The 57,671-nt window shown below is 68.4% G+C and carries 48 protein-coding genes and 2 pseudogenes (1 of these 50 running past the window's edge); 33 read left to right on the forward strand and 17 right to left on the reverse strand.

The genetic code is table 11. The features are described from left to right. Window positions 1–471: 471 nt before the first annotated feature. The 4 genes from ACFVDP_RS41515 to ACFVDP_RS41530 all read right to left on the reverse strand — a co-directional run bounded on the left by ACFVDP_RS41515 (window position 472) and on the right by ACFVDP_RS41530 (window position 5,587). Window positions 472–1,626, reverse strand: coding sequence for an acyl-CoA dehydrogenase (locus ACFVDP_RS41515; protein ID WP_383502284.1), 1,155 nt, complete (start codon window positions 1,624–1,626; stop codon window positions 472–474). Beyond that, window positions 1,623–2,426, reverse strand: a complete 804-nt coding sequence (locus ACFVDP_RS41520; protein ID WP_383502286.1) for a DapH/DapD/GlmU-related protein — start codon at window positions 2,424–2,426, stop codon at window positions 1,623–1,625. Before ACFVDP_RS41520 ends, ACFVDP_RS41515 begins: the two co-directional genes overlap by 4 nt. A 448-nt stretch (window positions 2,427–2,874) precedes the next feature. Then, window positions 2,875–4,347 carry a hypothetical protein gene (locus ACFVDP_RS41525; protein ID WP_383502289.1) on the reverse strand — a complete coding sequence of 491 codons (1,473 nt, stop codon included), beginning with the start codon at window positions 4,345–4,347 and terminating at the stop codon, window positions 2,875–2,877. Window positions 4,348–4,579: 232 nt separating this feature from the next. Beyond that, on the reverse strand, window positions 4,580–5,587 hold the full coding sequence (locus ACFVDP_RS41530) for a hypothetical protein (RefSeq protein ID WP_383502292.1): 1,008 nt from the start codon (window positions 5,585–5,587) through the stop codon (window positions 4,580–4,582). 270 nt (window positions 5,588–5,857) lie between these two features. On the opposite strand from ACFVDP_RS41530, the gene ACFVDP_RS41535 reads away from it, so the two are divergent. Continuing rightward, a complete protein-coding gene (locus tag ACFVDP_RS41535; protein ID WP_383502294.1) occupies window positions 5,858–6,337 on the forward strand; it encodes an NUDIX domain-containing protein in 480 nt (159 codons plus the stop codon). A 768-nt stretch (window positions 6,338–7,105) separates the two neighbouring features. Here ACFVDP_RS41535 and ACFVDP_RS41540 read toward each other — a convergent pair. Genes ACFVDP_RS41540 through ACFVDP_RS41550 form a run of 3 tightly spaced genes read right to left on the reverse strand, consistent with a single transcriptional unit; the run spans window position 7,106 to window position 10,754 of the window. Next, on the reverse strand, window positions 7,106–9,061 hold the full coding sequence (locus tag ACFVDP_RS41540; protein ID WP_383502297.1) for a DUF3732 domain-containing protein: 1,956 nt from the start codon (window positions 9,059–9,061) through the stop codon (window positions 7,106–7,108). Next, complete coding sequence (locus ACFVDP_RS41545) at window positions 9,058–9,549, reverse strand: three component ABC system middle component (protein WP_383502300.1); 492 nt, start codon at window positions 9,547–9,549, stop codon at window positions 9,058–9,060. The genes ACFVDP_RS41540 and ACFVDP_RS41545 overlap by 4 nt, the downstream gene beginning before the upstream one ends. After that, on the reverse strand, window positions 9,546–10,754 hold the full coding sequence (locus tag ACFVDP_RS41550) for an ABC-three component system protein (protein ID WP_383502303.1): 1,209 nt from the start codon (window positions 10,752–10,754) through the stop codon (window positions 9,546–9,548). The genes ACFVDP_RS41545 and ACFVDP_RS41550 overlap by 4 nt, the downstream gene beginning before the upstream one ends. 256 nt (window positions 10,755–11,010) lie before the next feature. Between ACFVDP_RS41550 and ACFVDP_RS41555 the strand changes: the two genes are divergently transcribed. From ACFVDP_RS41555 to ACFVDP_RS41620, 14 genes and pseudogenes are all read left to right on the forward strand, one after another. Continuing rightward, window positions 11,011–11,787, forward strand: coding sequence for a hypothetical protein (locus ACFVDP_RS41555; protein ID WP_383502306.1), 777 nt, complete (start codon window positions 11,011–11,013; stop codon window positions 11,785–11,787). Between the two features lie 46 nt (window positions 11,788–11,833). Next, the gene (locus ACFVDP_RS41560) at window positions 11,834–12,373 is read left to right on the forward strand and encodes a winged helix-turn-helix domain-containing protein (RefSeq protein ID WP_383502309.1); all 540 of its coding nucleotides are present in this window, start codon (window positions 11,834–11,836) and stop codon (window positions 12,371–12,373) included. Continuing rightward, window positions 12,370–12,918: a transposase gene (locus ACFVDP_RS41565; RefSeq protein ID WP_383502430.1), complete on the forward strand. Its 549-nt coding sequence runs from the start codon at window positions 12,370–12,372 to the stop codon at window positions 12,916–12,918. The genes ACFVDP_RS41560 and ACFVDP_RS41565 overlap by 4 nt, the downstream gene beginning before the upstream one ends. 239 nt (window positions 12,919–13,157) lie before the next feature. Next, on the forward strand, window positions 13,158–13,379 hold the full coding sequence (locus ACFVDP_RS41570; protein ID WP_383502311.1) for a hypothetical protein: 222 nt from the start codon (window positions 13,158–13,160) through the stop codon (window positions 13,377–13,379). A gap of 611 nt (window positions 13,380–13,990) precedes the next feature. Beyond that, a pseudogene (locus ACFVDP_RS41575) lies at window positions 13,991–14,862 on the forward strand (IS5 family transposase). A 52-nt stretch (window positions 14,863–14,914) separates the two neighbouring features. Beyond that, the gene (locus tag ACFVDP_RS41580; RefSeq protein WP_383502314.1) at window positions 14,915–15,439 is read left to right on the forward strand and encodes an AAA family ATPase; all 525 of its coding nucleotides are present in this window, start codon (window positions 14,915–14,917) and stop codon (window positions 15,437–15,439) included. A 741-nt stretch (window positions 15,440–16,180) separates the two neighbouring features. After that, the gene (locus tag ACFVDP_RS41585; RefSeq protein ID WP_383502317.1) at window positions 16,181–16,987 is read left to right on the forward strand and encodes a hypothetical protein; all 807 of its coding nucleotides are present in this window, start codon (window positions 16,181–16,183) and stop codon (window positions 16,985–16,987) included. A 113-nt stretch (window positions 16,988–17,100) separates the two neighbouring features. Beyond that, on the forward strand, window positions 17,101–17,361 hold the full coding sequence (locus tag ACFVDP_RS41590) for a hypothetical protein (RefSeq protein ID WP_383502320.1): 261 nt from the start codon (window positions 17,101–17,103) through the stop codon (window positions 17,359–17,361). 110 nt (window positions 17,362–17,471) lie between these two features. Further along, window positions 17,472–18,428, forward strand: coding sequence for a conjugal transfer protein (locus ACFVDP_RS41595; RefSeq protein ID WP_383502323.1), 957 nt, complete (start codon window positions 17,472–17,474; stop codon window positions 18,426–18,428). A 12-nt stretch (window positions 18,429–18,440) separates the two neighbouring features. After that, a complete protein-coding gene (locus tag ACFVDP_RS41600) occupies window positions 18,441–18,797 on the forward strand; it encodes a hypothetical protein (RefSeq protein WP_383502326.1) in 357 nt (118 codons plus the stop codon). Next, a complete protein-coding gene (locus ACFVDP_RS41605; protein WP_383502329.1) occupies window positions 18,794–19,375 on the forward strand; it encodes a phage holin family protein in 582 nt (193 codons plus the stop codon). The genes ACFVDP_RS41600 and ACFVDP_RS41605 overlap by 4 nt, the downstream gene beginning before the upstream one ends. After that, on the forward strand, window positions 19,372–21,996 hold the full coding sequence (locus ACFVDP_RS41610; protein WP_383502332.1) for an ATP-binding protein: 2,625 nt from the start codon (window positions 19,372–19,374) through the stop codon (window positions 21,994–21,996). Before ACFVDP_RS41605 ends, ACFVDP_RS41610 begins: the two co-directional genes overlap by 4 nt. Then, the gene (locus ACFVDP_RS41615; protein WP_383502336.1) at window positions 21,993–24,578 is read left to right on the forward strand and encodes a hypothetical protein; all 2,586 of its coding nucleotides are present in this window, start codon (window positions 21,993–21,995) and stop codon (window positions 24,576–24,578) included. The genes ACFVDP_RS41610 and ACFVDP_RS41615 overlap by 4 nt, the downstream gene beginning before the upstream one ends. Next, window positions 24,575–25,780 carry a glycoside hydrolase gene (locus tag ACFVDP_RS41620; RefSeq protein WP_383502339.1) on the forward strand — a complete coding sequence of 402 codons (1,206 nt, stop codon included), beginning with the start codon at window positions 24,575–24,577 and terminating at the stop codon, window positions 25,778–25,780. Before ACFVDP_RS41615 ends, ACFVDP_RS41620 begins: the two co-directional genes overlap by 4 nt. On the opposite strand, the gene ACFVDP_RS41625 is transcribed toward ACFVDP_RS41620, so the two are convergent. Further along, window positions 25,777–26,388 (reverse strand): DUF6082 family protein, encoded by a 612-nt coding sequence (locus ACFVDP_RS41625; protein WP_383502342.1) that lies wholly within the window; start codon window positions 26,386–26,388, stop codon window positions 25,777–25,779. The two genes, ACFVDP_RS41620 and ACFVDP_RS41625, sit on opposite strands and share 4 nt — an antisense overlap. Before the next feature lie 336 nt (window positions 26,389–26,724). Here ACFVDP_RS41625 and ACFVDP_RS41630 point away from each other — a divergent pair, with 336 nt between their 5' ends. Then, on the forward strand, window positions 26,725–27,300 hold the full coding sequence (locus ACFVDP_RS41630) for a hypothetical protein (protein ID WP_383502345.1): 576 nt from the start codon (window positions 26,725–26,727) through the stop codon (window positions 27,298–27,300). Window positions 27,301–27,303: 3 nt separating this feature from the next. Here the strand turns inward: ACFVDP_RS41630 and ACFVDP_RS41635 are convergent. Continuing rightward, window positions 27,304–27,455: pseudogene (locus tag ACFVDP_RS41635) on the reverse strand (IS5/IS1182 family transposase); the annotation flags it as partial. Between the two features lie 452 nt (window positions 27,456–27,907). On the opposite strand from ACFVDP_RS41635, the gene ACFVDP_RS41640 reads away from it, so the two are divergent. From ACFVDP_RS41640 to ACFVDP_RS41705, 14 genes are all read left to right on the forward strand, one after another. Further along, window positions 27,908–30,706 (forward strand): hypothetical protein, encoded by a 2,799-nt coding sequence (locus ACFVDP_RS41640; protein ID WP_383502348.1) that lies wholly within the window; start codon window positions 27,908–27,910, stop codon window positions 30,704–30,706. An 83-nt stretch (window positions 30,707–30,789) separates the two neighbouring features. Then, a complete protein-coding gene (locus tag ACFVDP_RS41645; RefSeq protein WP_383502351.1) occupies window positions 30,790–31,659 on the forward strand; it encodes a replication-relaxation family protein in 870 nt (289 codons plus the stop codon). Between the two features lie 625 nt (window positions 31,660–32,284). Further along, a complete protein-coding gene (locus tag ACFVDP_RS41650) occupies window positions 32,285–32,680 on the forward strand; it encodes a secreted protein/lipoprotein (RefSeq protein WP_383502354.1) in 396 nt (131 codons plus the stop codon). Continuing rightward, window positions 32,674–33,552 carry an ATP/GTP-binding protein gene (locus ACFVDP_RS41655; protein WP_383502357.1) on the forward strand — a complete coding sequence of 293 codons (879 nt, stop codon included), beginning with the start codon at window positions 32,674–32,676 and terminating at the stop codon, window positions 33,550–33,552. The genes ACFVDP_RS41650 and ACFVDP_RS41655 overlap by 7 nt, the downstream gene beginning before the upstream one ends. A gap of 157 nt (window positions 33,553–33,709) precedes the next feature. Next, window positions 33,710–34,306: an SAF domain-containing protein gene (locus tag ACFVDP_RS41660; RefSeq protein WP_383502360.1), complete on the forward strand. Its 597-nt coding sequence runs from the start codon at window positions 33,710–33,712 to the stop codon at window positions 34,304–34,306. Beyond that, entirely contained in the window at window positions 34,306–35,328 is a 1,023-nt protein-coding gene (locus ACFVDP_RS41665) for a hypothetical protein (protein WP_383502363.1), read from the forward strand. The genes ACFVDP_RS41660 and ACFVDP_RS41665 overlap by 1 nt, the downstream gene beginning before the upstream one ends. After that, the gene (locus ACFVDP_RS41670; protein ID WP_383502366.1) at window positions 35,321–36,910 is read left to right on the forward strand and encodes a CpaF family protein; all 1,590 of its coding nucleotides are present in this window, start codon (window positions 35,321–35,323) and stop codon (window positions 36,908–36,910) included. Before ACFVDP_RS41665 ends, ACFVDP_RS41670 begins: the two co-directional genes overlap by 8 nt. Beyond that, window positions 36,907–37,821 carry a type II secretion system F family protein gene (locus ACFVDP_RS41675; protein ID WP_383502369.1) on the forward strand — a complete coding sequence of 305 codons (915 nt, stop codon included), beginning with the start codon at window positions 36,907–36,909 and terminating at the stop codon, window positions 37,819–37,821. Before ACFVDP_RS41670 ends, ACFVDP_RS41675 begins: the two co-directional genes overlap by 4 nt. Beyond that, entirely contained in the window at window positions 37,818–38,699 is an 882-nt protein-coding gene (locus ACFVDP_RS41680) for a hypothetical protein (RefSeq protein ID WP_383502372.1), read from the forward strand. The genes ACFVDP_RS41675 and ACFVDP_RS41680 overlap by 4 nt, the downstream gene beginning before the upstream one ends. Window positions 38,700–38,749: 50 nt before the next feature. Beyond that, window positions 38,750–38,947 carry a hypothetical protein gene (locus tag ACFVDP_RS41685; RefSeq protein ID WP_383502375.1) on the forward strand — a complete coding sequence of 66 codons (198 nt, stop codon included), beginning with the start codon at window positions 38,750–38,752 and terminating at the stop codon, window positions 38,945–38,947. A gap of 9 nt (window positions 38,948–38,956) precedes the next feature. After that, window positions 38,957–39,370, forward strand: a complete 414-nt coding sequence (locus ACFVDP_RS41690; protein ID WP_383502378.1) for a TadE/TadG family type IV pilus assembly protein — start codon at window positions 38,957–38,959, stop codon at window positions 39,368–39,370. Beyond that, entirely contained in the window at window positions 39,367–39,906 is a 540-nt protein-coding gene (locus ACFVDP_RS41695; protein ID WP_383502381.1) for a TadE/TadG family type IV pilus assembly protein, read from the forward strand. The genes ACFVDP_RS41690 and ACFVDP_RS41695 overlap by 4 nt, the downstream gene beginning before the upstream one ends. After that, window positions 39,903–40,355, forward strand: a complete 453-nt coding sequence (locus tag ACFVDP_RS41700) for a pilus assembly protein TadG-related protein (protein ID WP_383502384.1) — start codon at window positions 39,903–39,905, stop codon at window positions 40,353–40,355. Before ACFVDP_RS41695 ends, ACFVDP_RS41700 begins: the two co-directional genes overlap by 4 nt. A 5-nt stretch (window positions 40,356–40,360) precedes the next feature. Then, on the forward strand, window positions 40,361–43,894 hold the full coding sequence (locus tag ACFVDP_RS41705; RefSeq protein WP_383502387.1) for a LysM peptidoglycan-binding domain-containing protein: 3,534 nt from the start codon (window positions 40,361–40,363) through the stop codon (window positions 43,892–43,894). Window positions 43,895–43,942: 48 nt separating this feature from the next. Here the strand turns inward: ACFVDP_RS41705 and ACFVDP_RS41710 are convergent, their stop codons facing one another. The 8 genes from ACFVDP_RS41710 to ACFVDP_RS41745 form a co-directional block, all read right to left on the reverse strand. Further along, window positions 43,943–44,431, reverse strand: coding sequence for a prepilin peptidase (locus ACFVDP_RS41710; RefSeq protein ID WP_383502390.1), 489 nt, complete (start codon window positions 44,429–44,431; stop codon window positions 43,943–43,945). A gap of 837 nt (window positions 44,432–45,268) precedes the next feature. Continuing rightward, window positions 45,269–46,891: a DUF2637 domain-containing protein gene (locus ACFVDP_RS41715; protein WP_383502433.1), complete on the reverse strand. Its 1,623-nt coding sequence runs from the start codon at window positions 46,889–46,891 to the stop codon at window positions 45,269–45,271. Between the two features lie 716 nt (window positions 46,892–47,607). Continuing rightward, window positions 47,608–48,813 carry a methyltransferase, FxLD system gene (gene fxlM, locus ACFVDP_RS41720; RefSeq protein ID WP_383502393.1) on the reverse strand — a complete coding sequence of 402 codons (1,206 nt, stop codon included), beginning with the start codon at window positions 48,811–48,813 and terminating at the stop codon, window positions 47,608–47,610. A 7-nt stretch (window positions 48,814–48,820) separates the two neighbouring features. After that, window positions 48,821–49,957: a lanthionine synthetase C family protein gene (locus tag ACFVDP_RS41725; RefSeq protein WP_383502396.1), complete on the reverse strand. Its 1,137-nt coding sequence runs from the start codon at window positions 49,955–49,957 to the stop codon at window positions 48,821–48,823. Further along, on the reverse strand, window positions 49,954–52,944 hold the full coding sequence (locus ACFVDP_RS41730) for a lantibiotic dehydratase (RefSeq protein WP_383502399.1): 2,991 nt from the start codon (window positions 52,942–52,944) through the stop codon (window positions 49,954–49,956). Before ACFVDP_RS41730 ends, ACFVDP_RS41725 begins: the two co-directional genes overlap by 4 nt. A gap of 73 nt (window positions 52,945–53,017) precedes the next feature. After that, entirely contained in the window at window positions 53,018–53,197 is a 180-nt protein-coding gene (locus ACFVDP_RS41735) for an FxLD family lantipeptide (RefSeq protein ID WP_383502402.1), read from the reverse strand. 295 nt (window positions 53,198–53,492) lie between these two features. Beyond that, a complete protein-coding gene (locus tag ACFVDP_RS41740) occupies window positions 53,493–54,035 on the reverse strand; it encodes a hypothetical protein (protein ID WP_383502405.1) in 543 nt (180 codons plus the stop codon). After that, window positions 54,032–54,979 carry an ATP-binding protein gene (locus tag ACFVDP_RS41745; protein ID WP_383502408.1) on the reverse strand — a complete coding sequence of 316 codons (948 nt, stop codon included), beginning with the start codon at window positions 54,977–54,979 and terminating at the stop codon, window positions 54,032–54,034. Before ACFVDP_RS41745 ends, ACFVDP_RS41740 begins: the two co-directional genes overlap by 4 nt. Before the next feature lie 551 nt (window positions 54,980–55,530). On the opposite strand from ACFVDP_RS41745, the gene ACFVDP_RS41750 reads away from it, so the two are divergent. The 3 genes from ACFVDP_RS41750 to ACFVDP_RS41760 all read left to right on the forward strand — a co-directional run. Then, window positions 55,531–56,430, forward strand: coding sequence for a hypothetical protein (locus ACFVDP_RS41750; protein WP_383502412.1), 900 nt, complete (start codon window positions 55,531–55,533; stop codon window positions 56,428–56,430). Further along, window positions 56,427–56,981, forward strand: a complete 555-nt coding sequence (locus ACFVDP_RS41755; RefSeq protein ID WP_383502415.1) for a GNAT family N-acetyltransferase — start codon at window positions 56,427–56,429, stop codon at window positions 56,979–56,981. The genes ACFVDP_RS41750 and ACFVDP_RS41755 overlap by 4 nt, the downstream gene beginning before the upstream one ends. A 247-nt stretch (window positions 56,982–57,228) precedes the next feature. Continuing rightward, a protein-coding gene (locus ACFVDP_RS41760) for a hypothetical protein (protein WP_383502418.1) crosses the window boundary here: on the forward strand, window positions 57,229–57,671 show its 5' portion. 4 nt of this gene lie beyond the right edge of the window; 443 of the gene's 447 nt are visible here — the first part of the coding sequence; its start codon is at window positions 57,229–57,231; its stop codon lies off the right edge, out of view.

Raw genomic sequence — 57,671 nt, forward strand, 5'->3', positions numbered from 1 at the left:
GTCTGCTCCGCAGACACGACGCGCCGCCGCTACGCGGCGGTTCCCACGCTTCGCGTGGGAAGAACTCCCCGGCTTCGCCGGGGAGTTGGCGTCACTCCGTGACGCCCTGGTCAGTATCGCTCCGCGATACTGACCAGCTCGGATCGCTCCGCGATCCGAGCTGTGCGGCCTGCGCTTCGCGCTGGCCTCATCGCTAACTAGAGGCGCCGGGTGGCCCTTGTCTTTCTGACGGGTCGTCAGTGGCAAGTGTGTCAAAGATGCTTCCCGGCTTGAGTATGGGCTAATTAGGCACCACCGTTAGAAGTCGAAGAACGGGCGAAGCAGTGGCTGGAAGGGAATCCGGCCACCGCTTCTTGAGGTGCCCTATGGGGCGCCGAGTTGTGTGTCATTTCCTGGGGCGGATCGTTTATGGATTGGTGTCTGGTGTCCGATGGTGCATGGCGGCGCGGTTTATCCGCGCCGCCATTCGGGTCAGTTGGGGTCGGTCAGGGTGCGGCCTACGGACCGGAGGAGAGCGTCGTGGATGCCGTCGGCGTAGAGGAGCCCTCCAAGGTCGGCGCGTGCCTTGCCGGTTGGGGAGTCTGCGCGGAAGCCGCTGGCTCCGATGAGCGGGGTGAGTTCCTGGACGGAGCGGTGGGCGGTCTCGACGCCGTGGACCTTGATGGCGCGTGCCCAGAGGTCGGCGTGGGTGCTGTGCTGGGCGGTGAGCCGGGTTGCGGTGATGGTGGCCAGGAGGGCCGCGTGGAGGCTGGTGTGGGTGTGTCCGAGGGTGGTGAGGGTGGTGTCTCGGAGGCGGGGCAGGAGGCGTGTTTGGGTGCGGGCTTGGAGGGTGGTCAGGACATGGTGGTGGATGCCTGCGGCAGTGCCGAGGGCGATGGCGGAGACGAGGGGGCGGAAGGCGGTGAAGTGGTCGCGGAAGATGCGTTCGCCGTCCCCGTCAGGGGTGGTGAGGATGTTCTCTTCGGGGACTTTGACGTCTTGGAGTTGGAGGGTTCCCCAGGCCCATCCGGCGAGTCCGGAGGGGGTTTCGGGGAATCGGGTGACGCCGTCGGATTCGGCGGGGACGACGGCGGCTTGAATGCGGCCGTTGGGGTCTTTGGCGAATACGACGAAGGCTGCGGATTCCTTCAGGCGGGAGACCCAGCACTTTTCGCCGGTGAGGCGCCAGCCGTCGGCATGCGGGGTGAGGCGGGTGGTGATCTCGGTCAGTCGGCTGCCGCCGTGCCGCTCGGTCGCGGCGATGCCTACCAGGGCACCGGAGTTGATCCGGGCTGCCCAGATGGTACGGAGGGCAGGGGTTGCGTGGCGGAGGATCATGCGGCCGTGGCCGGGGCCGATGGTGTCGCGGAGGTCGAGGTCGTGCCATCCGCAGATGAATCCGGCGAGGGCTGCTGTGGTGGCGGCATTGGCCGGGTCGCCGTGGGGGCTGGGCGTGTAGGGGGCAAGGGCCGTGCGGACGGCGAGGAGGCGTTCGGCGGGGGTTGTGGCCGTGGTGGTGGCGAGGGTGGTGGTGAGTGCCGTTTCCAGGCGGCGGAGTTCGGTGAGGTGGCGGTGGGTGAGGAAGGGCCAGGCTGCGTGGTGCAGGGGCTCGATCCAGTGGGTGAGCGCGGGGGCGGGGGTGGTCACAGCTGGGCTCCCGTCTCGGTGGTGGGCCGGACGCGGGCGGGGTTGCCGTAGGCGGTGGCGTGGGCGGGGATGGTGCGGGTGACGACGGAGCCTGCGCCGATGAGGGCGTGGGCGCCGATGGTGACGCCGCCGAGGATGGTGGAGCCGGTGCCGACCTTGGCGCCGGTCTTGAAGTGCGGGGGAACGAGGTCGGGTTCCTGGCCGGTGGTGTCGTTCCAGATGAGGTGCTTGTCGTTGATGGTGCGGATGCCCGCGCCGAGGAAGACGCGGTCCTCGGCGATGACGGCAGAGGTGATGTGGGAGAGCGGGGAGCAGCGGACCCAGTTGCCGAAGGTGCAGGCGCGTTCGATGACGAGTCCGTGTCCGATGTTGCAGTGGGCGCCGAGGGTGGTGTGGCTGCGGATGAGGGTGCGGTGTCCGATGGCGGTGTCGGTGCCGATGGTGGTTCCGGCGTAGAGGATGGCGCCGGAGCGGATGGTGGTGCCTGCGGCGATGGTGGTGATGGCGCCGGTGCCGGTGTAGGTGTGGCCGACGGCGTAGCCCTGTTCGGGCTTGCCGAGGGTGGCGTGGTCCTCGATGCGGACGCTGGCGGCGATGCGGGTGCCGCCGTGGATGAGGGTTCCGGCGCCGATGTGCGTGTGGTCGCCGATGAGGATGGGGCGGATCTGGCCGGTCTCGTCCTGCGGCGCGAAGCGGACGTCGGGGTCGATCTGGCAGTTGGCGCCGATCGTGAGGAGTCCGGCGGCTTCGAGCTTGGTCCAGTCGCGGGTGTCGATCCGGGCGGGCTGACGGGAAGTCATGGAGGTGCCTTTCGTTGCCGTTCGGGTCTTCGAGTGCTGGCCGACTGCCACCGCCGACCAACAAGACAACTATAACCTTCACTCTGTCCCGTCGTGGGGATTTCGGCACATCCAACGGCACTTCTTTTCCCAGGTCACACGGCGCGCAGCGCCCCTCTGGCGCGGAGCGGCAGAGCACTCAAATCCGGCAGCGCGGAGCGGTGCCGTCAGAACAGCCACGAAGTGGCTGGGCATCCCGTCGGCGCCCGCGCCGACACCCGCCGCGTAGCGGCGGCGCGTCGTGTCTGCGGAGCAGACCGCGCGCTGAAATACCGTGCTACGCCCCCCTACTTCCCGTACCTGGCAGGGGGCAGGCGTGTCGGGCCGCAGGCTCGACTCGGATGTCCCCTGCCCGCTCGGGTGCTGCTCCCCGACCTCTGCTGCGCTCAGCCGCTACGGGGTGATGTGGTTACTTGCGACTCTGGCCGCGCAGCACGTCGAGCACGTCCCCGGGCATGAGCCGGTCACGGTACAGAAGCGCCCATGCGACGGCGCCGACCACGGCGACGATCTGGGTGGACCCGGCGGCCGACAGATCAGACAGTCCCGCGGCAATGGCGGCGCCGGCCATCACCACCCCGAGGACGATCAGGCGCACCCACTCCCGGTTGACCACGGGGTCTATACCGTCCAGATCTTCGGGATCGAGCAGGGAAAGTGTGCTGCCCTCCGCGTACCGATCCGCGATCTTCACCAGTAGGCGCGTCATGTCCTCGAAGACCTGGCCTGTGTCACCTTTGAGGTCCTGCCGAGTCTCGAGTTGCCTGATCGCTCCCACGACGTGGGCGGCGTGCTTTCGGTACTCGCGGCGTTGAGTGCCGCGCATGGGGCGGTGGCGGATCTTCCATGCGGACCACACCACGCTTTCTACCTCGGACAGGTCAACGCGAGGCGTGTCGAGAACGCGGCGAGGCGGGGAGTCGGTCTGGTAGTAGCGCCGCGCTGCGCCTACGCGGGCGACGCAGTCGACCAGTACGGCGACAGGTCGGACGCGACTGGCCGCCCCCGGGCGCAGGCTCAGCAGCGAGCGCAGCCACCACCCGCGAGGGAAGCGGTCGATGAAGCCTGGGCTCCGCTTGTGGCCGCCTCCTTGAGTGACCGGCCCTGGCCTGCGGCCGAGTATTTTGCGCACGGCCCGAAAAGCAAGAATCAACGCCAGCAACAGGACAAGCCCGGACACCGCGATCGTCGCCTCGTTTGACCTCTCTTCCGGGGCAGCGAGTGCTGGAAGGTACTGGGTTGCCTTGCTCCAGATCGCCTCACCGGACACCCGGAGGGTCGCCACGATCTCCACGTCGACGGGTGGCTGGGCCGTCCCGACGGCGACCTGCCGTGTCGGTCCCCATAGGCCGCCTCCCGGCGCCCACCACGGAACGAGAGCCTTCGCGCTCGCCGCCCATACGTGGGAGGCCCATCTGGTGGCGGCATCGACGAGGCGGCCGAGGTTGAGCAGGATCTGCAGCAGGAGGAAGACCTTCGCGAGGTACGCGGCCGCGGCGAGCGGCGCGGCCTGGTGCCAAGCACGCAGCGCGGCGCGGACGTGCCGCCCGACGGGGAACAGCCGGTCGGCATCTGGGCCGAAGGGCCGTTTCGCCCAGGCCAGATGCTGCGCAGTCTTACGCCTGCTTCGCCGGAGATAGGCACCTACCGGACGGCCCAGAGTCCGTTCGTACACCCATGTGAGCAGTACCAGACCGGCAAACTCGGCCAGGTCAAGTGCCCTGTTGAGGAACCGCCGGACCCGCAGCGCATCGCGTGGGTCGGCGCTCTCCGATATCGACCATACGATCGCGCCCGGCACCGTGATCGCGAGGCTCACGGCGACCAGGAACATCACCGCATCAAAGACCGCTCCCAGCACGGCCCACAGGAGTGCGAGCATCCACATAGTTTCGCCGAACTCATCTTGCGGCGGGCCCTGTTGGGCTGTGACCTCGGGCACGAGGAGGGCTGCCGGCACGCGCCAGGCGGCAGCCGCCTCAGCCCCGATCCGGGATCACGATGCGGGAGCGGTCTCCTCGGCGGCCTGTTCCGGGGCAGCGACATCGGCGGCATCGGCCGCCATCTGATCCCAGTACTTGGCTTCGTGCTCGGCGCCTGCCCATGGATCGACGTCACCTCTGCAGCGCGTCAACCACTGTGGCTGCAGGCGGACGTTCGGTCTGTCCCAGGTATCGGATCCCTGGGATCTGGGGGGGTGTGGGGGAGTCTTTGCCGATGGGGTGCCGGCGGTTGGTGGCGGTGTACCAACCGAAGCGTTCGTCCCACACCAGCGCGGGTACCGGTGCGCCATCGAGGAGCTGCACAGCCGCGGCCAGGGCGCCGCTGTGCAGTTGTGTCACGTCCGCTTGGGCGGGCTCGACGTAGCTGGCTGCGGCCAGGGCGTCGATGACGGACTGGACGTAGGGACGTACCGCGCGTACGCGCTGTTCGGTGTCCGCTGCGGCCAGCGCGCGGCGGTGGGTGATCTTCGGGTAGCCGAGGCGTTGCGCGGCCTGCAGGGGGGTGAGGTCGGGCTCTGTCTCGAGGAGGTCGGTGATGTGGCGGCCTCTGAGAGTGGCGAGGTGGGCGGTCGCGGTGGTCATGGCGATGCCGAGCTCGTCCACGACGGTGGTGGCAGTCACGGCCGGGTCCTGGTTAAGGAGTTCGGTGACGCGGTCGAGGATCTGTTCGCGCGGGACGAGGTCGCCGCTGCCCTGCGGGCGGCCGCCGGCGCGTTGGGAGCCGCGGCCCGGGCGGGAATCACGGAAGGACCGCACCGCGTGCCGCGGCCAGTGCTCCACTCCCCCGATCAACTGCAGGTGGTCGGCCACTGCGGGATCGCGCTTGTAGGTGTTCCAGGTCGTCACGCCCACGCCGCATTCCGCGGCTGCCTCGTGCCGGTCCAGCAGGTCCTCACCGTTCTCGTCCGCGGGCAGGGCTGGCACCGGCTGGCCGGCGAGATGGGCGGCCGTCTGCTCGCCGTCCCACAGCAGCTTCTGTGCCTCGGGCGAACTGACCGGCGCCGGGAACCCCTCGGCTGTGTAGGGGCGGGTGTTGCGCAGCGTCTTCTCCGACACGCCCAGCACCCTCGCGAGATCCGCCAGCGTCTGTACCCGCTCGGCGCGCCCTGCCCTGATCATTCCGCTCTCCCGACCCCTTGGGGCGTGATCGACCCACGCCTGGCAAGAAAACTCTAACCCTCCCTCTGCCCCAAAACGGGTTGATGGTGGCTATGCTGGGGTTGCCCTGGCCGCGGGTTCCCGTTGCTTGGGTCTTCGAGGGCCGGCGCCCTTGCCACCCGCCCGTGCGGACTGGGCGCCGGCCAACAACCCAGACGCCTCACCCCAGACCTGGCCTGCCCTCGTCGAATCGGGCGCGACCGGCGCCAACACCGGGTTACATTCGCCTCCATGGTCCTTCCGGAAGCCGAATACGACCGGTCCCTGCCCCGCAAGCGCGTCGCCGCCGGGGTTCTCTTCTTCGACGACCAGGACCGCGTCCTGCTCGTCGACCCCATCTACAAAGACCCCTGGGAGATCCCCGGCGGCGCCGTCGAAGCCGACGAGTCCCCCAAGGCCGGCGCCCGCCGCGAAGTGAAGGAAGAACTCGGCCTCGACGTACAGCCCGGCCGCCTCCTCGCCATCGACTGGGCACCTCCCCGCCCCGGCCGCAGCGAAAGCACCGCCTACATCTTCGACGGCGGCCACCTCACCACCGAACAGCACACCGCCATCCAACTCCAGGCCGACGAACTCCGCGCCTACAAATACGTCGCCGCCGACGAACTCGACGAGCGGTTGCTGCCCGTCCTCGCCCGCCGCGTCCGCGCCTCTGCCCAAGCATGCCGGCAAGGCACCACCCTCTACCTCGAGAACGGCCAGTCAGCCTGACGCAGCTGTCCGCACCGCACCGCTCAGACATCGCCAGAGCATCTTGAGCGTCTACCGCTTCGAACAGGGCGGGCAGCCGAACTACCGCAAGAGCGTCGATCGGAGAGCTCGGGGCGAGCGTGGCATCGCCGGGTCATCGCAGTCTGCTTCTGGAACCAGACCATAGACGGGTTACTGCGCAGGCTGTTTCACTAAGTGGGCCACATAGATGTCAATTAAGTGGTCCACTAGTCCCGGTTGACATTCGGACCGAATGTCAACCGCGCTTGGGCATGATCCAAGTACACACGAACGAGGGCCGACCCCGCGCCGGGAAGCTTGAGGCGGCCCACGCCCGTGAGCAGGAACTACCGGCCGCGGAAGCAGAGGTAGAGGATCAAAGCCGCAATGGTGTCTGCTAACACCGCTGCGGAAAGATCCCCAAGCCATCGCTTCACGCGGCCGTAGTGCTCACTGGCCCTGATCTGCGACGCCCGCCTCCAGGTGCGGCGGCCAATGATGCGCCACCGCTCCCGCTCCGTGACAAGCCACATGCGCCGGGGCATGCTGCTCTTCCTCGACTCTCCGTGAGTGCTGCGTCTGCACAGGTTCGTGCGCGCCCGGAGGCCTCACGGCTACCCGCCGGGGAGCCAAGGAAGAGACGTTTCCCGTGGGAAGTATCCAGGACCCACAATGCAATTGTTTGGGAAACGTACAGATCCATGTGGACGTCTGAACGCGTCGTCAACGACCCCGCGTCCGAGACCGAGCGCAGACTTTACTGTTGCGCTAGTCAGCCACGTTGCCTGTCATCCAGTGCTCGGGAACCAGGGCTTTCCCGTTAGCAAGGCGCCAGCGCTCCCTCACCGCGCTGCGGAAGGGTTCGGCGTCCAGGTCCGCATGTTCAACGACGATGACCTGGAAGTCACCGCCGAGAGTGTCGATGGTGCTCTGGACCGTCTTGTAGACGTTGAGAAGTGTGGCGTGTGCGGCTCCGAAACCGCCGTCGCGCGTGTCGTCGGGGAACCCTGCTTGGGATGGCTGATCGAGGATGAGGAAGCGCGGGACGGGGCTGTCCATCTCGGAGAACCACTCGTGGAGGCTGAGCATGGTCGCGATGTGGTAGCCCAGGTAGTTCTGGCCGCTTCCCATCTGAGCCATCTTGGTAGGTCCGCGAGGTGAGTCGGCGATCAGAGTCAGTGCCTGGGGATCGAGCCGGAGGGGCTCGTACCGATGCTCCAGCTGCAGCGCGATCGCCTTGGCCTGGATCTTCCGGTTGACCAAGGACAGGTAACTGCTGATCACGTCCTGCTGGACCGTGCCGGCCAGTTCCTCTTCGAGCTCTGCGATTTCCGTAGTGAGTTCGTCGCGACGGTCCGGGTCGGGTGCTGCCTGAGTGTGACGCGCCATGGTGTCGAGGAAGAGGCTGATGCGGCCGTGCACGACCGCCGCCTGGCGCTGTGCGTCGTCCTGCGCGGTCGAACGCTGGCCTGCGCTGAAGACCTCCGTTTGTTCTTGGTTGCGGGCCAGAGCGCTGCGCAGGTCGGTCAGCGACTCTTCCTCTTGGGCGATGCGTGCGTTGATGTCCGGGGTGGCCTCTCCCATGGTGGTCATCTCCGCGTTCAGCCGCCCGAGGTCGCGTTGCATGAGCCGGGCTGTGTCGGTCGCGTCGTCGACGTGGCTCCCGCATATAGGGCACTGTGTGAACTGATCCGGATCGGCCGAGGAGGCCCGCGGCAGGAGGCCGAGGGTGGCCAGGCGGGCGTGCTGCTCGTGGGCCTGGCCGAGGAAGGCGTCCTTCTCGCGTGCGATGGACTTGAGGTTGGAGATTCTCATACGGGTCTGGGCGTAGGTGTCGCGCAGTTCCCGGCGTTCTTCGTTGAGCGCTGAGAGCGGGTCATCGCTGCGTGCCGGCTGGAGGTCTGTCACGGGCCGCGGCTCGGTGACCCGGCGCAGTCTCTGCACGATCTCGTCCTGTGCCAAGACACTGCTGGCAGGGGCGGGATCGAGCAGGTTGGCCTCTATTGCCTCGGTGAACAGGGCAGCGGCTGTCCCCGAAGCGGGCTGGAAGGGGCGGGCCTCGTCGTGACGCTCCTGCTCCCGGGTGAGCTCACGTCGCAAGAGCTTGAGCTGGTGCTCGCGTCGGGCTCGCTCAGGATCGACGGCGCCGAGAAAGTACGGGAGCATCGCTCGCAGAGCTGCCGGGTGAAAGTCCTGGTTCTGTGCGTGAAAGAGCAGGTCCTGGTTGGCGACCTCGTTCTGTTCCTGCAGGCAGAAGAACATGCCATGCCGGACTGACGGAGGTATCTGGCGCACGCTGCGAGCCACGGGCAGGCGCACCGCAGGGTCGATGCCGGCGAACTTCGACAGGACTCTCTTTGCAATGTCGAGCGGCATGGAGAAGTCCAGCTCTGACAGGGCGGGTGGCGGGGCGCCCTGGGCCTGGAACTCGACGCACAGGGTGGTGGCGCTCGCGGCCTTGCGCACTGGGGCAGGCCGCGCGACGAACAGCTGCTCCTCACCCTTGACGAGAGTGAGGGCGAAGACGTGCACGAAGTCGCGCAGCGCAGCACCGCGGATGACGAAGCCGTCGCTGCCCAGGCAGTAGTCGACGATGGTGAGGATGGCGCTCTTTCCTCGTCGGGGGTCCCCTGTGATGATGTTGAGTGCACCCGTCTGGAAGGGGACGGTCCGTATCTCTCCCTTCTTGTTGTAGAGGGAGATTGCGCTGATCTGGAACGTCAAGGCCGTACTCCTAGCAAGGTCATGACGGTGCTGATGCTTCCGGTGCTGGGTAGCCAGCGTCCCAGCAGACGCGCGGCCTTCTGGATCTCGATGACGTCCTCGCTCTCACCGGTGATCGTCTGTCTCAGGGCTCCGCTGGGGACGAAGAGTCGGCCCTGGCTATCGCAGGCGAGTAGTTGTGACTGCAACGCCATCAGCAGTCCCGGTCGGACGGTGTCTGCCAGCGCCGTGGCATTCAAAGCCATGGAGGCCCGGACCGGGGTGTTCCCTTGGACCCAGCGGTTGAGGCCGCTTCTGACGGAGCTCGGCAGCACCGTACGTATCGCTGGCTGCAGCGCCATCACGGCGGACAGGGTCGCAACGGCGACCGGACAGGTCGTTCCGGCCTGTGCTTGGTGACCCTGCACAGCGCGGGCGGTCAGCAGGCCGGTGAACGCGGGGTTGTACAAGGCTCGCTCATCGCGGCTGAAGGCGTTGAACTGTGTCATTCGGTCGTCGATCCTGCCGGCTCAAGAAGAGCCACGAGACGAGCAGTGAAGTCCACGTGCCAGCCGACTCTCAGCTCGTCGGCCAGCATGTGGAACGAGCCCTTGGTCACGAACGGCTCGTCGCACTCGGGACGAATGCGTCGCTTGGCCTCGGCCATCGCCCACCGGTAGACGCCCTTGGCTGCTTCCACCTTCTGGGCCTCGGCCGCGTCGGGACCGAGAGTGTCGGCCATGTCGAGGAACAGGTCGTCCCATTCCTCGATCAGCCGCCGCTCGTAGCGGCTGATCTCCTGCGGGAGCACGAGCTGGTCTCTCAGCCACCGCGAGCGCTGTTCGAAGGCGCGCATGTAGTCGCGTACGGCTCTGTTCACCCGTGTCGACCCCAGCTGGATGAGTTCCAGCTGCCGCACGAAGGGTTCTCGTGCGTACTTGGCGAGGTCCGCCTCCATGAGGGCGACATCCTCATCAATGGGCAGGGTGGTGCGGGCGAACTGGTGACGTAGGTCAGAGAAGGCGCCATCGAATTCCAGGGCGGTGATCGCATCGACGCTCTCGTCGAGCAGGTGCACGATGGTGCGCTGGTAGAACCAGCCCTCCAGGTGCATCAGGAACGATGTGGCGTGTTCTCTCCCCACGGCGGTAACGGCGCTCTGGAGCAGCTTGTGTTCGACGTCTTTCACGTCAGGCGCGCCAGCCACCACCTGGATACGGGACACCATGTATTCCAACTGGGCATCGGAGAGCAGGTCGAAGGCGGCGAAGGCCTTCGCCAAGTCCGTGTTCGTGGAGGTCGCGCGGACGGCCTTGAGGGCCCGCAGCGCGCCGGTTTCGTCGCGTGGGGCCACTTCGGGCGGCTGCAGCACGCTGCCGACAGATCCAGTGGGCACGCTGGCCGTGGTGATCAGGATCAAATCGGTTTCATCCAGAGCGATCTGGTCCTGTGCAACGGCGAGACACCAGATGCGCAAGGTCTTCCACAGATCCACGCTCGCGTCAGTCAGACGCGTGCCCTGGGCGCGGTGTTTGAGCTGGTAGTACGTGCGCCCGTCCTCGTGGACCAACTCGATGTCGTCGCCTGCCTCGATAGCCAGCGACCAGTCCATCAGCCCGAGGCGGCTCACGCATAAGTAGAGCGCTTCTCGTAACTGGTAGACGTAGCCCAGAGCAGAGGCCGATGCCCTGAAGTCCACTTCCCGTTCAGCCACGCGTTGCCCACCCCCTTAGGCTGTCCGCGAGTGAGCAGATCTTGTCATGGAAATTGCACTGTTGACACCCTTTCATCTGACAGAGTTCGGTCGAAGGCGCCCTCCGTTGGTAGTCCTTTCTCTCGGCGTCTGTTGCCCTGTGGCATTGCGCAGACCGGCCCGGCCCTCACTTCAACCCTTCGGCGCCGGCAGCTGCCTCCGAGGGGCATTCCTGCAGGATATATACCTATCAGCACCAAAAGATTGGCTTATCGGCATGGATGCACATGAGGGCTTGTGGGTCGGCGATCACCAGATCTCCCGCCTCCAGGGCGGCCTCGACGACTCGCTGGTGGCGGCGTTCCGAGACGAGATGCTCTTTTGCGAAGAGATAAGCGTGCATGATGCGCACGGCCCGGGCACCGGTGCGTCCGAGCACCTCATATACAGGTTGGAAGGGCCCGGGCGCAGTATCGCTGAGAGGCTGGGTCTGCTCGGCATCAGCCACGAGGCGGCGTTGGACCATGTCAACGAGCTGCTGGACCAGCAGCGCTCGCCAGTGTTTCCACTCTCCAGGAAAGTGGAGCGCACCGCTCACGCACAGTTGGAGCGCGCCTTCCTTGAGGGGTACTCAGCTGCTGACTGGGTGCGGGACCTTGGAAAGGTACAGACTGATTCACAGCCGCATCCGTCCGGGCTTGGCGGGCCGGCATGGCTCATCGAGCAACTGCGCGACGCTTATCCGCCGCTAGCCCTACGCGCGACCTTGCTGGCCCTGCCGGATGCCGACGTGGTGATGTATGTCCACGAATCCGAGGGCGACCCCGACCCAGAGCTTTTTCATCTGTGCTCGACGGCGCTGGGGACCCTTCACAGCACGGCTGCGGAGCACGCACCTTTGGTTGTACTCACCGAGGGCAGCACCGACGTCGCCATACTGGAGCCAGCGCTGAAGCTGCTCTACCCACACCTGACAGACCTGGTGCGGTTCATGGACTACGGGCACCGTCCCAAGGGCGGAGCAGGCAACCTGCTACTGCGTTTGTGGGCGTGATGTCGGGAGGGCTGACAGAGGGAGTCAGTCGCGGTAGGCCGGAACCATGAGGTATCCGCAAGGTGGTGGCCTGACGGCCGAGCGGCGGGCCTTTCGCGAGGGAGTGCGCCTGCAAGCGGCCGAGATGTTCTCCGCAGGCGACGGCAACACGGTGGTGGCGAAACAGCTGCGAGTCAGCGTTCGTTCGGTGCAGCGCTGGCGCCGTGCCTGGCAGGCCGGCGGGGATGGCTTCCTGTGTTCCAGGGGCTCGGCGGCCCGGCCCAAGCTGAGCGAGAAGCTGTTCGCGGTGTTGGAGGAGGAACTCGCCAAGGGGCCTGTTGCGCACGGCTGGCAGGACCAGACATGGACCCTGGAGCGGATCAAGGTGCTGATCGGGCGCCGGTTCCATAAGACCATCACCCTGTCGACCATCGCGCAGATGCTGCGGCGCCACGGCTGGAGCCACCAGGTCCCGGCCAAGCGGGCCCTGGAGCGCGACGAGGACAAGGTGACCGGCTGGGTGAAGGACACATGGCCGCAGGTGGAAACACCGCGGCGGCGCTCGACGCCTTCATCGTCTTCGAAGACGAGGCCGGGTTCTCGATGACGCCGCCCACTTCCCGCACCTGGTCCAGGCGCGGGCACACGCCCGTGGTCCGGGTGCGAGGCCGTTCCCAACGCCGCTTCTCCATCGCCGCCCTGGCCTGCTACAAGCCCGGTGAACGGACACGTCTGATCTTCCGGCCCAAACAGCATCTCGATCACAAGCGAGGCGGCCGGCGCAGCTTCACCTGGAACGACTACCGCGACCTGCTGGCCACCGCCCATCAACAGCTCGGCGCCCCGTTGATACTGGTCTGGGACAATTTGAATGTGCATCTGGACGGCCGCTTGCGGGCCTTCATCGACGCCCACGACTGGATCACATCCTTCCAACTCCCTTCGTACGCACCCGACCTGAACCCCGTGGAAGGTGTCTGGTCACTACTCCGGCGCTCGGCGCAGTGCAACACCGCGTTCTCCGACCCGGACCACCTGATCCGCTCACTCCGCCGCACACTCCGCGAGATTCAGTACCGCCCCGAACTCATCGACGCATGCCTCGCCGCAACTGGCCTCACCCTCACGACAACACGCCCACAAACTCAGTAACCACTCCCCCCGGGCCGACCCCTGGACCTAGCGAGGTCCGGGGTCAGGGCAGTGCGCAGTTCCTCTGCCGTTACCTGCCCGGAGGCCTGCTTAACATGGGCTGGCATGGATTTCATCCCAGGCCGATCCATTTGGCCGACATGTACCGGTGCGCGGGCTGCGCAGCACTGAGGCGGTCTTGCGGGTGCGGAGTACCGGTTGGTTGGCTGGCCTGTCCGCTTACCAGGAGGGGGAACGCCGTGGCGACAGACGAGGCCGTGGGCGAGTCGGAGCACCTCAAGTCACTGATCATCAGCACTGCCCAAGAACTGTGGGACGACAAGGATGCCCTGGGGAAATTCCTCGCGGTGGTCCGCCGCAGCGAAGGGTTCGCCAAACTCGCCGATACGCTCGAGCAGTCCGACGCGCGGCCCGCCAAGCCGTCGTTCTTCGGGGTGCGCAGCACCGAGTTTCAGCTCTGATCCTGCAGTCCACGTCTGTGACCCTCCACGCTCTTCGTGGTGGGCCACAGACTGTTCACGTCGCTCCGCCGTCAGCTATTGGGGCCGGTGTCGGCTTCCAGGTCGAGCGGCGACGCGGGGAGAAGGACAAGACTCTCTCCTGGAAGACAGGAGAGAGGTGTCGGCGTCGGCGGACAGTACCCCACCCCTCCCCCACCAGGGGAGACAGCTCCCGTCGCCCTGATGCAGGGGCTGCTATTGGGCAACCCGGGAAAGCAAGGCGGGAAGGCAACGCGAGATAGCAACGGGGGAAGGCAACGGGGGAAGGCAACGCGGGAAGGCAACCTCCTTCCTCGGCGATGCTCTTCCCTTTCACGAACGGCGCCTTCTCGGGTGCTCAGCCCCTCATGCAGGACTGAGCCCGCGTCAGGCCGCAGACGGAGCTGTACCTCTTGGGGCCTGTCAGGCGACAGGTGCGGCGCGGCGGCCACTGCGGCGTAGGCGATGACCGCCAGCTTCGGCTCCGGAGGGGCCCACTTTGTACGACCGCTGCTGTCAGGAGGCACCCGGCGTTAGGTCGTGTCCGGCGGATCATGTGACGGTCGCCTCGCGTCGGGACCATTCTTCGGGTCGTGGGACGGGGTGATCTGACGAATGACGAGTGGGCGCGACTTGCGCCCCTTCTGCCGAAGACGGGCGGCCGGGGCGGGCGTTGGAACGACCACCGAACAGTGATCAACAGGATCCTGTTCCGGGCCCGCATGGGACTCCCGTGGCGGGATCTGCCGAACTGGTTCGGGAACTGGAAGACGGTCTATGAGCGTCATCGCCGCTGGTCGGCGGACGGCACCTGGGATCGGATCTTGCAAGCCGTCCAGGCCGATGCCGATGCCCGGGGCCGGATCGACTGGAGCATGGTGAGCGTGGACTCCACCTCGTGCCGAGCCCATCAGCACGCTGCCGGGACTTCGCGCAGGACGCCGCAAGTTCCGAAGCGGAGATCAACACCTCGGCAGCACCGCCCCGACGAAGGGCTCGGCCGTTCGCGAGGCGGTCTGACCTCCAAGATCCACCTTGCCGGAGAAGGTGACCTCCGCTGCTGATCACTCCTGGTCAGTGGGGCGACAGCCCGCAGCTGATCCCAGTCCTCGAACGCATCCGGGTCAAGCGCCTCGACGGTGGGCATCCGCGGACCCGTCCCGACCACTTGGGCGGCGATAAGGCATACAGCTCCCGCCGCAATCGCCGCTACCTGCGCAGACGCCAGATCAAACACACCATCCCGGAACCGAAGGACCAGCGGGCCAACCGAAGGCGCCGAGGAAGCAGAGGAGGCCGGCCAGCAGGCTTCGACAAGGAGAGATACAAGCGCCGCAACGAGGTCGAGCGCACGATCAACCGGCTCAAGCAATCCCGCGCCGTGGCTACGCGCTACGACAAGCGCGCCTACGTCTTCCACGGCACTGTCACCGTGGCTTCCGTCCGCCTGTGGCTCCGCTCGTGATCGGGCAGAAAATCGGTGGCTGATTGATCGGCCTCACTGCCACGATCTGGGTGTGACCTCGTTGTTCCTGATGGTCGGCCTGCCAGGGGCCGGAAAGACCACGCGGGCCCGACAGCTCGCCGTGGAGCACGGCGCGCTGCGTCTGACGCCCGACGACTGGATGATCCCCCTGTTCGGCGAGGCGGAGGCCGACGGGAAGCGCGACGTGCTGGAGGGGCGCATGCTCTGGCTCGCCCTGGAGGCGGTCAGACTGGGCACCAACGTCGTCGTGGACTACGGCTGCTGGTCACGGGACGAACGCTCTGCGATCCGCTGGCTCGTGGAGGCCGAGGAGGCATGCTTCCGCATGATCTACCTGCCGGTGGACGAGGAGACCCAACGCGCCCGTATCGCCCACCGCTGGGCGACCACCCCCGAAGAGACACTGCCGATGTCCGAGGCCAACATCATGCACGGGCGCGCGCATTTCGAGGAGCCCGACGCGGCGGAGTTGGAAAGCCCCAGAGTCGCCAGCCCGCCGCCCAGGTGGGTCGACTGGCGGGAGTGGACCGCCGACCGGTGGCCCTCGTTCGCGTGACCGCTGCGGCCCACGACGACTCAGCCGTACCAGCCGTGCCCTGCACCAGCCCGAAATGATCCGCCGGACAGGGCATAGCCCGATGGGTACTTGTACCGGTGTGACGCGACTTCAGTGGGCGCGCATCGTGGACCGCGCCGCCGAGATTGTCACCAGCTACGACGAGGTCGGCGGCTGCACGCTCCGTCAGGCTGGCCATTTTGAGGACGCCTCCCCGGGGGGCCACATCGACAGCCGCTGGCTGGTTGCTCTGTACGCGGGGTGGAACGCCTGGAACTGCAGTTTTCCAACGTGGGTCACTGCCTGGGGTACTCCAGGGCACTGATCGCAACGGGTCCGAGCAGCCGGTGTGACCAGATGTGGAATGGCGCGGCCACGCTCGTTGCGCAGGGGTGGAACGGGTGGAATTTCCTCCAAGGCGCAGCATCAGACGCAGTTCCACCCGCCTCCATTCCACGGCATCCACTCGCTTGTGCGCGCTCTTCGATGGCTCGGCAGGGCCGTTGCGTACGGCACGACATGGGTGCCTTGTGGGTGGACGTCGCTGCAGGCGTAGCCACAGCGACGTAGATCACCGCCGCTGGAGGCCTCTCGGCGATCCGGAGAGGTGCGGGTCACTGCCCTCGGGAGCGGGCCATTCTTTGGGCAAGTCGCTGACCTGCGCGGACGGGTGGTTGGGGTACTCGGCGGGGCAGTGGCGATGAGGAGAGTCCACGACACGTACTTGAAAGGGGTCGTGTCGTGGGAGCCACAACGCAGCGGGTGTTCGCAGGTCTGGACGCGGAGTGGGCGCTGGTGTGCGCCGATGCGGCTGCGTCGGCTGTCGTGCGCGACTGGGCTGTGCAAGCCGATGTCGCTGAGGCTGCAGAGCTGCCACGCGGTCTGCGTGAGCTCGTCTCGTTCTGCCAGCAGCGCGGTGCCGGCGTCGGTGACCGGTGGCTGCGTGCCCTGCTGGAACGTGCGGCCGGTGGGGGCGAGCAGGCGCAGCTGGCCGCGCGGGTGGTGGTGCAGGCGATGGTGCCGGGCATGGTGCGCCTGACTCAGTCGCTGCTCACCCCGGCCCGTGAGTTCGACGATGTCGCCCAGGTCGTTGTCGGCTGCCTGTACATGGTCGCCCGGGCGTTTCCGCTGCACCGGAAGTCCAAGGTCGCGTCAACGCTACTGCTGGAAACCCTGCATCACGCGAGCCGGGAGCTCGGCGGCGATGAGGCCCGCGATGTCCGGCTCGACGATCTGGGAGACGTGACCAGTACGGCGGGCGACGTCGCCGACAGGGTGGCGCACGCTCTGCTGATCGAGCGTGGCCGCGCTCATCGCATCGGCGATGTCACGGGGGCCGCCGATAGTTCTGAGGCTGAGCTGGTGGCGCTGCTGGGGTGGGGTGTTGACCGTGGGTGCCTGCCGCTGGAGCACGCCCGCGCGGTCGTGGACCTGGTGCGCGCGGAGGAGGGGCGGGTCGGTGCGGCGACGCCGGCTGCGCGCAAGCGCCGGTCGCGGGCGATCCGGTGGCTGCGGCCGGTGGCCGTCGAGTGGATGCGCGCGGCCTGATGCGCAGTGTGGAAATTGGTGCGCCGCCGTCGGTCACGTTTGGCGGCCGGCGCCTCCTTAGGGGTGTGAACGGCGGCGACAGCCGTCCCCAACGGGAGTTGAGGGAGGAAACCATGGGGATGAGGCACACGGCTCACACCGTCCCCGGGCCGGTCGGCCGCGCGGATCTGGATCTGCTGGCTTCGGCGCGGCACCGGATCAGGCAGCTGATCGCTCGGCTGGAGACGCTTCCTTTTACGGAAGACACCGCGCGTCTCGCGAGTGAGTATGTGGCGCAGGCCGGGCCGGTGCGCGAGGCATTCGACCGCTTCACACAGCTGGACGCGGCGGAGCGCGAGCGGCAGATGCGGGTGTGGAACGGGGCGGCGTCGTGAAGCGCCGCCACGCAGGGCATGCCCGCGACGCAGACGACGACGGTGCGCAGCCTGAGGAGCTTCGGGAGCAGGGCGGCTGGTGGACATCGCCGTCGACCGGGTCGGTGGCGGTGGCCACAAACACTTTGCGGCGTCTGGCCTGGGGACTGCTGATCGCGGGTCCGGTGTTGGGTGGTTGGGCGCTCGTGTCACAGCCCGCCGCCGACGCGCAGCCGGCTCCGACGGTGCAGAGCACAGGCAGTGACTCGGCCGGCCCGGGCGGGTTCGCGGAGATGTACGTGGCCGCGTTCCTGCGTGCTGGCGACGGATCCCAGAACGAGCTCGGCGCGTTCTACCCGCGCGCTGCGGATCTGGAGCTGGACGGCAAGGCCGACGCCGTCCAAGTCGGACAGATCGCCGCGGTCCGGGTGAAGGAGGTCGCGCCGGGCCGGTACTGGTCGGTGACCGTCGCCGTCCGCGTCCTGGAACCCACCGCAAAGAAGGAGGAGGAAGGGAGCAACGGCACTGGCGCCGGGCAGGAGGGGATCCGCCAGCGCTTCTTCCAGGTCCCCATCGAGGCGGACCATAGCGGCGGGGCGTTGGCCGCGCTCGCACTGCCCGCTGAGATCACCGCCCCGGGCGCGAGTGCTCCGAAGGCCGAACTCGCCTACGGTGCCCGGCTGCCGGCACAGGCATCCGATCCGGCCGTGGACACGCTGAGCCAGTTCTTCGGCGCCTACCTGGCCGGCAGCGGGCAGCTCGCCCGCTACCTCTCCCCCGGCACCCACCTCTCCCCTGTACGGCCCGCTCCCTACAGGTCGGCGTCCGTCGTCCAGGTTGCCGTAGAAGCGAAGTTCCGTGACAGCGACGGCGACGGACGGATCGGTGCTCCCGCGGGGCGGGAGCGGCTACGCCTGGTGGTCGACGTCAGGGCCGCCCGCCCCGATGGTGTCGCCCGCCCGCTGTCGTATGCGCTCACTCTCGCCGGCCGCGACGGCCGGTGGGAGGTCGCAGGCCTGGATGCCACCCCCGCCATCACCCTGCCCGACGTCTCTGCTGCACCAGCGGCGCCCTCTGCTGCTCAGTAAGGAGCACCTGCCATGCATTCCATTCCGCTGGCCGCGCCCGGAATCATCGAGGACTTCACCGGTCTGGGCAAGGACGTCAAGACGCTGATCACCGTCGTCGTCCTCGGGATCATCTACGTCGGCAGCATCGGCGCGACCTGGGCTGCGACCCGATCGATGCTCAAAGCCGGGGTCGCCGCAGTCGGCGGCGCCATCGTCATGGGGGTCATCGCCTCCCAGACCGTGCTCAGTGACAAGACCGCCGAGGAACTCAAGAAGGACCACACCGTCGGCCAGCAGGTAGGCGTCGTACGCGTCGACAGCGCCGCTCGCTCCATGCCCCTCACCAGGCCGGCAGCGGCCGTTGACCGGGACGAGCGGCGTGCATGAGCACCACCGGCGAGGACATCCTGATCGGCCGCTGCTACACCAAGGCCCGTCGGCATCCCAGCATGATCGGCCAGTGGGAAGGGCGCCGACTGTGGGGCGGCCCCTACACCGTGCCGCAGTTCATCACCATAGGCACCGTCTTCGGCGCGCTGGTCCTGCTCCTGCTCACCGTGCCCGCCCTGTGGGCCACCTTCGGCCTGTTCAACCTCGCCGCACTGGTGGTGCTGCCCTACCTCGCCTCACTGCTGGTTCGGCGTCTGCACATCGACGGACGAAACCCCTTCTCCGCGATGGCTAGCGCCACCGGGCTTCTCACCGGCGGACAGCGCCCGCACCTGCACGGCCGTCAGCTGCGCCACCTCACCGCCCACCCCCTGCAGGGCACCGCCACTGTCACCGAGCACCTGCCGCAGCGCAGCACCACCGCGGAACCGCAGCAGGCACCTCCCCCGCGTCCGGCACGGCGCCCCAGCGCCCCCACACCAGCTCCCGCGGGCCGGCCGGCTTCCCCCGCGGCGAGCGCTCTCGCGCAGCTCGCCGCCCACCGCACCACCTCGAGGCAGGGAACGCAGTCGTGAAAATGCCGATCCGGCATGTCGCCGGGAACGTCGTGTGGAGCGTGCACGGCACCGTGTGGGCGCTGTACCGGGTGCAAGGCGTCGACCAGGTTCACGCCAGCCGCGGCGCGAAGCTCCGTCGCCTCAAAGCGCTTGAAGCGCTGGTGAAGAAGCTGGTCGGCGAATCGATGTGGCTGTCGTTGTGCCCGCAGGTCGACCCGCGCGCCGTGGTTCGGGCCATGACCGAGGACATCGACATGAACGCCAGCGCCCGCTACACCCAGGTCGCCCACCGCGTCCTGGACACCCTGGAGGGCTTGGAGCTGACCGGGCGCACCGACTGGCTCGCCGTTCCGCTGCCCGCCGCCGACCGCCGTCAGCGTCTCGCCGACCTGGCAGGTGCAGCCAGGGCTGAAGTGGCCCTGCAGTTGGGCCTGTTGCCGGGAGCGATCAGCCGGAAGGAGGAAGGCCGGCGCCTTGGGCAGGCGGCGCGGATGGCTGCGACATGGCCGGGCACGGTGGCGATCCGCCCTGCTAGTGAGGCCGAAATCTTGTGGATCTACGGTCACTCCGCTCGGCGCGGCGCTCTGGAGCCGCTACTGCCCGCACCTGATGCCCAGCGCGCTCTGGTCAGCCGGGGTCGCACAGTGGCCGCGCTCGGCCAGGCGGTGCTCACGGAAGGCGCCGTCGACGGCCGGCTCGCCGATGCGGACGAGCGGCGCGGCGCGGGGGTCTTCCAGCGCAGGTGGCTGGAGGTGGCCACCGAGTACGGCGCTTCCTACCAGTCCTTCTTGACGCTGTCGGAGATGCCGGAGGCGTTCCGGTTTCCCGGCTCGGAGTATCTGGCGTCGCTGGACACCTTCGACTTTCCCGTCGACTGGGTCGTGCGGATGAGCGTCGCTCCGGGCGCGGACGCTGAGGCCAAGACGCGCCGCAAGGCCCGTGATCTGGCCGGGCAGCCCGAGGAATGGGCTGATGATCTGGCTGGGGCGCCCGCCTCGATCGGCAGGGCCGCCGACGCGCTGGCGGAGAACCGGGAGCGGCTGACGATGTCCAAGGGCGAGGTCGACGTCCGCGCGATGGTCGCGTTCTGTGTGTGGGGCGCCAGTGCGCAGGAGGTGGAGCAGCGTGCGCAGGTGCTGACGTCTGAGTTCGGCGGCGACGACTACACCCTGGACCGTCCCCTCGGTGACCAGGAGCACCTGTTCTACGGGATGCTGCCCGGCGCCCGCACCCCGCAAGCGATGGCCGCCTACGCGCAGTACCTGCTCGCCCGGGACTTCTGCATGGCCGGGCCGTGGGCGGCGACGGAACTGGGCGACGAGCGGGGCCCGTTGTATGGGTGGCAGTTGACCGGCGGCGGGGCGCGGCCAGTGCTGATGGACTTCACCCGCGGGCCAAAGAAGCGGACCTCGGCGTCGGCTGCGTTCCTCGGCGAGCTGGGTGGCGGCAAGTCCTATGCAATGAAATGCGCCGTGTACTGGACGCTGGCCGCGGGCCGCAAGGCGGGTGTGCCGGGAAGTCGCGGGCGCGCCGTGATCGTGGACCGCACGCCGAAGCAGGAGTGGCTGCGCTTCGCCACGTCCTGTCCTGGGCGTACGGAGCTGATCACTGCCGACAGCAGTGCCACCGTGAGCCTGGATCCACTGCGGGTGTTCACTCAGCAGCGCGGTCAGGTGCCGGTGGATCTGTCCGAGGCGCAGCGGCGGTGCGAGAGCTTTCTGCACATGCTGCTGGGGATCCAGCCCATGGACGAGAGCGGCGACGTGCTCTCCGAGGCGGTGGCCCATGTGCTGGGCAGTACGGCGCCGAGTATGCGCGCGCTGATGGCGCACCTGACGGAGCGCGGGGTGCGCCAGGACGACGCGGCCTGCCGGTCTTTGGCCCGCAAGCTGAACATGCACGCCCGGCGGGACATCGCGCGCACCATCTTCGACGACAGCCTGCCGGTCATCGACACCGCTGCCGACAGTGTCGTGTTCTCGGTCGCCCAGCTGGCCCTGCCCAAGAAATGGGAGCTGGAGCCCGGCCATTTCGAGCGGCTCTCTCCGGAGAAGGTGTTCGGGCGGGCCGCCCTGTACTTGATCGCGACGATCTGCCGGCACATCGCCTTCGACCCTCGTCACGAGGCCGAGTTCGCGCAGGTCGTGTGGGACGAATGCTGGTGGCTGACCTCGGCTCCGGAGGGCCTGGACCTGCTCCTGGAGCTGCTGCGTGACGGGCGCAAGCACAACGCCGGCGTCCTGGTCGGTTCGCACGACCCCGAGGACATCGGCCCCAACACCGAGACCGGCCGGATCGTGCGCGGGCTCATCCCCCGCCGCCATCTGTTCCGCCAGACGAACAAGGAACTCGCCCGCCGCGGCCTGGACTTCCTCGACCTCGACCCGGCTGACACCGAACTGCTGGAGATGGTCACCACCCACCTGTCGCCGCTGCATGAGTCCGAGACGGTGCAGGCACAACGCTCCGGCGAGTGCCTGGTGCGCGACCTGTTCGGACGCATCGGCGCGATGCGCGTGCAGATGCCCCTCGACGCGGCGCTGAGCGACGTCATCCACTCCGACCCCGACCAGACCCCAACCGCAGAAACCAGTGAGGGCGGCGCCGCCGTACAGGATGGGGAGGCGGTGCCGGCATGACCGAGCGACGGGGACCCCGCGTGGCGACGGCGCGAGTGCGCCGTCATCTGGCGGGCGGGCTGCTGATCGTCATCACGGCGGGCGTCGCGCTGATGCTTCTTGCCCCCCGCGTGGATGCCGCGCCGTCAGAGCCCGGCCCCACGCCGTCTCCGTCCGCATCCTTCCCCACCTACGAGCCCGGCCTGGAGCCGACCGCCCCGGGGCTGCTGCCGCCCGAATCCGTCAACCCCACCCCCAGCGAGAAGAACACCCAGGGCGACGCAGAGAAGAATGGGGCGGACAAGGGCAAGGACTCGGACAAGAAGGAGCCGTCGGCCAAGGACAAGAAGAAGGCGGAGCAGGAAAAGCTGCGCCGTGAGATGCGCAAGAAGGTAAAGGAGTACAAGGCCAAGCACGGTGACGGCGGTGTCCTCAACGCCTTCGAGGTCACGGACACCAACGACCTGCCCGTCTCCGCCTACCGGATAGAATCGGACGCGGGCGGAGTAACCAACCCGGTCGGGCAGATCCAGTCCGCCATGACCCAGGGCCTGTTCGAGGGCACCAAGTGGTCGGTGGCTTTCGGCTGCTGGGTCATCACCTGGGCGCTGCAGTGGTCGCTCGCCAGGATCTTCCTCAAGCCCGCCCTGGCGATCTCCAACTCCCTGTACAGCCATGCGATCGTGCAGCTCGGACTGCCCGGCGTGATGATGGCGTTCTCCGGTGCGGTCGCCTTCTGGAACATCACCTTCGGTCGCAGCTCGCGTGGCTGGGGCGAGCTGTTCGCCTCCACCGTGATCTCTGCACTCGCCGTCTCCACGCTGGCCGCCCCGCCGCAGCTGCTGCTCGGTGACAGGGACGGTTCTGTCGGCGCGGTCGGCAAAGTCCGCGAGCTGGGCATCGCCGTCTACGCGATCACCACCGGCAACGAGAAGGCCCTCACCGGCACGGCGACTCTCACGCAAGACAAGACAAAGGAGCTCACGCAGTCGGTCACCGACGGCGTCGTGGATGCGTTCATCGTCAAGCCGGCCTTCCTGCTGTCCTACAACCAGCAGCTGCCGAACAAGAAGTGCACCGCCCTCTACAGCGAGTCCCGGGTCGAGCAGGCCTTCTTCAACGAGAAGGTCGACGGCGTCAAAGACAAGATCAACAAAGTGCCGAGCGCGTGGGACATCGTTCCCGGCGTAGTCGGCGACATCAAGGACGCCATCCAGAACAAGGCCGTCGACTACGTCGCCAACGACCTGCTCGGCCTCAACCCCGGCGACGACTTCGAGAAGGCCTGTGTCAAGGACGCCGCGCAGGCGAAGAAGGCAGGCTGGGACAAAGTCGGCGGCGCCTTCTTCATCTTCATCGCGGCCCTGCTAATGACAATCCTCCTCACCGTCACCGCCTGCGCCTATCTGTCCACCGAGGTGAGGCTCGGAATCGAGGCCATCCTGGCCAAGGTCGCCCTCGCCGCCGGCATCATGCCCGGCGCCGGGCGAGCCTGGATGTGGGAACGGGCCACCACCATCCTGCGCCTGCTCGGCCTGCTCATCACCCTCGTCGTCGGCCTGGCCATCGCCGTGCAGACCGTCACCGCGGTCCTCGACACGAACTTCACAGGGGAAGGCGGCCTGCCCGCCCAGTTCGTCGCCGTCGACGTCACCGTCATCGCCGCGTTCTCCTTCCGCAAGCGCATCACCCGCCGCTCCAAGGCCTGGGCCACACAGGCACGCTCGCGGCTGGGCAACAGCCCGCTGGGCGGTCGCGCCCCTGTCTCCATGGACCAAAACGCAGGCCGCAAACGCTCACTCGCCTCCACCCTGGCGACCACAGCGCTGATGGTCGGAGCGATCGCCGCAAGCGGTGGCGCTGCGGCTGGCGGCGCCGCAGCCGGCGGATCAGGCACGCTCTCCGCGCTCGCCGGGCGCCTGGGCACCCGGGCGGCCGTCCGCGGCACCGCCGCCCTGGCCAACGGCGCCGGCAAAGCCGTCGTGGGATCGGCGAAGGCCGCCTATGGAATGGGGAAGTTCGGCCTCAAGTACAGCGCGGGGGCGCCGGTCTATCTCCCCCAGGCTGTGCGCGCCGCGAACGCAAGTGTGAGGGCCGTGCCCACAAACGTCGCGCGTTCCGCCGCGCAGCTGCGCTCGAGGATCGCGCAGCCGCTCGTCCGGCAGGCGCCCGCAGCCCGCCACTTCGGGCAGACGTACTGGAACAACATCGGGGGCCGCTGGGTGTCCAACCGGATCCGCATGCACCGCGGCCTGCCGCCCGTACCTCATCCCCGCACCCAGCCGCGCACGGCAGTGCACCGCATCCGCACCTCCCCCGGCCGCCCCATGTCGCCCCGGACACCCGTGCCCCCAGCTGCACCGGTGCGGGCTCCGGCGCCGCGTCCGGTACGCCGCTCACCGCGGCCGATGCCCAGACAGCCTGCCGCTTCCTCGCAACAGCAGGCCCTGCGCCAGCGCCTGTACCGGATGGGCACCGACGCCGCTCTCACCTCGCGGCCCGCACCTTCCCCGCAGGTCAGCCCACAGACGGCGCCCGACCAGCCCCCGCCCCGCACCCGGCCACGTGCTGCACGGCCCGCGCCTGGCCGGAGGAGCTCATGACGAAGAAGGGCTGGCTCGCGCTGGGAGTCGTCGCAGCCGCCATGCCGGTCCTGTTGTGTGTCACCGCCTTCATGGCGATCACCGGTGCGATCGCCGCCGACGAGGACGAGCAGAACCAGCAGGCCGCTTACGCCGCCGGAGCCGGGGCGCAGGGCGCCCCGGACTCCGTCAAAGGGATACCGCCCGTGATGTTGTCCGCCTACGCGAACGCGGCCTCGCGCATCATCAAACTGCGGCCCAAGTGCAAAGGCATGCGCTGGTCCGTGCTCGCCGGATTCGGGAAAGTCGAGTCCAACCACGCCGCCGGCAGACACATCACCGACAACGGCACGATCACCCCGCGCATCATCGGGGCCCGCCTCAACGGCTCCGGCGCCGGCGGCAACACCAGCGCCTTCAGCGACACCGACGGCGGCAAATGGGACGGCGACACCTCCTACGACCGGGCCGTCGGCCCCCTGCAATTCCTGCCCTCCACCTGGGCCGGACCCACCGGCCAGGACGGCAACAGCGACCACATCAAGGACCCGCACAACGCCTTCGACGCCACACTCGGCGCCGCGGTCTACCTGTGCGGCACAGGCAGCAGCGACCTCAGTGACGATGCGCAACTCCGCAAGGCGGCCCTGCGCTACAACCACGCGGGCTGGTACGCCGACGAGGTCCTGCAGTACGTCCGTCAGTACGACCAGGCCGGGTCCACCCTCGGCAACACCGGAAGCGGCGGTCCCGTCCCGGTCGCCGTATCCGTTCCCGGCCCCCCGGCCGTCTACCAGGGCGGTGCAACCGACTGCCTGTACCCGGATCCGTCCGGCGGGCGTTGCCTGACGGGTGCAACGGCGCACGGGTACAAGGAGATCCTCAAGAAGTGGCCGCGCTGGCACGGCGGGATCGGCTGCCAGAGCTCACGCGCCGAAGGCGGCGAACATCCCCTGGGTCGGGCCTGCGACTTCACCCCTGGCGCCCTCGGCACCCGCGCCTCGGGCACCGCACTGTCTCAAGGCTGGGCGCTGGCCTCCTGGCTGCGTAAGAACGCCAGCGCCCTCCACGTGCAGTACGTCATCTGGCAGGGACGCATCTGGAGCATCAACCACAGCCAGGACGAGGGGGGCTGGGGCCGCTCGTACGACCACGGCCTCAACAACGTCCACACCATCACAGGCGGCCACTACGACCACGTCCACGTCACCTTTAAGGATTAGAACCTGTCGGGGGTATCTTGAAACTCCAGAAGAGCGGACGCTGGCCCCGCCGCCACAGCCGCCCGGTAGGTCTCATCCATCAGGCGGACGAACACACGGTCACGGCGATCGCCAGCCTCCATGGTGCGACGCCATCCCGGCCCTTCGCGTTCCCATTGTTCCCGCGCGATCTCCCCGCGGAAATGCCCGTCGAGTTTCACCGCCAGCTTCTCGACGGACAGATGGCCGATGCGGAAGCGCTGCAACAGCTCTCCGAGAGCGAGAGACGTGATCAGATGCTGCTGATGCCGCTTCAAGGTCACTGGTGCAACGGGCGGTGACCAAGCCTGCAGCAGATTCGGATCGCTCAGCGCGAGTGCCGCGAGCTGGAGATGGCTGTCCCTGATGGCCTGCTCGTTGCTCGTGCGCGTCTGCCGGACCTGGTACAGAAGCGAGAGAGCGACACCGGCCAGAGCGATGGCCGAGAGCACGACGGACACGGCCCCGTACGTCTGGCTGATGTCACTGAGCTTTCCCCAGTCCGTGCTCGCCGGAGCCACAGCGGCGAGCACGAACGGTGTGGCAACGATCAGTCCCAGCAGCCCGAGCCCGAGCAGGCCGTACGCCAAGGCTGTCAGTGCCCATGTCGTGCGCTGCGCCCTGCCACTTCCTGTTGTCACATGTCCCCCCCCTCCCCGAAACACTGACTGCCGGTTCGCTGACCAGAATGAAGCCGGCGTTGACGCCCGGCAAGAGGCCCCAATCCGGCCCCCCACATGATCGGCCCGGCCAGGTCCTCGTTGGGCATGAACTGCAGGTGGCTGCCAGGACAGCCTGGATCTTGTCTGATAAGCGATCACCCGTGGGCTCAGAATGCCGGATGCTTGGTTGACGGAGGGTGGCCCTGTCATGGGGCGTCACATCTCTCCCCCCGTGGCGGGCCATGACGACGAGGAGTGTCAGCGGTGTTGGAGACCTATCTGTCTTGGTACCGCGAGGGCCGGATGGATGGGTCCGAGTTCCGCTCGGTCGCCAACCACTTGGCCCAGTCCGGGCTGACCCTCGAGCACCCGACGCTGGGCTGCGGAATCTTGTTGGACGTCGTGGGGGAACAGGTGAAGCTGCCTGTCGGGCGCGTTCTGGAGCTTGTTGGCCTGTCGCTCGGGCCGCTCTGCATGCAGTTCTGGCTGTCGGCTGACACGGACGTGGTGTGCAATGTCAGGTACGTGGCGCCGGACACCCAGGTCCTCACCTTCATGCTCGGCGGGTTGACCGAGAACGAGCGTGACCAGGCCACCGATGCGGTCCAGCGTCTGATCCAGCGGGAAATGAACAGCAGTGTCGCGCTGCTCGTCGATCTGGGCGGCGAAACAGCGGAAGGGGACGATGACGCGCTGGTCCTGTATGGCCGCCTGCCGATGGGCCCGCGCCCGGACCGAGTGCAGTTCCGAACGGACCGACTCAGCGCCGTCCCGACTGTTCTTGCCGGAGCAGAGGTGACGGATCTCGGCAACGGGCTAAGTACAGTCCGCTGGCAATGATCATCAGGCGGGTTCGCGGAGCCAGAGGACCAGCGCTACGAGGTGGAGTCCGACCCGGTATCGGACGGCGAGTTTGTCGAACCGTGTCGCGAGGCGCGGAACTGCTTGAGCCGGCTGAAGCAGCGTTCGACGACGTTGCGGGCTTTGTAGAGCTCGGGCCTCGCGGGCAGAAGAATCTTCCTCTGCCCGGTCACGTTTTGCCGGCTGGCACTCCTTAGGGGGCAGTAGGGCGGCGACGGGTCGCTCGGCCTTGAATGGGAGTGCTGGTGAGAGCGACACGGAATGCGCCTTCCCCGCGCGATGCCACTGTGGTCGTACTGGTGGAGTGCTGTGGCTGGCTTGCCGCCGCTGTCTTTGCTGCGGGCTGTGTCTACGGCTGGTGGTGGGGCGGCGACCTCAACAACCTGCCCTTCATAGGAGGTTCGGCGGCTCGAGCGGCCGCGGATCACCGTGGCTGGCCGTGGATTCCGCTGCTGGTGATGCTCCTCGGCGGGCTGGGCGTGCGACAGGGATGGCGTGTGGTCGCGCACCGCCTGTTCATTCATCGCGCGGAGTGCGAGGAGCGGCGGCGGTCGTCCCGGTTTCGTCTCTCGCAGCGTGGCTGCTGATGGGCGACGTCGTCTTCTCCGTGCTGTCACAGGTCGTCCCTGGTGATCTCTCCCCGTGGGCTGTGGACCTGGGGGGCACGCTGCGGTGCCTGGAGTGGATCGGCAGCATCAGTGTCCTGGTGGCGGTGGGGGTGTGGGCCGGGTGGCGGGTGCGGGCGACTCGCCTACTGAAGGAGCGGACGGTGGTCGAGCTGGTGCCGTCCCAGGCTTTCGACCCGTCGAGCGCGGACATGATTCCGCATGCAGCCCGGATCGCTCGGGCCTCGCAGACCGCAGGATGGACGTCGCGCCGAGCGCGGGGAGTTCGGCTGCGGCACGGCAGTGACGAGCACGGGCAGCTGGTCCTGCGTATGGAGGGGCCCGCTACGTCTGCCGCGCTGCTGCGGCTTATCTCGCTGCCGGGAGTCCAGGTGCGCGGCCGCCAGGCCCGCCGCCGCGGCGGTGAACGCATCACTTTCCATGGCGCTCCCCCTCTGTCTCGCCCCGATTCCGTCGCTCCCGTGCAGTTGGCCAAGGACAGCACGGTGCAGACGTCCGACGGGCCGGAGGCCAGGTATGTAGCGCGGGCCGAGCTCGTGCTGGCCCGGCCGGATCACCGGCGTCTCACCCCGGCTGCGTTGGATCCGGACCCTCTGCAGGTCCTCGCGGACACGGTGGCGCAGATCGATGCGGACAGTGGGGAGCAGGCTGAGCTGGTCGTCGATGTGGTGCCGGTGGCAAGCCGGCGGGTGGCCGCGTGGCGACGTCGCCTGATGCGCCGGGCCGGGCAGCGTGGCCCGTCCGCCTACGGTGAGCCCCTTGGGGCCAGGCGCGGCAGCCGTGGTTCGTGGGGGTCGGCTCTGGTTGACGGGCTCAACGGCGGCAAGCCCTTGGGTGCTTCGCGTGGCGGAGTACGGCCGTTGCCGCGGCAGACGGATCTGGCTGACGGGGTGGGCAAGTTCCTGCCCGGCGCGGATGCGACGGTTTTCGCTGTGCAGCTGTTGGTGCGGGTGACCGGCGCGCATCCGGGGCGGGCGCAGGCCGGCCTGCATCAGGTGATGGCGGTGATGGATGCCTGGTCCGGGGAGAACTGGTGGCGGCCGGTTGGCCCGCGACGTACGGGGTGGCGGCCGTACAGCAGCGTGTGGTGGCGTCGTCGTTCCTTCGACCGGCGCTTCGCGTCCGGGGAGTTTGCTCCAACCTGCCGTCAGTGGCTCACCGGTGCAGAGCTGGCGGCGCTGCTGCGGCCGGCGACCGTGCACTGCACCGCCCAGAACGTTGCCCGCACGGGTCGCACGCTCGCGCCGGCCCCCCGCTCTCTGCCGACGTGGAGGGGGCAGCCGGGCGTGGTGCCCCTCGGGCGGGTCACCGAAGCCGACGGCCGCACCCGGCTGGCCTGCTTGCCGCAGGCCGACGTCTTGTTCGGTGCCTCCTTCGGCAAGTCCGGCTTCGGCAAGTCCGAGCTGGCACTGCTGCAGGCCATCACCCTCGCCTACGGCGGTCTCGGCGCCTGGTTCCTCGACCCGCACGGCGCTGCCATCAAGCGAGCCCTGCCCTATCTGACACATCCGCGGGTGATCGGACGGGTGCAGCTGATCGATCTGAGCGTGAAGCGGCCTGATGCGATGGTCGCCGCCTGGAATCCCTTGTCGATGGAAGGGCGGGCCAGCGAGGAGATCCAGGATGTCATCGGGTCCGTGGTGGCCGGCCTGGCGGCCGCGCAGGGCTGGGGCGACGGCGCGCCCCGGGCCCGGGCGATCCTTTCGCACGCCATCGAGGTCCTCGCTCACCTGGCCCATCAGATGTGCGCACGGGGACGGCCCGATCTGCAGCCCACGCTGTTCACCATCCCGCGGTTGCTCTCCGACGAGGAATGGCGCGAGGGCGTGCTTACCCAACTGCCCTTCAAGCTGAAGCAGTTCTGGCACACCACGTTTCCCAAGTTCGAGGGATCAGCGGTTCCTGTGGTCACCCAGACCATCGAGCAGCTCGCCACGTCGACCTCGCTTCGTGCTTTCCTCGGCCAGCCCCGCTCTACCTATGACGTGCGGCGCGCGATGGACGAGCGGCAGATCGTGCTGCTGCGCTGCTCGGGTACCGGCAGCGGCGACCAGATCATCACCAGTCTGCTGCTGTTCGACCTGTTCCGCGCAGGCCACTCTCGCGAAGGCAGCGACCCGAAACGGCTGGCCACCCTCTTTGCGTTCGCCGACGAGCTCAAGGCCATCGACGGAGCCGCCCGCGGCTATATCGCTGCGATCCTCGAGCAGCTGCGCAAGTACGAGGTGCGGCTGATGGCGATGACGCAGATGGCCATGCGGCTGTCCGAAGAGACCCGGCTGGCGCTCATGCAGAACCAGTCCCTGCTCACCGCCGCGGCCGCCGACACCGACGAGGCCACGTTCCTTGCCAAGCGACTGCCCGGGGCTGAGGCGCTGACCTTGACCGAGCAGCCGAAATGGCACTACGCCGTGCGCGCCACCCTGGGTGGCAAGCCCACCGCCACGTTTCAGGTCGCCGGTGTCCCCGTCGACCAGGTCCTGGCTGACTACCACCATCCCGAGCGGCTGGGAGAGCTGGAGAAGGCGGTCGACGTGACGCTGCGCCGCCGGCCCCTGCGCACGGTGTTGCAGGAGCTCGACGGCAGCGACGACGGGCGCCGGCCCGGCCTCGATGAGCGGATCCTCGCCGAGCTCGGGCGCCGCTCCACCCCTCGCGCAGCCGTGCCCGAGCCTGCTGCTCTGCGCGCCGCCGTTGGCCCCTGTTCCCCTTCTGATGACGAATGCTGGCCGACGGCCGGCGAGAGCGAGGTGGCCTGATGGCTTTGACTACTCCCCCCGAGACCGTGCCTGCGTCGCGTCCCCCGCGCGGGCTGTCCCGCCTGGCGCAGAATCTGCTGCCCGTGCTCTACCAGCACCGCCTGGTGTCCACCGGCCAGCTGCACCGCCTGTTTACGCCGCACGCCAGGCGGCCGGTCTACCTGCGCCAGCAGCTCAACCAGCTGCGCGCCGACGGTCTCATCGACGCCACCACCCGGCGCAGTACACGGCGCGGCCGCGCCGAACATCTCTGGTATGTCACCGCCCACGGCGCCGACGCCGTCGCTCATGACCCGACCATCCCCCAGCGCGGCTATCGCATCACCCCGCAGACCGCCGCCTCTCAGCTGCAGGATCACACCCTCATGGTCGTCGACACCGGCGTCGTGTTCGTCGAGTGGGCCCGCCGCCTGGGCCATGAGTGCTCGCCCCTAGACTGGGTGCCCGAGATCGCCCACCGCATCCGCGACGGTGAAAGTCGCGGCCTCGACGACGCGTTCATGATCCCGGATGCCGTCCTGCGCTACACCCACACCAGTCAGACCGGGCGCCGACGCATGCTCAGCTACTTCATTGAGGTCGACCGCGCCACCATGCAGACCTCGCGCCTGGCCGCCAAACTCGCTGCCTACGCCCGCTATCAGACCTACATTCCCAGCACTGGTCTGCGGGGGCGGCGCAGTAGCCGGGAGGCCTGGCGCGACCACTACCCCGCCTTCCCTCGGCTCCTCATCGTCCTGGCCGGCGCCAGTGATCGTGTCCTGGCCAACCGCATCCAGGATCTGCGGGCACTGGCGGCCGCCGACCCGAGGGTCGCGCAGCTCACCGCCGGCGTCACCACCCTTCAGCTCCTGCAGGCGAAGGGCCCCTTCGCACCCGTGGTGACGCCCCTAGCCGGCGCCCCGGCCTCAACCGATGCGTTCCTTGGCCCGGCCGGCGATACCTGCGCGTGAGCGGTTGGGTATCGGCGAAGGCCGTAACGACTCAGTCCGTACAACGTGTTGTTCAGATATCCATACGGCAGAAGAAAGGCGGTGCACACACGGCGCCGAAAACAGAATGAGCGTCCGGTCGGCGTTCGGGGGCGGCGAGCCGGGAGAGGGAAACCCCGCATAGTCGCCCCCCCCCGGCGAACTGGCCGGATTATAAGAACATCGCGCCCGAAAGGCCCGAAGTGCCCTTTAGGGTGGCATATATCAGGGGCGCAGCTTTATGAACTACCTTTACTGGCTGGGTTGTTGACCGAAAATTGCGTACGGTGGCATATGCAGACGGCCTCAGGTGCCCCGCGTGGCACAACCGCACCATCACCCAGTGCGACGCATAACAGGTCACCGGCATGATGCACCGGACGAACGGGGATGTGCGATGACGTCAGCGTCAAAGTCAAAGAATCAACGACTGTACGGCCGGAATCGGCTCACGGGCGCGTTGATTGTGGGGTGTTCGGTCCTTTCCCTGACGTCCTGCAGTTCGGATGACAGCAGCGCCAAGGAGACCTCCGCCTCACCCTCTCCAGCTACCAGCAGCACCTCGCCGACTCCGGTTGACCCGACGGAGCAGGCGAAGAAGGATGCGGTGGCCACGTATGAGGCCTACTGGCAGGAAACCGTGAAGATTTACGCGGACCCCAAGGGGACCGCTAAGCCTCTGAGCAAGTACGCCGCTTCGGCAGCGCTCGCCCAGGCCGAGAACGACATCAAGCAGATGCGGAAGAACGGCGTCATCTACACCGGCAGTGTCACTCCGGTGAACTCGCGGGCAACGACCACGGACCTCAACCGCAAGACTCCGCATGTGGTGGTCTCCAGCTGTCTGGACATCTCACGCTGGGAGGCACGCAGCGCCACCACGCGCAAGACGCTCCCTCTGCCGACGAACCGGCTCACGAAGTACACGATCAAGGCAACCGTCGAGAAGTGGTCGGACGGCTGGCGCGTCATCCGCGACGAACCGCAGGACACCCCGTGCTGAGGCAACACACCGTCACGGCTGCCGCGGGCCTGGGGATGTTCCTCCTCAGCAGCGCAGTTGGTTCTGCCTACGCCGACGGGCCGGGAGTGGATGCGGGAGCTGCCTGCAGCTCGAACTCGCGGTTTTGCCGGGTCGAGGTCGACGCACCGGGATCGCAGGGCGGTCACGATGCCGCTACCGACTCCGACGCCAAGTCCTCCAGCGGCAAGAAGAGCCGGTGGACCTGCACCTACAAGAAGGCCGATCCCCAGCCTCCGGCAGACAGCCTGGACTGGGAGGGGCACAAGCCCACAGACGGCGCCGTCTACGAACAGACCTGCAGCTTCGACGGGTCGCTCAACACCGTGGTGCGCATGGTGTGGGCAGCCGACCCTCCGGACGACGGTGTTGACCCGGCGCAGCTGGCGCAGCAGGCCGTCGACTCGATGAAGCTCGACGGCCCGGACATCGACATCAACCCTAAGCCTGGCGGCAGAGGCCTGGTGGGCATGCCCGTGTGGATGGCGGTGGAACCGTCTGCGACCACCTTCGGACCCAATACCGCGAGTGCATCGGCCGGGGGCGTGACGGTGACCGCCACCGCCAAGGTCTCGAAGATCGTGTGGTCCATGGGTGACGGCACAAGCGTGACGTGCAACGGCCCCGGGTCGGTGTACCACAAGTCCTACGGCATGAAGCGCTCCCCCGACTGCGGTCACATCTACCGGACGTCGTCCACGGACGCGGCCGGCGGCACGTTCGCCGTCACGGCAACAGCGACCTGGAACATCAACTGGCAGGCCACGGGGCTGGCCGCCAATGGCCAGTTGACCGAGGTCCGCGACTCGCAGGTGGCGTTGACCATCGTCGAGTCGCAGGCCGTCAATCAGTGAGATCTGCACGATGAAGGGCACGACTGGGATGGGAACGTCTACGCCTGCTTACCTGCCGCCGGTGCCGGATCAGCGGCAGCCTGACCTTGAGCCGAGCCGTGGTACCAGGAAGCCGCACTCGCGCCGGAAATGGTCGGTGGGGGTTTCGCTGGCGCTGGTGACGCTGCTGGGCGCCATGATCGGCGCCGTGGTGGTGGCCCGGGCCGGTGACCGGGTGAACGTGCTGGCGGTCGCCAGAGACGTCCCCGCCGGGCAGACCATCACCGATGCAGACGTGAAGTCGGTGTCGTTCGCCGAGGATCCGGGCCTGTCCCCCGTCCTGTCCTCGCAACGTGCCTCCGTTGTCGGGCGGCGCGCGGCGGTGGATCTGCGTCACGGCTCGCTGCTGACCGAGTCCCAGCTGCGCCGCGACGGCGGTCTGGGCGCCGACCAGCAGCTGGTCGGCGTCGAGGTGAAGAAGGGCTTCGCGCCGGGCAACAGCAGCCTGGCCAAGGGCGACAAGGTCCTGGCGGTGATTCTCGACTCGCCTCAGGGCGCTGACGGCTCGGCGGCGTCCGGCGGGAAGAACGGCGCTGTCTCTGATGATCCCGAACAGGTCGAGGCGACCGTCGACAGTGTGGGTCGGGTAGACGCGACCGGCACGTTCCTGGTCAATTTGAACGTCGATCCGGCCGAAGGGCCACGACTGTCAGCGATGGCAGCCGCCAAACGCTTGGCCCTGGTGCGCCAGCCGCTCGCCGGCAAGGACCACTGATGCCACTGATCGCGCTGGTGTCGGCCAAGTCGGACGGCGTCACGACATCGGCCGCCGCCATGGCACTGGGCAGCCGACGCCCCGTCCTGCTGGCCGAACTGGACCTGGCGGGCGGCAGTTTGCGGCACGGCCTGCTGCGCGACGTGCCCCGCGGAGCGCACCGCGAGCGCCTCGATCGTCATATCGGACTGCACCGCCTCCCGCAAGCTGACCTGGCACGCGCCGGGGAAGAGGTGGACTTCGGGCCGGCCGTCGCCCAGCATTTTTGGCCGATGGACGACACCGACAACCGGGTCGCGCTGCCCGGGCTGTTGGATCCGCGGCAGGCGGCGTCCCTGACATCAACGTGGCCCGCGCTGCTGCAGGTACTGCGCCGTTCTGATGCGAACCCGGACAAGCGGTGGGACGTGATCGTGGACGCGGGCCGCGTCGTCCTCGATGGCGGCCGGCTGCACCCGGTCCTCTCCCCCGCGGCGGTATTGCGGGCCGCGGACGTCGTCCTGGTGGTGGCACGCACGACGGAGGCCTCGCTCGCACTGGCCGACCCCGTCGTCCAGGCGCTGCACACCGATCTGACCCAGCACGGATCAGGGACGCGGCCGCTCGGCCTGCTGCTGCTGGGCTCGGACTTCAGGGTCGATGACGTCCAGCGCAATCTGGAGACGCCGGTCATGGGGCAACTGCCGTGGGACGAGGCGTCAGCAGCCTGGATCGAACGCGGCGGCCGGATGCCCCGCGCGCTGGGCCGCGGTTCGCGTCTGATCCGGGCGGCCGGCCAGGTCCTCGATCCGCTGCGCCAGCACGCCGATCAGCGACGTCTGCATCTGCAGATGCGGGGCGGCATCACAGCTCCTGCCGCACCCACGACGCCCCCACCACCCGCTCCTGCCGACAACACACCGCTACCGACGGCTGCGCCGCTGGCCCCGTCTCCGCCGCCCCCTGCACCTGCCCCGCCGGCACCAGCGGCCGCCGCGCGGATGGTCCAGCAGTTCGCCCAGCGGGAGAGGCCCCATGGCTGAACGCCGAGGTAAGAACGGCCACCCCGTCAACGCAACGTCGCCGAGCACCACACTGCTGGGCAGCCTGCTGGCCGACCCCCAAGCCACCGCTCACCGGCCAGGACAGGCCGGCGAGTCCACGCGGCTGGACAGCTCCCTTCCTGCGCAGTCTTCCGCCGCAGGCCCGGCCGACGTGGACGCGGCAGCGTCCCTGCCGCACGTCCTGCCGGTGCCGGTCGAGACCATCGGTGTCCTGCGCCAGCAGGTGGCAAACGACGTCGACACCATCAAGAAGGAGCGGCGGGCCAGGGGCGAGACACTCGACGCGGCAGCCCTGGAGCAGGTCGTGCGCGCACAGATCCGGGTGCGCGTCGCCGAATGGGCCCAGGAATGGTCGATCGAGCACACGCCCCTGACCGGAGAACAGATCAGTGTGCTGCGCGGCGAACTGTTCAATCGGTTCTTCCTCGCCGGCAGCCTCCAGCAGGTCCTCGAGCGGCCCGGAGTTGAGGACATCCTGATCGACGGTCCGTGGATGTTCATCGACGTCCAGGGGCAGGGACGGCAGCGGATGCGCTCACCGTTCACTGCCGATGAGCAGGCCCTGGAATGGGTCAACCAGATGGCCGCCATGTCCGGGCACGGCGAGCGGCTGCTCTCCTACTCCACCGGCAAGGTCGACTTCGACCTGCCGGACGGATCCCGGGTCGCGGCGACGCTGCTGACCGAACCGAACCTGGTCATCTCCATTCGGCGGCATCTGCTGGAGAAGGCCGGCCTGGACGACCTGGTGACGTGGGGCTCGATCGACACCCTGCTGCAGGCCTTCCTGCGTGCCGCGGTGCGAGCAGGACTGTCGATCGTGATCGCCGGTGACATGGCGACGGGCAAGACCACGCTGATGCGGGCGCTGGGACGTGAGGTGCCCGTCAAGGAGCGGCTCGCCACACTCGAGGGTGAGCCCGAACTCCGGCTGAATTATGACCCGTACGGCGAGCACGCGCACACGATCGCGTTCCGCTCCCGTGAGGGCAACGGCGAGAGGGACGCCTCCGGCAAGGTGACCCTCGGCGAGCTGGTGGACACCTCGATGCGCTACCGCGCCAGCCGCGTGATGGTCGGTGAAGTGCGCGGCACGGAGGCCGTGGCGATGCTCAAGGCGATGATGATGGGCGGCGCCGGGTCGATGTGCACCCTGCACGCCAAAGATCCCGAGTCCGTCATCGACCGGTTGATGGTGCCGCTCACCGAGGCCGGGCTGAACGACAGTGCGGCCTACCGGCTCATCGCGGCCGCAGTCGACCTGATCGTGTACGTGGACCGGATCGACGAGATTGACCTGGGCGGCAGCGAGCACCGGTTCGTCACCCATGTGTGGGAGACCGCGGGCATCAGCGAGCGCGGCGCGGTCTCGCTCAATCACCTGTTCCAGCCGAACGAGGACATCGGCGAGGAACGCGCCGTGCCGACGACCTCGGCCATGAACTCCCGGCGGGCCAAAAGACTGGCCCGCAACGGCTTTCCCACCAACTGGCGGGCGCAGCGACCGCGCGGCACCTGGGCGGCGTTGACGCTGGTCGGCGACGGGACGGTGGCCTCATGAGCAGTTCCTACCTGTCCGCCATCGGCATGGTCGCCGGTTTGTTGGTGGTGCTGGGGCTGGCCGGGCTGGTGGCCTGGTGGCGCGGCTGGACACCAGGCTCCACGCGTCGGCGCGGCACGCCGGCCCTGAGGGACAAGGCCCGGCAGGCGGTCGGTGAACTGCCGGCCGTGTGGCGAGACAACTACCGGCTGCTGCTCGTGGCGGCGGCGGTGGTCGGCGTCATCATGTGGGTGCTCACCGGCTGGCCGGTGCAGGCGCTGCTCGCCGCGGCCGCGATCGCCGGCCTGCCGTTCGTGCTCTACCCCGGCGGCTCCGAGCGCCTGGAGGTGGCGCGCCTGGAAGCGCTCGCGGAATGGCTGGGTCAGCTGGCCAGCGTGCGCAGCAGCGGCAAGAGCCTGGAGACGGCGATCGTGACGCTGACGCACGTGCCCGCCCTGCTGCACCGGCCCGTTGCCGTGCTGTGCGAGCGTCTGGCGTCCGGGATGCCGGCCCGGCACGCCTACCGGCTGTTCGCCGACGACCTCGATTCGAGGATCGGCGACGACATCGCCCAGTTGTTCATGGACCACGTGATCTCTCGCGGCGCCGGCCTGTCGGAGGCGCTGTCCGCCCAGGCCGCTCTGGTGCGCCGGCAGGCCGCGGAGGTGGAGGACATCGACGCCCGTCGCGCCGATGCCCGCGCCGAGACCCGCAAGGTGTCCCTGTTCGTCCTCGCGGTCGTCGCTTTCGTCCTGGTCAACGGCGCCTACTGGGCGCCGCTGGCGAACGCGCTCGGGCAGCTGGCCCTGCTGGGGATGGGCGCGCTGTTCGTGCTGCTGCTGTGGTGGATGCGCAAGGTCGCCGCGATGAAACCCGAACCGCGCACCCTGCTGGCCGCCAAGGAACGCCGGACACCGGAGGTTCAGCCGTGACCCTGTCGTTGCCCGGCATGCTGCTCGGCGCCCTGATCGCCCTGTCGGGCGCGCTCGCGGTCCGTGCGTTCCTGCCCAAGCGTCTGCCGCTCGATGTAGTGCTCGGTCGAGCTCCGGCCGGTGGCGTGCCGTCAGGTGCCGGGCGGGCCGGCTGGACCGACCGGATGGGGCACAAGCTGGTGTCGACCACCACGGTGGCGGACCGGCTGCCCGCCCAGGACTTGGCCGTTTTGGAGATCTCGCCGGCGCATCTGCTCGGGCAGTGCGTGCTGTATGCGCTGATCGGGTTCGTCGGCGCGCAGTGGCTGGTCTTCCTGGTCACGCTCGGCGGCATGTCTGTGCCGGTGATCGTGCCGCTCGCGCTCGGGCTCGGCTTCGCCGTCTTCCTCGCTCTGCAGCGCCTCAAGGACTATCGGGACAAGGCGCGCGAGAGGCGGCTGGAGTACAGCTACTACACGGCGTCCTTGCTCGAGCGGGTTGCGCTGGCCCGCAATTCGGATGCCGGCGCCCCCGAGGCCCTGGACCGTGCCTTGAAGTCCGGTGACGGGCCAGCTGCGGTGCGGGTGCGTGACGCGGTCGAACATGCGGCACTGTCCGGAATCAGTCCCTGGGAGGCCCTCACCCGCCTGGGTGACGAACTCGGTGTGCCCGCCCTGACGCGCATCGGCGCCTCGCTTGGGCTGGCCGGTGAGGAACAAGCCGCCGTCTACGAGCAGTTGCGCGCTCAGGCCGTCCGCACCCGCGAGACGTTGTTCGCCGAGCGGAAGAAGCAGGCCGGAGAAGCCACCGAGAACATGCGCATGCCCGCCCTCGCCATCGTCTTCCTTATGGCGCTCTTCCTGCTGGCACCCCAACTGATCCGCGTCATGAACTTCTGAACCGCTAGCGCCGTCAGGCTTCCCCGCCGTCACCATTCCTGGAGGATTTCGTGCAGTCCCTGCAGCACCACCTCACCCGCGCCGCCGACGCACTGCGCTGGCGCATTCGCCTGATCCGCTCCAACGACACCGGCGGCGCCATGGAATGGGCGCTGGTCCTGGTCGGCGGCGCCACCCTGGTCGGCCTGGTGTACACCGCCGCCAACACCAAGATCACCGAGAAAGCTGCTCAGATCCTCGGATTCTGAGGCGCCGCGATGACCCACCGTCTCCGCCCCGGGTGGCGCACCCGGCTGTCTGCCCGCGTGCGCAGCGACCGGGGAGCCCTGGCCCTGGAACTGTCGATGATCATGCCGTTGGCGTTCCTGATGCTGTTCACCCTGATCCAGGGCGGCATCTGGTTCCACGGCCGCTCCGTGGCCCATCACGCCGCTCAGCAGGCTCTGGACGCACAGCGCCTGTACAACGCGCCTGCTGGCGCGGGCCAGCAGGCCGGCCGCGACTTCCTTGCGGACATGGGCGGCTCGCTCAACAACTCCCAGATCCACGTCAGTGCAGGAGCAGACAGGGTGAGCGTCCAGGTGGAGGGCGATGTGATCATGCTGGTGCCGGGATGGACGGTCCATGTCTCGCAGACCGTGCAGGCACCTGTCGAGAAATTCCGGCCGTGAAGCGCCTGTTGCCGCAACAGCGGCTCCTGCTGCGCGGGCCGGGCCGGCTGCGGGGCGACCGGGGCGGGGCAGCGCTGACGACCGTCATCATCGTGCCGGTCATCTTGATGCTGTTCGGGCTGATGATCGGCGTCGGTCGTGTGGCGCTCGCCGAGGGCGCCGCGAACGATGCCGCGCGCGCCGCGGCACGTGAGGCCTCCCTGGCCACCGATCCGGGCAGTGGTCAGGCGCAGGCGCAGGAAGCCGCGCAGACCAGCCTGGCCAACTCCGGCATCCACTGTGTGCAGATCAGCGTGCGCGTGGATGCCGGCGCACTGGCCCAAGGCGTCGGCGAGTTCGGGCAGGTCTCGGCGACCGTGTCCTGCACGGCTCCGCTCAGTGAGCTCGCCATCCCGGGCATCGGCGGATCCAAGACGTTGACCAGCACCCAGTCCGCGCCGGTCGACTCCTGGTCGGTGCGCAGCCAGGCCCACCCCGATCAGACGGGGCCCGGGTGGCCGTCCTCTACCGGCGAGGGTGGGGGTGAGGGCGCGTGAAGAGCCGAGTGCGTGCATGGTGGGCAGCGCGACAGACCCTCGTGCGCGGGGACCGTGGCGGCCTGGAGCTGTTCTACGCGGGTGTCATCCTGATCGGTCTCCTGGTCATCGGCATGGTCGTCGACCTGGGGATGGCGCTCAACGCCCGCTCCGATGCCACCTACCTCGCGCAGTCTGCAGCGCGTACCGGCGCGCAGCGTGTCGACGCCGGTGAGGCGATCACGGGTGAGGCGATCGTCATCGACCCCGATGCGGCCACCGCCGCCGCGCAGGGCTACCTCACAGCCCAGCGGGCCGAAGGCACCGTGACCACCTCTACGGACGGGCAGAGCCTCGACGTCACCGCCCAGACCCGCTTTCGCCCCTATGTCTTGTCCCTGTTCGGCGTGACCTCGTGGACATTCACCGGTCACGGCAGCGCCACCTTGCTTCACGCTCCAGGAGGCTGACCCCGATGCCGCCCACGACTCGCCGTGCGACCTCATGGCCGCGGGCCCTGGCCCGCGGCCTGTTCGCGCTTACCATCCTCGCCCTGCTCGTCGTGGGCGTGCCCATCCTGCTGCTGAACATCGGCACCCTGCCCAGCTCGATGCCCGATATCGGCTCCTGGCAGGACGCGCTCACCCTCCACGATGACGACGGCACCGGCCTGATGTCCGCCATGACCCTCATCGCCTGGGTGCTGTGGCTGTGGCTGACCGTGCCCGTCCTGGTGGAGACGGTCGCGGTCCTGGCCCGCCGCACCACACCGCGCCTACCCGGCATGGCCACCGGCCAGAAGCTGGCCGGGTTCCTGCTGGGCAGCATCATCCTGGCCTCCCCCGCGGCCGCCAGCGCCGCCACCCCGGCAGCGGCAGCGACCCCGATCACCGCCCACTCCGTGCCCGGCCAGACAGCCGGCACCGACACCGGCACCGGTGTGGCGTCGCGCGCCTCGACAGATATCGCCGCTCCAGGACCGAACTCCCGACGCGTCACGGTTGCCGAGGACGCCACCTGGTGGGAGCTGGCGGAACAACTACTCGGCGACGGCACCCACTTCGAACAGTTGCAGCGCCTCAATGCCCAGCTGACCCCCGCCGACGGCGTCATCCCGGCAGGCACCCAGCTGCACGCCCCCGCCACCTCCACGGCGCCGGTCACGTCGAACGCCGTACAGGCCCAGGCCGGCTTCGCTCCGCAGACCGCGCACGACAACGGCAACTCCCACCAGATGCGGGTGAAGCCGGGCGACAGCCTGTGGTCCATCGCGGAGGAGGAACTCGGCGATCCGACGCTGTATCCGAAGATCGCCGAAGCGAACCAGGACGTCATCGAGGACCCTGATCTGATCTATCCCGGCGAGCAGTTGTCCATCCCGGACCAGGCCACCGACGCCCCGGCACCGCCACGCACGCAGGAACCCAGCAGCCCCAAACCGCCCACTTCTCCTCAAGGCGACGCAGGGAGCAGTCCTGCACCGTCCGAGACCCCGTCGGCCAGCGACGGTGAGGCGGGCACTCCAGAACAGGAGAGCTCCTCTCCGTCCGTCAGCGACAGCGCGCCCGACCGCGAGACCCCGTCCGACGAAGCGGACCAGGACGACGCAGGCATCGGTGTTCCGACACAGGCCGCTCCGACACACGACCCGAGCGGGAAAAGCACCACCACGCCCTCGGCGCCGCAGACGTCCACGCCGGCACAGCAGTCGACCGCACCCAGGGCCGGCGACGAAACGGCTGGCCCTGCCGAGACCGTGGGAGAGGCGGAGTCGAGTCCGGCCGCCATGGTGGGCGCCCTGGGCGCGGCCGGCTTCATCGCCGCCGGTGTGCTGGTCATGCTGCGTCGACGGCGCACCGTGCAGCAGCGCCGTCGCCGGCGGGGGCGCCGCATTCCGATGCCGCAGGGGCGTGCCGCCAGCACCGAGCACGCTCTGCGCTGCGAGGACGCCATCGAGGAAATCGGCTTCCTGGACACAGCCCTGCGCACCCTCGCCCACCACTGCGCCGAGGCCGGACAGCCGCTGCCTGTCCTGGCCGCCATCCAGCTGGGCGCCGAGGGTGCCCTGCTGCACCTAGCCAACGGCGATGACGAACTGCCCGCTCCCCTGACCCCGTTCAACGCGACAGCGGACTCGCCGCGGGTGTGGTGGTGCCCGGTCGATACCAGCGATCTGCTGGACGCCGAGCTGCGGGGCCAGATGGACGCCCCCTATCCGGCGCTGGTCGCACTCGGCGACGACACCGGCGAGGCACTGCTCCTGGTAGACCTGGAACAATTCGGCGCCGTACACCTCACCGGCGCGCTGCGGCTGCCGGTCCTGCGCGCGCTGGGCACCTCGCTGGCGGTGTCACCGCTCAGCTCGGACCTGGAGATCGCTGTCGCCGGAGAGGACAGCGCACCCGGGTTGTCCATCGTCGACCCGCGGGTCACCCCCTACCCGACGCTGGCGGATGCGGCCGATGTCGTCCGCGCCCATCACCAACGGCAGCATGCCGCCCTGTCCGGCAGCGCCAGCACCGACCTTCATGCCGCGCGGGCCGCGGACGCCCTCGATGAGCTCTGGCCGATGGTGGTCCTGGCCGACCTGGACACCTGCCCCGACCCGGAGTCGGCCGAACTGCTCACCCAGGCCTTGGAGCAGGAGCCCCGCACCGCCACCGCCATCATCACCAGCGGGCAGGCACCGGCCGGTCAGGCGGGGACGGTGTGGGTCCTCGACACCGACGCCGACATCCATGCCGTGCCCGGCACCGACCTGGCCTGCCGCCTGGTGGCGTTCTCCAACGAGGAGTACGCCGACGTCATCGAGACCGTGCTGACCTCCCTCTCCGAAACTGACGTCGCCCCCGACCTGGAAGCGACACAGGCGCCGGTGGCGCTGTCCAAGACCGAGGTGCCAGTCAGTGCTGAACCTCCACGACCAGCAACCGACACAGCAGCCACCGGCCAGACAGGCAGCCTGCTGTCCCGTCTCGCCGACCTGGACGACACTCCGCCCGCCAACGCCAACGCGGCCGAGCAGGCAGCCCCGCAGCCCGCACCGCCCATCGAAGTGCCCGCTCCGGCCAATCCCCAGGCTGACGCCACTTCGCCCAGCCGGATCGTCCTGCCCGCCACCACACCCGTCACGTCCCGGGTCAGCGCCCGCCTGCGCGACCCCGAACCCACTCCCCCACCTCCTGCGCCTCCTGGCCCAGTCCGGGAATCTGCTGCCGTTCCTGCTGCAGCCAGCGTGGACGCCGATTCCTCATCCGCTGGGGCCGACGGGCACACGAGCACACCGATGGTCCGGGTCCTCGGCCCCGTCGACATTGCCGGCGCCGGCGGACACATCGACTCCAACCGGCGCACCGTCGCCACGGAACTGATCACCTGGCTCGCTCTGCGCCCGAACGGTGCCACCCGCCACGAGCTCGACGAGGTCATCGCAGCCGGTGGCGGCCGCGTGGAGAACAACACGAGGAACGCGCGCGTACGCGAGGTACGGCGCTGGCTCGGCGACGAGCACTACCCCAAACTCAACGAACAGCCCGACCGCCGGCACCGTCTGATCGGTGTCGGCTGCGACTGGTGGCAATTCCAGGACCTGGCCGGCCGGGCCGCCCACGCCGATGATGAGGGAGCAGTCCGTCTGCTGCGAGACGCACTCGCGTTGGTGAAGGGCCGCCCCTTCACCGGGATCCCGCCACGCCGCTACGCCTGGGCACAGATCTTGACCGAGGAGATGATCTCGGCAGTAGCGGACGCGGCCGACGACCTCGCCACCCGCTGCCTAAAATCCCGAGACCCACGGAGTGCTCTGTGGGCCGCGGGCCGCGGCCTGGACGCCGGCCGCGAACGCGAAGTTCTCTGGCGTCACCGCTTCGAAGCCTTGGCCGCACTCGGAGCCCACGATGAACTGGAGCAGGCCATCCAGCAGCTGACGCAGTACCTCCTCGATGCAGATCTCACCATGGAGACCGAGACCGAAGCAGTCATCCGGCGCCTGGACGCCGTGCGCCGCTGACAGCAAGGAATCGGCCCGGCCACACTTCCCGGTGGCCGGGCCGCTCCCTTACCCAGCCGCCAGTACCCCGGCGAGCGCCCCAACAAGAAGGAACGGCCCGAGCGGGACCAGCGCGCGCTCCGGTGCCGCTCTTATCCGGCGCAGCAGCCCGAACACCGCGGCCAGCGCGAACGCGACGAACGTGCCCGCGAAGAGAACGTGCCACCCGTACCAGCCGAGCACCGCACCCACGGTCAGGGCGAGCAGCACGTCGCCGAACCCCATCGCCGCGGGGCTGATCAGACACAGCACGAACAGCATCCCGCTCAGCGTGAGGCCCCCTGCGGCGGCCCGGGGCCACGAGCCCGCGTGAGCGGGCAGGGCCGCAGCCACGCCCAGCAGTACCCAACTCGCCGCGGCCGTGGGAACCGTCAGCGCGTGGGGTAGGCGATTCACCGAGAGGTCCACCGCGGCGAGCAACGTGCCGGCGGGGGCGAGGAGCAGCCACACCGCGAGCTCGGGCCGCCAGCCGGTCGTCGCAGCCAGCGCTGCGCACACCGCTGTCACCACCGCGGCGGTCAGCACTGCGCGGCGGCCGAAAGCGGCGGCGTCAGGGCAGCAACGCGACAGGCCCACCCAACTGGTGACGCCCGGCTTCAGGGGCCGGCCATGAGAACAGTCGCTGCGCCAGGGCTGTCCTTGAGGGACGGACAGTCGGTGGGCAAAGCGCGGGATCAGCAGCCCAGTCCCGGCGCCCCACGCGGCTGCGGCGGTCAACGCCCCCACCAACAACATCGTGCCCGCCCCTCCTTGCCCACAGGTTCCGACCCGCTCTCGTTCTAGCACGGTCGCTCCGCCGTACTGCGGGCCGTCACCCAGTGCTATGAAGACGGCTGCGAGTTCCTCTGGGCAGTGCCACTTGGAACGTGGTGGCCACTTCGTTCCACCAACAGCCAGGGGGAGCGGCCCTCAGGAGAGGTGCGTGGGCGTCGCGCCGTGCTCGCCCCATGGAAAATTCCACCCTCGCCTGCTCCGGCGGTGATGAGGCAACTGCCGCGTTCCACCCGGACTGCGCGGACGTGGAACGCGAACGGAGGCGCGGTGTCGGCCTCGCCAGCCTAGCTTCGCGGCGACCTTGAAGGCGGGTGCAGACGATCTGCGGGGTATACCCCAAACAGTGACCCGGGCTGGAAAATCCCAGGTCAACTCGTTCCACCCCTGGCCGACCGCCACGGAGCGCCGGAAATCGGACGCTGTGCCGCACCACTCTGAAGCGGCGTGAGACGCGTGGACCGACAGCCGTGGAACGCCATGAGGGCCACGGGGGTTGCTCATTCCACCTGCCGACTGGTGCATGCTCTGCCGTAGCTGCCGGGCGATTCCACCGGTGGAACGTCAGGTCTCACCCTGCGCGGCGGAGCGGCGTCGGAGCTCGCCGATGTACTTGCGTACCGTTCCTTCGGCGTAGCCGCACAGGGCGGCGAGCTCGGGAGCCAGGGAGTTCGCTGACTTAGCCTGCGTCTCGGGCGGCAACTCTCGGTAGTGAAATTCCACCCGGTCGATGCCCGACAACGTCTCGCTCTCGACCGGCACCGGAACCTGAGCAGCCTCCGGACCGTCCGGTTCGTCCGCGACTCCCCCCGTGGGGACCAGGGCTTGCACACTCATGCGTGCGGCTTCATCGACTCGATGCGCTGCCACGACCGGTTGCTCGCCCACCGGTTCGCGAGGGGCTGGCGGTGTCAGCCCATCAGCAGCGGAGGCCTGCGTGGGGCTCAGCATCTGCGAGGCGTACGCGGCAATGAACTCGGGAGCCAGCGGACGGCCCCACTGGTCGCCAACCTCGTACTGCTCCAACAAGTACTGCGACAGCTCACCGGCGTCCGGAGCGTGCCCCCAGTCACCCTCGAACCGCTCTGCTGCCGCCCGATAGAAGGCGGCCCACTCCTCGTCCGACTCCCCCGCCGAGCCTTCGGGTAGAGCAGCAGCCTCCCCGGCCTGCTGCCCTGCTTCCATCGGCATCCGCTCCGACGTCCGCTCGTCCGGTCGCCCCGTACCGGCTTCGAATGCCGGGTCGTAACCCCCCTCCACCCGCGGCTCGGCGAACCACGGGCTCGGCACCTTTGCCGCCGCTTCGCTTGCCGCTGCGGCCTCCAGAGCAGTCTCCGGTCCGGTCTTGGCCGGCTCGAGGGCGCGCTCCTGACTCGTGGCGCGCTCGCCGAGCTCACTGGACGCGCGGAAATCGGCTGTGAAGAGTTTCTGATCGGCAGGAAGTTCAACTCCAGCCGCCGCGAGCCCCGCGGGAGCGGTCTCCGCCAGCGGCACCCCGTACCGCGCCAGCCGCAGCGGCATCAGCGACTCCACCGGAGCCTTGCGCCGCCACGCCCGCCCGTACCGGGAACGCAGCCGCGCCTGGTACACCAGCCGCTCCTGCTCCAGCTTGATCACGGCCTCGTACGAACGCAGCTCCCACAGCTTCATCCGCCGCCACAGCAGAAACGTGGGCAGCGGCGACAGCAGCCAGCGCGTGATCCGCACGCCCTCCATGTGCTTGTCGGCGGTAATGTCCGCGATCCGGCCGATCGCGTGCCGGGCCGCCTCCACCGACACCACGAACAGGATCGGGATGACGGCGTGCATACCGGTGCCCAGCGGATCCGGCCAGGCCGCCGCACCGTTGAACGCGATCGTCGCCGCCGTCAGCAGCCACGCCGTCTGGCGCAGGAGCGGGAACGGAATCCGGATCCAGGTCAGCAGCAGGTCCAGCGCGAGCAGCACACAGATGCCCGCGTCGATGCCGATCGGGAAGACATAGGAGAAGTTCCCGAAGCCCTTCTCGATCGCCAGCTCGCGCACGGCCGCGTAGGAACCGGCGAAACCGATGCCCGCGATCACCACCGCGCCCGCGATGACCACGCCCGCGAGTATCCGGTGCGTCCGTGTCAGCTTCGGAACCGCGTCCGCCCCCTCAGCCACGTCAGCCACATCTCCCCAGTCGAGCAACAACTGATCTTTCATCACCTTCCCATGCTCGGTAGCCCCGGTGCCCCCTCCTTACCCGTGGGCGGCCCGTGCCGTGTGTCAAATGTGACCGTTCCGTGCGCCTGCTCTCGTACGCCAGGGGTTGCAGCTTCTTGGAGAAAGGAGGAGGAGAGTGGGCCCGCATGCACGGAACCTGGCCAGGGCAGCTTGTGGCGGGAAGACTCGAGCCGCACGCGCCCTGAAGATCTCCGACACGGATGTGGGGCGCATCATCCGTGAAGACGACGAACGGCGTGAGGAACTGGCCAACGCAGTGCGGGAGATCAAGGCACAGCGTGACGCGTGACGTCTGCCAGGGGCTGGCGCAGATGGCCTGAGCGGCTTACGGCCCGTCCAGGTTCGCGGTACCCGTCTTCCCCGCCTCCCCGATAGCGGGGATCGGGTCGCACACGTCGCACGCCCTGACCTGGGGTACGGCATCGCTCAATGCAATCACGTACGGCTCGGCTTCGAGGGCGGGACGAGCCCGTTGACCACTGCAAGGTGAGCCGCCTGCGGCACATCGTCGCGCAGCGCCTTTGGTGAGGTGGAGCGGGTCGGGGCCGTGAGTCAGTGCTTCTTCGAGCTGTCGGCCGCCTCGCAGCCGTTCTCTGCGGCGGATTGTTACACCTGTGGCTGAGCGTCCTCGAAAACGCTTCAGGATCGTTCTTGCCCAATTGGGCAAGAACGATCCTGAGAGTGGGTGTCGTGAGTCAGTAGGTGAGCGTGAGCTGGCTCTCCGGCTTGCTGATCATGTGACCCGGCAAGCCCCCGGCCGCGTCGACGGTCGGCGTGACGGTCAGTCGTGGAACCGCGGTGCGGTCGGCTCCCCACGCCTCGATGTGCGCGATCAGATCGTGAGCGAGGGTCTTTCCGTTCGGCCCGTACGCGGCCGCTCCCAGCAGGAACGGACGCTCAGGGTCGGCGCCTTCCCGGTGAACGATCAGATAGGCGAGAGAGCCTCCGTCAACCAGAGCGGGGCTGCGGACGGGGATGACGGGCCTGCGCACCAGGCCCTTCTCCAGCGCCTCGGGGGCGACTTCCAGGCGGCACACGCGGTCGTCGCTCGCCGTGGCACGCAGCCACACCCCGTCGAACGGCTCCTCACCGCCGACCCGAGTGTCGGACAGGACCTCGTGCGGCGAGGAGCCGGTCAGGGTGTTGGTCAGTGCGTCGACGTCGACGGGCTGGTCCTCGTCGTAGTGGATGCGGATCGTGTTGCCGGCGTTGAGCGACTGCGTCTTCTCGCCGTTCTGCCCGATGATCGGCACGAAGCCGCACAGTTCCATGTCGTCCGAGACGAGCGAGTTGCCGCGACGGGTCAGGGCGACCGCTTGAGTCTGTCCGCGCCAGCGAAGCGGGAGCACGAGCCGGCCGCCGTCGGCCAACTGGTTCCACCAGGCGACCGGGATGTCCCAGACGCCGACGGTGGCGATGATCCCGTCGTACGGGGCGTTCTCCCACACGCTGAGCAGACCGTCACGCTCGATGACCTTGACACGCGAGTACCCCGCATTGTTGAGGGTGGTGCGGGCGTGCAGGGCCACGTCGGAGTCGATGTCGACGGTAGTGACCTGTCCTGCGCCGACGAGTTCGGCGAGCAGCGCGGCGTTGTAGCCGGTGCCGGCGCCGACCTCAAGGACGTTGTCGCCGGGCTGCGCATCGAGCTGGGCGAGCATCATCGCGACGACGGAGGGCACGGACGCGCAGGACAGGGCGAGCGGGCCGTCAGGGTTGTCCTTGATGGTTACGGCCTGGTCGGTGTACGCCTGCTCGAGCGCGAGGCCCGGGAGGAAGGCGTCACGGGGCACGCGCCGCATCGCCTGCTCCACCTGGGCGGGCAGCGTCTGCCCGCCCAGGATCTCGTCGACAAGTGCGTTCCGCAGGTCGTCGGCCGTGGGGGTCTGGCTCACAGTCATATCGCTTTCAGTCGAGGAGGAGGCACGTCTCCCACCCGATGGGGTGAGCGGCGTCGAGGGAGTGCAGTGTGAGGAGAACGCCGGCGTTGCCGCTGAGCAGGCCGCCGTTCTCGGGTATCTCGTGCCGCACCAAGAGATCGCCGAAGCGCGCGCGGAGAACCGGCAACTGTGCGGTGATGTCAGGAGCGACGGCGTCTGATCCGATTCGGTCGGCGGCCAGGAGAAGTCCCGCCCAGCCGTGGCAGAGCGCGATGTCGTCAAGCTGTGCAAGCTGCCGAGGGTCAGTGACCGCTTCGAACACTGCGCCTTCGGCGAGACGGCGCGCCGGGTCGTCATGGACGGCGAGCGCGGCGAGTTGCAGGGCGCGGCCGATCCCGGGCGTGCCGTAGCACCACGACGGGCGGCCCGGATCGGCCCCAGAGGTGGGGCCCTTCAGGAAGGTGTCCAGGGGAAGGCACTCGGGCCATCCGGTGCCCCCACCGTTGAGGGGCTGCGCCCAGCGTGTGAGGTGCGCGATGCCCTCGGCCAGGGCCTGGTCGTGCCCGGCGACGGTGTATCCGGTGCGGCGGGCCAGGGCGAGGAGGGCGAGCGGGCCGGTGAAGCCGTGCGCGACCCCGAAGTTGGCGTGGCCGCGCAGGAACTGCTCTGTGCCGGGCGCGCCACGTGGGTCGGTGGATGCCCACCATCCGGGGACCTGCTGCCCGTCGACGGTGAGCGGCTCGGTGATCAGCCGCACCAGGTAGCGCAGGACCTGCTCCAGGACGTTGTCGCGGCCACGGTGCAGGAGATAGGCGCCGAGGCCAGTGAGGCCGCTGATCAGGTCGTACTCAAGCATGGACGGGGGAACTCTGCTGTACATGCGGTGCTCGGCTGCCTGGAGGCGGTCGGCGGCGATCGCGACGACTTCGGCGTCGAGTTCGGCGAGCGCCCGCGCGTAGGCCCGGTGGCCGGCGGTGTGCAGCACGTAGGCGACGGCGGGCGCGCCCCGGTAGAGGTTCGCGTGCTGCGGGTGCGCGGTGACCGGCTGGGCGTTGAGGGCCTTCGCCGCGACGTGGGCGGCCTTCCAGTTTCCCCCGGCGCGGGCGTACACCATCTCGTACAGGGCGGTTCCGGCGAACCCTCCGCCAAGGTCATCGACGCTCATACGGGCCTCCTCATCACCAGGGACCGGCACGTCTGCCGTGCGGCCAGACGGGATACGGCTTCGCTTTCCCGGTCGGGGCCCATCAGCCGGTTGTGGTGCATGTGCAACAGCGATTCGAGGACCTGGTCCACGCGGCTTCCCTCGACCCGGGCTAGGTAGGTGCTGAGTGCGGCCCATCGCTGCCGCAGTGCCTGGGCCAGGCGCGGCGACGCGTTGAACAAGGGATCGGCGTCCGCCTGATCGAGTGCCTGCCTCGTGACGTCGTGGCGTCCCTCACCACGGGCTGGGACATCGGCCATCCACGTCCGGCCTTCGTCCCCGCCCATGAAACCCTGCGCCAGATCGATCATGCTGAACGCGCACACCGTCTCCCGTTCGAGGCCGGGCACGTCGGTCAGGAGGTAGCGGCTGACGAGACTGTCGGCGACGAACAGGTCCTCGGCCATGTCCATGGAGCTGTAGCGGCCCGTTTCGGGCCGGTAGCCGTCGAGGACGAGCTGGGAGGCGAGCCGTTCCGCGGTGAGCTGCGTCGTCCAGTGCGACAGCGCCCGCAGGGTGGCCGCGTACCCGTCCGGCCCGCCCGTGGGCACCCTGAGCCGCAGGTGGTCCGTCTCCTGCAGCGACCGGTATCGCACGAACCACGCCCGCTCGGTGCCGAGTTGCTCAAGCAGGTGGGGCAGTCGTCGGCTGATGATCTCGTCCATCGCGGTGGGGTGCGTGAACACTTTCGCCTGAACCCACGACTGTTCGGCGTCCCCGGGATGCGCCAAGGCTTCGTTCGTCACGACTGGGGCGTGGGAGAGGTCCGGGTGGGGTTCCTGCGAACAGATTGAGGCGAGCGGGACGGTGATCTCGTGGGCGTGCCCGATCCAGCCGAGGTCTTCATCGCTCACCGCCTCCCGGAACAGGGCGCTCTTGTGGCGCCGCAGATGCTGGTGGACGAGGCGAGCGTGGAGCGGCTCGGCCAGGTCCACACACACGGTGCGATCGTCGTCGACAAGCTCAAGCCGGGGCGGGCAATGCCACTCGGCCGCCCAATCGTTCAGCGCCTCATGCCATTCGGGCCCGAACGCGCCGGTCGGCAGCGCCGCGTCGGACAGCGTCCATCGGGCCGGGGCCAGGATGCTGCGGCGATATCGCACGCGCGGCAGGTAGGGCAGTGCGGCGGCGGCCGGCCCCCAGTCGAACGCCGTCCAGGCCGTGGCGAATCCGCGGCCGAGCATGGCCAGGAAGCGAGCCAGGGGCGGGGCCTGCTTCTCCAAAGCCAACGGATGGAACACGTGGGGCTCCACAACGCGCCGCCTGGACAAGCTGACCAGGTGCAACTGCCTGCCGGTGGAGAACACAGCGAGGTCATCGACCCCGATCACGTCGTCGCCTGCGGCCTCCATCTCGCCCACAGAAATGACGTACGGCAGCAGGGCCGGGATACGGGCGACGTTCTGGGCGTGCGGGAAGCAGGGCATGAACGAGAGCTGTGCGGACAGCGCTCCCTCGGTCATGGTGGGCAGTGTCCTGTACGGGTCTGACAGTCGGCTCTTGAGTACGGACGCGAAACGGCCGGACAGGGTGCCGGTCGTCCATGCCGGCCGCACATCGAGCGTGAAGTCACCGTTGGTCACGGCTTCTTGGCTGGCGGCCCGGATCTTGAACCCGATCTCCGCGTGCGGAACGGCCAGGTTCTCCTGCTGGTCGTCGGCGAGGTCGTCGATGTCCTGCTCGGTGAGGACGATCTCGCGCGCGCCGCTCATCGCTGCCCGCATCGCGTGTGCTGCGAGCTTCTCGTCGCGCGGCATCACCTTCAGGGGCTCGTCAGTCCACACCGACATCGGATAGTCGGCGGGAAGCCCGATACCCGCGGCCAGGTCAACGGCATCACGGACCGGGACCAGAACCCCGGCGCCGTACCGCTCCCAAAAGTGGGTCTGATAGGTGGCCCAGGCGGGCGACTCCCCACGGGTGCGGGTCAGGCGGACCAGCGCGTGGGCGGCACGCTCCACCTCGGCCAGGACCTGCCGGGGGACGCTCACCTGCGCGTCAAGGCGCAGGTCGAGACTGATCCGGCTCTGGCAGTCCGCAGGCTGCAGGGCGCGCATCCGGGCATCGGCCATCTCGCGGTGCTGGTGCGACTCCTTGAGGTTGGCCGCATCGTTGTGCAGAGCCAGGTGCAATGCCGTCTTCCCCAGTTGTTCGAGGATCTCGACCGTCTCCGGCTTCAGCATGTCCTCGTGGGGGCGCAGGGTGCGCAAGATGTGGCCGACGGGATGCACTACGGTCATCGGCGCCTCAAGGCTGCTGACCAGATATCCGTCCTCAAGGGCCCGCACGATCAGGCGGCGGGCTTGCTCCGGCTTCCCGCCCGCCTCCTCCAGTACCTCCATGAGGCGGCAGCCTGCGACCGGTTCGGCTGCGGCGTCCAGGAGAACAGCCAGCGGGCGGGTGATCGGCGCTGTCGCCAGGCGTCCGCCTGAGCGCGGTGTTCCGATGGTGTCGCCGCGCCGGAAAGCAAGGGGGTTGACCTGAATGGACAAGAGCGCCAGGACATCCGGCCGTTCCTGAAGGTCTCGGCGCACGTGGTCCACCCACAGGGTGTCGGGACGCGCGATGAGCTGATGGTCCGTGCCGAACGATGCAGCGACCGGCCCGCACTCGGCCAGGGCGACACCGGCGAAGAGGCCGAAGGGTGTCGGCCTGGAAATCGCGCGCAGAAGGTACCTGACCACCGACAAGGTCGCGTTGGTCACTCGCTTCGGCGGAAGGCCCGCCTCGTCGCTCACGATGCGCTCCACGAAGCTGACCAAGCGCGAGGAGGCAGAGCGCAGGGTAGCGACGAAGTCGTCGTCGGCCCACATGGTGGCGAGCCACTGGCGGCACTCGTCCGCGGAAGAGGCATCGGGCCAGCTGGTTGGACGAGCCCGCACGGGCAGGACCGCGGCCCGCACGACCAGAACGTCACCGTGCCTGCGAAGGATGGGGCGAGTCGTCATAGCTGTCCTCAGTCGGTGGTGCGTCGGTGCGGGCGGAGGATCGGGAACTTGGCCCGCACCGACGCAGGATGGGTCAGGTAGACGTGCAGGCCGACGCACAGGTCTTGCGGCAGCCGTCACCGGTGCCGCAGGCCTCGACGATCGGCGTCGGCGTCCGGGTGATGGTGGTGCTCAGCTCCCACTCCTCGGCCGGCACCGGCTCCGCAACCGCGGTGGTCGGCTGCGTGGGTTTCTCTGTTGCGGCGATCGACACTCGAACTCCTCGGTAGTCGGTCCGCCCTGGCATGGGCGGGAGAGTCCGCAGGACCCCCGGTATGCACTGCAATAGCGCTGGTGCAGCACGTACCGCAGGCACTGCGGCAGCACAAGGCGTGGTACCTGCCCGACGGCCTGGGCCCAAGCTCTCCGGGCCGCCGGACAGAACTCGTGGGGCATCGCGCTGTTCGTGGAGCGAGAGGGGTCTGCCGCCCGAACCCGCCCCGTTCGGGCGGCAGACCGTCAGCCCGTGCTCGCCGCCGCGGGGGAACGTAAAACGGCGAGCACGGTGTTCAGGGGGATATGCCGAGCTGGGCCGCGAGGGCGGCATGAGGTGTCGGCTCGGGGCGAAGCTGCGCCAGGGCCTCGCGGAGCGGCCCCATCGGAACGAGACGGTCGCTCGCCGAGGGACGCATCCAGTACGGGCCCGGCGGTACACGCCGGTTCAGAGACGGCAGCGTGATCGTGTGCGGAGCGCCCAGACACACGGCGTAGGGGTGCGGCTCCCAGCGGGCCGCGGATCCGGGCGGGACCAGCCAGTACAGCCATCCACGGTCGGAATCCTCGATCACGGGCCCGCATCCGCCCTCGAGCTGGACCGCGTCCATGAGCGCGGCGACAGCGCGCGCCTGGACGCCGCCGCCGGTGATGACGACGTCGAAGAGGTTCCCTCCGAGGTGTACCACGGTGTCGCGCCCGGCTTCGACGGCCAGCAGGTTGCGGATGACGTCAGCCAGCTCGGCCATGTCGGCGGCCGGCTCGCGGGCGGGGCCTGCGGAGTCGACCAGGTACTGCATCATCTCGGCGCCGGATGGCAGCACGGCGGCGGCGCTCACAGGTCCACCAGGCCGGGGCGGAGGACGGCACGGACGGTCTTGCTCGTGAAGTCCGGGTTGGCAGACCAGCTCAGTTCGCCGCCTTGGCGCACGATGCCCCACAGGCCTCGCTCACGTTCCCCGGCGACGGCGTCGTCGAAGTCGGCGAACGTCGGGTTCGGGTCGGTGACGTCGATGAGTAGTTCGTGGGCTTCGGTGATGCTTAAGCAGGCCGAAAGCGCCTGCCCGGCGGCCCCGGGGTCAAGGCCGTACTGCACCGCGTTGTCGACCAGGTGGTGGAGCGCATCGACGGCGGCATGCGCGTTACCGGGCCAGCCCAGCGATACGAGCATGTACCGGGCTTGGACGCGGGCTAAGCCTGCCGCACTCCTGTCCGCGGGAAGCTTCAGCCGGATCTCGTGCAGCACCGGCGCCGTTGCCGGAGCGGAGTTCATGTCAGTCGGTCCTTCGGTGAGGGGGAAAGCGCACCAAGTGGTCGTGCAGTCCTCGCTGACACCCCATGCCTCGGACAGGGCCTTGACGAGAAGAAGGCCTCTTCCGTCTTCGGCACTGAGATCGGCATGCTGCAACTCGGGACGCAGAGGGGAGCCGTCGTTCACCTCGATCACGCATCGCCCATCCGCGATCGAGACGCAGACGGCGATGCTGTGGCCACAACTGTGCTGAAGGGCGTTGGTGACGAGCTCGGTCAGCAAGAGCTGCGCGGTCTCGATCGCCTCAGGATGGCCCCAATAGGCGAGGGCTGCCCGGATGAGACGACGGAGTTGTCTCGGCTTTTGGGCGTCTCCTTCGGCGAGGTCACCGCCGGCAGATTCAGTGTGCCGCTCGACGGTGACCTTGAGGGGAGAGCGACGGCACAGGGCGTCGTGCCGCGCGCGCCGCTTTCCTTCTGGGGTCAGCGTTCCGCCGTTCGCGGCGCTGTCTCTGCCGGTTGAGGAGTGCATGGGTAGCTCCTGCTCGTCTTCGGCCCTGAGTCGAGTGGCTGTCGTCGCCACCGGGGACGTGCACCGCCTAGGTAATCGCCCAACTAACAGCGGTGGACAGGCAATTTCAGACGCACAATGCCGCTCTCCAACCGGAAATTTTTACCCTCCAGGGTGAACGGGACGAGCTCCGGACATACCGTGGGCGCATGACGGGGAACCCACACCTAGCGGCCCAGATGGAGCACGCCGGGTTGACTCAGGCAGGTCTTGCGGACCGTCTGAACCAGCGGATCTACGACCTGACTGGTCAGGCTGGCAAGATCACTGACCGACACGTCCGCAACTGGTTAACCGGAAAAACTCGCTGGCCGCAGGAGAGACAGCGCGTCGTTCTCGAAGCAGAATTCGGAACATCTGCACGGGATTTAGGGTTCGTCCCTCCCGCCGCATTCGCGCAAGCACCATCGGAGGATCCAGTGCGGCGACGCACTTTCACATCAGCGACCGCTTCTCTCTCGGCGTCCGCACTGCTTGCCTCAGTTCCGGCAAGCGGCTCGTACAGGGTCGGCATGACAGATGCGGACCGGCTGGAGCGCAACTTCTCCAAGCTCGTCGCCGAAGACAACACGGCCGGGGCCGGCGTCAAACTGGAAACGCGGGCACTGGCCCACGCCCAGCACGCCATGGACCTCCAGGCCGTCGGCCAAGCCAGCCAACGCGTTCGCTCACGCCTGTACTACCTGGCGGCCGCCTTCACCGGTACCGCGCTGTGGGCAGCACTGGAAGCCCAAATGACCGAGCGCGCGCAGGGGCACCTGGACAGGGCAATGACCCTCGCCGGTATGGCCGGCAGCAGCGAGATGCAGATGCGTCTGTGGGGCCATGCCGCACTACTGTCACTTCAACAACAGCATCTACACACGGCTCAGGCCGCAGCCGAAGCCGGTCAGCGTACGTACGTATGCCGCAACGACGCCCTGTTCCGCTCGCTCGCCAGCGCGCGCCTCGCCGGGATCCTGTCGTCGATTCGCGGCCAGGAGGCAGCAGCACGCCGGACCCTGGACACCGCCGAAAGGGCCTACGGACGTGCTGACCGGGCCGGCGAGCGCCCCGCTTGGATGTCGTTCTTCGACCGGGCCGAACTCAGCGGTCTGTCTGCCCTCGTCATGGCACGGCTCGGCCGGCACGACGAATCCGAGGCCCACCTGCATCAGACCCTGACCCTGCTCAGGCCCGAGTTCCAACGCAACCGCACCTACTACAGCGTGCACCTGGCTCTCGCTCAACTTGCGCAGGGCGAAGCCGAGCAGGCAGTCGCGACGGCCTCGCCCATCCTGAGCTCGCCCCTGTCCGCACGTACTCGCACACTCCTAAGTAAGTTTGATCAAGGCATTGAACAGACCGCCCGGGGAAGCAAGGCCGCGGTCGAGTGGGCTCACCGGTACACCGAAGGAGAACAGAAACTGTGACGGTCGACGTCAAGCACTTCGTTGCTGCGGATCTTCCCGAGTTCCGTCAGCACATACTCGACATCCATGTCGAGGTACGTCAACGCGACTTTGGACTGACCGGCACCTTCTATGACGTGGAGAGGTTCGACGAACGGCTCTCCGCGTACTCGTCACGGCCAGGGTGGACGGCTGTCATGGGATTCGAGGACGGGCAGCCCGTCGGCTTCTGCTTCGGCACCGCCCTCGCTCCCGATACCAAGTGGTGGCACAACATGCTCACGCCGCTGACTCCCGACGCGTCGAAGGAAGACGGCAAGCGCACCGTATCCCTGAACGAGATCGTGGTCCGCAAGCCCTGGCGCGGCCGAAGCGTTGCCTGGCAGCTCCACGAGGCGTGGCTGCAGCACCGAACGGAGAGCCGCGTCACGCTCCTTGTCAATCCGAAGGCCGGGAACGGCGCTGTCGAAGCCGTCTACGAAGCGTGGGGCTACCGCAAAGTCGGCGACCAACAGCCCTTCTCCGACTCACCGGTCTTCTCCGTCATGCTGCGCCCGACTCACCCCGAGTAACTGCTTCGGATGCGGCGGAGGGGTTTCCGGGCATTCTAGTCTGGCACCTTCGATACCTGACTAACCGTCAGAGATGATTCCTACTGTCCTCTCCGGAGTGTTGTCGGGGGTGACGCGGGTTGGTGTCGACGGTATGCCACAGCAAGCTGAACTCGTCGCTAGGGTCGGCCCGTTGTGGGCAGATCAGCAGCACCGGCGGCCTGCATCAACGGCGAGGTGATCTGCAAGCCCATCCTCGGGGGGCCGCATGAAGGCCGGCGAGGACCGCGACCTGATGGTGGCGACCCACGTCGTGGACCCGGCCGCCTTCGACGACTCGATCCGCACCACGGCTCACTACTTCCAAGAGCGCATCGACAAGGATCACGAAGTGCGCCTGGTCGCCGTCGGGGACCGCATCTTCGGCGGCCGGCTCGACACCACCTCCGACAAGGCCGGCGTCGACTGGCGCACCGACTACGAACACATCACCTACGACACCTGCAAGGTCCCCGAGCACGTCGCCACGGCTGTACGCCGCTTCCTGGCGTCCTACGGCATCGTGTTCGGCAGCTTCGACTTCGCTGTCACCCCCGAGGGCGAATGGGTGTTCTTCGAGAACAACCCCGCCGGCACCTGGGGGTGGGTGGAGAACCGCACCGGCCTGCCCATCGCCGCCGCACGCGCCGACTACCTGCAAGGAGCCACCGA

Origin of the sequence: Streptomyces sp. NPDC057694 (assembly GCF_042799415.1) — a bacterium.
Taxonomy (GTDB): Bacteria; Actinomycetota; Actinomycetes; order Streptomycetales; family Streptomycetaceae; genus Streptomyces.

Bases quoted from the DNA above. Each gene is read 5' to 3' on its own strand.
- ACFVDP_RS41555 (WP_383502306.1), top strand. From the start codon at position 11,011: ATGGATGCACATGAGGGCTTGTGGGTCGGCGATCACCAGATCTCCCGC.
- ACFVDP_RS41670 (WP_383502366.1), top strand. From the start codon at position 35,321: ATGGCTGAACGCCGAGGTAAGAACGGCCACCCCGTCAACGCAACGTCG.
- ACFVDP_RS41750 (WP_383502412.1), top strand. From the start codon at position 55,531: ATGACAGATGCGGACCGGCTGGAGCGCAACTTCTCCAAGCTCGTCGCC.
- ACFVDP_RS41640 (WP_383502348.1), top strand. From the start codon at position 27,908: ATGGGCGACGTCGTCTTCTCCGTGCTGTCACAGGTCGTCCCTGGTGAT.
- ACFVDP_RS41565 (WP_383502430.1), top strand. From the start codon at position 12,370: ATGACGCCGCCCACTTCCCGCACCTGGTCCAGGCGCGGGCACACGCCC.
- ACFVDP_RS41605 (WP_383502329.1), top strand. From the start codon at position 18,794: ATGAGCACCACCGGCGAGGACATCCTGATCGGCCGCTGCTACACCAAG.
- fxlM (WP_383502393.1), bottom strand. From the start codon at position 48,813: ATGACTGTGAGCCAGACCCCCACGGCCGACGACCTGCGGAACGCACTT.
- ACFVDP_RS41620 (WP_383502339.1), top strand. From the start codon at position 24,575: ATGACGAAGAAGGGCTGGCTCGCGCTGGGAGTCGTCGCAGCCGCCATG.
- ACFVDP_RS41590 (WP_383502320.1), top strand. From the start codon at position 17,101: ATGGGGATGAGGCACACGGCTCACACCGTCCCCGGGCCGGTCGGCCGC.
- ACFVDP_RS41600 (WP_383502326.1), top strand. From the start codon at position 18,441: ATGCATTCCATTCCGCTGGCCGCGCCCGGAATCATCGAGGACTTCACC.
- ACFVDP_RS41615 (WP_383502336.1), top strand. From the start codon at position 21,993: ATGACCGAGCGACGGGGACCCCGCGTGGCGACGGCGCGAGTGCGCCGT.
- ACFVDP_RS41730 (WP_383502399.1), bottom strand. From the start codon at position 52,944: ATGACGACTCGCCCCATCCTTCGCAGGCACGGTGACGTTCTGGTCGTG.
- ACFVDP_RS41520 (WP_383502286.1), bottom strand. From the start codon at position 2,426: ATGACTTCCCGTCAGCCCGCCCGGATCGACACCCGCGACTGGACCAAG.
- ACFVDP_RS41525 (WP_383502289.1), bottom strand. From the start codon at position 4,347: ATGCTCGCACTCCTGTGGGCCGTGCTGGGAGCGGTCTTTGATGCGGTG.
- ACFVDP_RS41665 (WP_383502363.1), top strand. From the start codon at position 34,306: ATGCCACTGATCGCGCTGGTGTCGGCCAAGTCGGACGGCGTCACGACA.
- ACFVDP_RS41705 (WP_383502387.1), top strand. From the start codon at position 40,361: ATGCCGCCCACGACTCGCCGTGCGACCTCATGGCCGCGGGCCCTGGCC.
- ACFVDP_RS41745 (WP_383502408.1), bottom strand. From the start codon at position 54,979: ATGCACTCCTCAACCGGCAGAGACAGCGCCGCGAACGGCGGAACGCTG.
- ACFVDP_RS41715 (WP_383502433.1), bottom strand. From the start codon at position 46,891: ATGAAAGATCAGTTGTTGCTCGACTGGGGAGATGTGGCTGACGTGGCT.
- ACFVDP_RS41560 (WP_383502309.1), top strand. From the start codon at position 11,834: ATGAGGTATCCGCAAGGTGGTGGCCTGACGGCCGAGCGGCGGGCCTTT.
- ACFVDP_RS41690 (WP_383502378.1), top strand. From the start codon at position 38,957: ATGACCCACCGTCTCCGCCCCGGGTGGCGCACCCGGCTGTCTGCCCGC.
- ACFVDP_RS41725 (WP_383502396.1), bottom strand. From the start codon at position 49,957: ATGAGCGTCGATGACCTTGGCGGAGGGTTCGCCGGAACCGCCCTGTAC.
- ACFVDP_RS41530 (WP_383502292.1), bottom strand. From the start codon at position 5,587: ATGATCAGGGCAGGGCGCGCCGAGCGGGTACAGACGCTGGCGGATCTC.
- ACFVDP_RS41545 (WP_383502300.1), bottom strand. From the start codon at position 9,549: ATGACACAGTTCAACGCCTTCAGCCGCGATGAGCGAGCCTTGTACAAC.
- ACFVDP_RS41675 (WP_383502369.1), top strand. From the start codon at position 36,907: ATGAGCAGTTCCTACCTGTCCGCCATCGGCATGGTCGCCGGTTTGTTG.
- ACFVDP_RS41535 (WP_383502294.1), top strand. From the start codon at position 5,858: ATGGTCCTTCCGGAAGCCGAATACGACCGGTCCCTGCCCCGCAAGCGC.